Annotated in this window: 56 protein-coding genes and 4 tRNA genes (1 of these 60 running past the window's edge); 50 read left to right on the top strand and 10 right to left on the bottom strand. The window is 40.5% G+C overall.

Features of this window, described 5'->3' with window-relative positions; genetic code table 11:
• From HMPREF1151_RS03020 to HMPREF1151_RS02995, 6 genes are all read left to right on the top strand, one after another.
• Window positions 1-1,290, top strand: partial view of a cell wall metabolism sensor histidine kinase WalK gene (locus HMPREF1151_RS03020; protein WP_009661024.1) — the 3' portion only. Its footprint begins 54 nt before the window's first position; only the last 1,290 of its 1,344 coding nucleotides appear in the window; its start codon lies off the left edge, out of view; its stop codon occupies window positions 1,288-1,290.
• On the top strand, window positions 1,283-1,972 hold the full coding sequence (locus tag HMPREF1151_RS03015; RefSeq protein WP_005377711.1) for a response regulator transcription factor: 690 nt from the start codon (window positions 1,283-1,285) through the stop codon (window positions 1,970-1,972). Before HMPREF1151_RS03020 ends, HMPREF1151_RS03015 begins: the two co-directional genes overlap by 8 nt.
• A gap of 445 nt (window positions 1,973-2,417) precedes the next feature.
• Window positions 2,418-3,515, top strand: a complete 1,098-nt coding sequence (locus tag HMPREF1151_RS03010) for a S1C family serine protease (RefSeq protein ID WP_009661016.1) — start codon at window positions 2,418-2,420, stop codon at window positions 3,513-3,515.
• A gap of 230 nt (window positions 3,516-3,745) precedes the next feature.
• The gene (locus HMPREF1151_RS03005) at window positions 3,746-4,069 is read left to right on the top strand and encodes a PadR family transcriptional regulator (protein ID WP_009661027.1); all 324 of its coding nucleotides are present in this window, start codon (window positions 3,746-3,748) and stop codon (window positions 4,067-4,069) included.
• On the top strand, window positions 4,062-4,637 hold the full coding sequence (locus HMPREF1151_RS03000) for a DUF1700 domain-containing protein (RefSeq protein ID WP_009661008.1): 576 nt from the start codon (window positions 4,062-4,064) through the stop codon (window positions 4,635-4,637). The genes HMPREF1151_RS03005 and HMPREF1151_RS03000 overlap by 8 nt, the downstream gene beginning before the upstream one ends.
• Before the next feature lie 9 nt (window positions 4,638-4,646).
• Window positions 4,647-5,057 (top strand): hypothetical protein, encoded by a 411-nt coding sequence (locus HMPREF1151_RS02995; RefSeq protein ID WP_009660985.1) that lies wholly within the window; start codon window positions 4,647-4,649, stop codon window positions 5,055-5,057.
• Between the two features lie 184 nt (window positions 5,058-5,241).
• On the opposite strand, the gene pyrE is transcribed toward HMPREF1151_RS02995, so the two are convergent.
• Both pyrE and pyrF read right to left on the bottom strand, forming a co-directional pair.
• Window positions 5,242-5,829 (bottom strand): orotate phosphoribosyltransferase, encoded by a 588-nt coding sequence (pyrE, locus tag HMPREF1151_RS02990; protein WP_009661023.1) that lies wholly within the window; start codon window positions 5,827-5,829, stop codon window positions 5,242-5,244.
• On the bottom strand, window positions 5,826-6,545 hold the full coding sequence (pyrF, locus tag HMPREF1151_RS02985; protein WP_009660971.1) for an orotidine-5'-phosphate decarboxylase: 720 nt from the start codon (window positions 6,543-6,545) through the stop codon (window positions 5,826-5,828). The genes pyrE and pyrF overlap by 4 nt, the downstream gene beginning before the upstream one ends.
• A gap of 231 nt (window positions 6,546-6,776) precedes the next feature.
• Here pyrF and HMPREF1151_RS02980 point away from each other — a divergent pair, with 231 nt between their 5' ends.
• The 4 genes from HMPREF1151_RS02980 (at window position 6,777) to HMPREF1151_RS02965 (ending at window position 9,902) form a co-directional block, all read left to right on the top strand.
• A complete protein-coding gene (locus HMPREF1151_RS02980; protein ID WP_009660974.1) occupies window positions 6,777-7,406 on the top strand; it encodes a 3'-5' exonuclease in 630 nt (209 codons plus the stop codon).
• Between the two features lie 63 nt (window positions 7,407-7,469).
• Window positions 7,470-8,132: a deoxyribose-phosphate aldolase gene (gene deoC / locus HMPREF1151_RS02975; protein WP_009661030.1), complete on the top strand. Its 663-nt coding sequence runs from the start codon at window positions 7,470-7,472 to the stop codon at window positions 8,130-8,132.
• Window positions 8,133-8,185: 53 nt separating this feature from the next.
• Window positions 8,186-9,487 carry a pyrimidine-nucleoside phosphorylase gene (locus tag HMPREF1151_RS02970; protein WP_009660979.1) on the top strand — a complete coding sequence of 434 codons (1,302 nt, stop codon included), beginning with the start codon at window positions 8,186-8,188 and terminating at the stop codon, window positions 9,485-9,487.
• A gap of 10 nt (window positions 9,488-9,497) precedes the next feature.
• The gene (locus HMPREF1151_RS02965) at window positions 9,498-9,902 is read left to right on the top strand and encodes a cytidine deaminase (RefSeq protein WP_009661028.1); all 405 of its coding nucleotides are present in this window, start codon (window positions 9,498-9,500) and stop codon (window positions 9,900-9,902) included.
• On the opposite strand, the gene HMPREF1151_RS02960 is transcribed toward HMPREF1151_RS02965, so the two are convergent.
• Together HMPREF1151_RS02960 and HMPREF1151_RS02955 are read right to left on the bottom strand one after the other, a co-directional pair.
• Window positions 9,868-11,337: a glycosyltransferase family 39 protein gene (locus HMPREF1151_RS02960; protein ID WP_009661022.1), complete on the bottom strand. Its 1,470-nt coding sequence runs from the start codon at window positions 11,335-11,337 to the stop codon at window positions 9,868-9,870. The two genes, HMPREF1151_RS02965 and HMPREF1151_RS02960, sit on opposite strands and share 35 nt — an antisense overlap.
• Before the next feature lie 4 nt (window positions 11,338-11,341).
• Complete coding sequence (locus HMPREF1151_RS02955) at window positions 11,342-11,977, bottom strand: phosphatase PAP2 family protein (protein ID WP_009661013.1); 636 nt, start codon at window positions 11,975-11,977, stop codon at window positions 11,342-11,344.
• A gap of 159 nt (window positions 11,978-12,136) precedes the next feature.
• Here HMPREF1151_RS02955 and HMPREF1151_RS02950 point away from each other — a divergent pair, with 159 nt between their 5' ends.
• Entirely contained in the window at window positions 12,137-13,621 is a 1,485-nt protein-coding gene (locus HMPREF1151_RS02950) for a HAMP domain-containing sensor histidine kinase (protein WP_009660988.1), read from the top strand.
• A 3-nt stretch (window positions 13,622-13,624) separates the two neighbouring features.
• Window positions 13,625-14,347, top strand: coding sequence for a response regulator transcription factor (locus HMPREF1151_RS02945; RefSeq protein ID WP_009660990.1), 723 nt, complete (start codon window positions 13,625-13,627; stop codon window positions 14,345-14,347).
• An 80-nt stretch (window positions 14,348-14,427) separates the two neighbouring features.
• On the opposite strand, the gene HMPREF1151_RS02940 is transcribed toward HMPREF1151_RS02945, so the two are convergent.
• The gene (locus HMPREF1151_RS02940) at window positions 14,428-15,249 is read right to left on the bottom strand and encodes a MetQ/NlpA family ABC transporter substrate-binding protein (protein WP_009660992.1); all 822 of its coding nucleotides are present in this window, start codon (window positions 15,247-15,249) and stop codon (window positions 14,428-14,430) included.
• A 237-nt stretch (window positions 15,250-15,486) separates the two neighbouring features.
• Window positions 15,487-16,383 carry a prenyltransferase gene (locus HMPREF1151_RS02935; RefSeq protein WP_009661002.1) on the bottom strand — a complete coding sequence of 299 codons (897 nt, stop codon included), beginning with the start codon at window positions 16,381-16,383 and terminating at the stop codon, window positions 15,487-15,489.
• A gap of 202 nt (window positions 16,384-16,585) precedes the next feature.
• On the opposite strand from HMPREF1151_RS02935, the gene HMPREF1151_RS02930 reads away from it, so the two are divergent.
• The 4 genes from HMPREF1151_RS02930 (at window position 16,586) to HMPREF1151_RS02915 (ending at window position 20,049) form a co-directional block, all read left to right on the top strand.
• Entirely contained in the window at window positions 16,586-17,530 is a 945-nt protein-coding gene (locus HMPREF1151_RS02930; RefSeq protein ID WP_005380189.1) for a hypothetical protein, read from the top strand.
• The gene (locus tag HMPREF1151_RS02925) at window positions 17,530-18,354 is read left to right on the top strand and encodes a hypothetical protein (RefSeq protein WP_009660975.1); all 825 of its coding nucleotides are present in this window, start codon (window positions 17,530-17,532) and stop codon (window positions 18,352-18,354) included. Before HMPREF1151_RS02930 ends, HMPREF1151_RS02925 begins: the two co-directional genes overlap by 1 nt.
• 74 nt (window positions 18,355-18,428) lie before the next feature.
• Window positions 18,429-18,800, top strand: coding sequence for a RidA family protein (locus HMPREF1151_RS02920; RefSeq protein ID WP_005375663.1), 372 nt, complete (start codon window positions 18,429-18,431; stop codon window positions 18,798-18,800).
• Window position 18,801: 1 nt separating this feature from the next.
• The gene (locus HMPREF1151_RS02915) at window positions 18,802-20,049 is read left to right on the top strand and encodes a serine dehydratase subunit alpha family protein (protein WP_009661021.1); all 1,248 of its coding nucleotides are present in this window, start codon (window positions 18,802-18,804) and stop codon (window positions 20,047-20,049) included.
• 94 nt (window positions 20,050-20,143) lie between these two features.
• Here HMPREF1151_RS02915 and HMPREF1151_RS02910 read toward each other — a convergent pair whose 3' ends face one another.
• The 3 genes from HMPREF1151_RS02910 to tadA all read right to left on the bottom strand — a co-directional run bounded on the left by HMPREF1151_RS02910 (window position 20,144) and on the right by tadA (window position 22,025).
• Entirely contained in the window at window positions 20,144-21,331 is a 1,188-nt protein-coding gene (locus tag HMPREF1151_RS02910) for an MFS transporter (RefSeq protein WP_009660983.1), read from the bottom strand.
• A 140-nt stretch (window positions 21,332-21,471) separates the two neighbouring features.
• Window positions 21,472-21,562: transfer RNA gene (locus HMPREF1151_RS02905), tRNA-Ser, on the bottom strand.
• Window positions 21,516-22,025 carry a tRNA adenosine(34) deaminase TadA gene (tadA, locus tag HMPREF1151_RS09630; protein WP_083842109.1) on the bottom strand — a complete coding sequence of 170 codons (510 nt, stop codon included), beginning with the start codon at window positions 22,023-22,025 and terminating at the stop codon, window positions 21,516-21,518. The genes HMPREF1151_RS02905 and tadA overlap by 47 nt, the downstream gene beginning before the upstream one ends.
• A gap of 144 nt (window positions 22,026-22,169) precedes the next feature.
• On the opposite strand from tadA, the gene HMPREF1151_RS02900 reads away from it, so the two are divergent.
• The 28 genes from HMPREF1151_RS02900 (at window position 22,170) to HMPREF1151_RS09815 (ending at window position 44,441) form a co-directional block, all read left to right on the top strand.
• Window positions 22,170-22,796, top strand: coding sequence for a trimeric intracellular cation channel family protein (locus HMPREF1151_RS02900; protein WP_009661032.1), 627 nt, complete (start codon window positions 22,170-22,172; stop codon window positions 22,794-22,796).
• Between the two features lie 139 nt (window positions 22,797-22,935).
• On the top strand, window positions 22,936-24,735 hold the full coding sequence (locus HMPREF1151_RS02895; RefSeq protein WP_009661007.1) for a DUF4127 family protein: 1,800 nt from the start codon (window positions 22,936-22,938) through the stop codon (window positions 24,733-24,735).
• Between the two features lie 6 nt (window positions 24,736-24,741).
• Window positions 24,742-25,857: an acyltransferase gene (locus tag HMPREF1151_RS02890; protein WP_009661015.1), complete on the top strand. Its 1,116-nt coding sequence runs from the start codon at window positions 24,742-24,744 to the stop codon at window positions 25,855-25,857.
• 208 nt (window positions 25,858-26,065) lie between these two features.
• Window positions 26,066-26,923, top strand: coding sequence for a D-amino-acid transaminase (gene dat, locus HMPREF1151_RS02885; RefSeq protein WP_009660978.1), 858 nt, complete (start codon window positions 26,066-26,068; stop codon window positions 26,921-26,923).
• 74 nt (window positions 26,924-26,997) lie between these two features.
• On the top strand, window positions 26,998-28,044 hold the full coding sequence (locus tag HMPREF1151_RS02880) for a methionine ABC transporter ATP-binding protein (RefSeq protein WP_009660977.1): 1,047 nt from the start codon (window positions 26,998-27,000) through the stop codon (window positions 28,042-28,044).
• Window positions 28,025-28,678 (top strand): methionine ABC transporter permease, encoded by a 654-nt coding sequence (locus HMPREF1151_RS02875; RefSeq protein WP_005377242.1) that lies wholly within the window; start codon window positions 28,025-28,027, stop codon window positions 28,676-28,678. Before HMPREF1151_RS02880 ends, HMPREF1151_RS02875 begins: the two co-directional genes overlap by 20 nt.
• Window positions 28,679-28,686: 8 nt before the next feature.
• Window positions 28,687-28,986 (top strand): YerC/YecD family TrpR-related protein, encoded by a 300-nt coding sequence (locus HMPREF1151_RS02870; protein WP_005380196.1) that lies wholly within the window; start codon window positions 28,687-28,689, stop codon window positions 28,984-28,986.
• Between the two features lie 135 nt (window positions 28,987-29,121).
• The gene (locus HMPREF1151_RS02865; RefSeq protein ID WP_009660997.1) at window positions 29,122-29,916 is read left to right on the top strand and encodes a TSUP family transporter; all 795 of its coding nucleotides are present in this window, start codon (window positions 29,122-29,124) and stop codon (window positions 29,914-29,916) included.
• A gap of 11 nt (window positions 29,917-29,927) precedes the next feature.
• The gene (locus HMPREF1151_RS02860; protein ID WP_005377228.1) at window positions 29,928-30,695 is read left to right on the top strand and encodes an SDR family NAD(P)-dependent oxidoreductase; all 768 of its coding nucleotides are present in this window, start codon (window positions 29,928-29,930) and stop codon (window positions 30,693-30,695) included.
• A 159-nt stretch (window positions 30,696-30,854) separates the two neighbouring features.
• Window positions 30,855-31,718 carry a hypothetical protein gene (locus tag HMPREF1151_RS02855; RefSeq protein WP_009661020.1) on the top strand — a complete coding sequence of 288 codons (864 nt, stop codon included), beginning with the start codon at window positions 30,855-30,857 and terminating at the stop codon, window positions 31,716-31,718.
• A 14-nt stretch (window positions 31,719-31,732) separates the two neighbouring features.
• Window positions 31,733-32,071, top strand: coding sequence for a YkvA family protein (locus tag HMPREF1151_RS02850; protein WP_005377221.1), 339 nt, complete (start codon window positions 31,733-31,735; stop codon window positions 32,069-32,071).
• A gap of 117 nt (window positions 32,072-32,188) precedes the next feature.
• The gene (locus HMPREF1151_RS02845) at window positions 32,189-32,608 is read left to right on the top strand and encodes a thioesterase family protein (RefSeq protein WP_009660986.1); all 420 of its coding nucleotides are present in this window, start codon (window positions 32,189-32,191) and stop codon (window positions 32,606-32,608) included.
• The gene (murI, locus tag HMPREF1151_RS02840; RefSeq protein WP_009661011.1) at window positions 32,601-33,410 is read left to right on the top strand and encodes a glutamate racemase; all 810 of its coding nucleotides are present in this window, start codon (window positions 32,601-32,603) and stop codon (window positions 33,408-33,410) included. Before HMPREF1151_RS02845 ends, murI begins: the two co-directional genes overlap by 8 nt.
• A gap of 12 nt (window positions 33,411-33,422) precedes the next feature.
• On the top strand, window positions 33,423-33,962 hold the full coding sequence (locus HMPREF1151_RS02835) for a hypothetical protein (RefSeq protein WP_005380162.1): 540 nt from the start codon (window positions 33,423-33,425) through the stop codon (window positions 33,960-33,962).
• A 12-nt stretch (window positions 33,963-33,974) separates the two neighbouring features.
• Complete coding sequence (locus HMPREF1151_RS02830; protein WP_005377243.1) at window positions 33,975-34,628, top strand: coenzyme F420-0:L-glutamate ligase; 654 nt, start codon at window positions 33,975-33,977, stop codon at window positions 34,626-34,628.
• Window positions 34,629-34,722: 94 nt separating this feature from the next.
• A complete protein-coding gene (locus HMPREF1151_RS02825) occupies window positions 34,723-36,387 on the top strand; it encodes a hydantoinase/oxoprolinase family protein (RefSeq protein WP_009660982.1) in 1,665 nt (554 codons plus the stop codon).
• Window positions 36,374-37,747 (top strand): histone deacetylase, encoded by a 1,374-nt coding sequence (locus HMPREF1151_RS02820; RefSeq protein WP_009660991.1) that lies wholly within the window; start codon window positions 36,374-36,376, stop codon window positions 37,745-37,747. The genes HMPREF1151_RS02825 and HMPREF1151_RS02820 overlap by 14 nt, the downstream gene beginning before the upstream one ends.
• Before the next feature lie 141 nt (window positions 37,748-37,888).
• Window positions 37,889-38,662, top strand: coding sequence for a ribonuclease PH (gene rph / locus HMPREF1151_RS02815; RefSeq protein WP_009660999.1), 774 nt, complete (start codon window positions 37,889-37,891; stop codon window positions 38,660-38,662).
• Window position 38,663: 1 nt separating this feature from the next.
• Window positions 38,664-39,245: an XTP/dITP diphosphatase gene (locus tag HMPREF1151_RS02810; RefSeq protein WP_009660996.1), complete on the top strand. Its 582-nt coding sequence runs from the start codon at window positions 38,664-38,666 to the stop codon at window positions 39,243-39,245.
• A complete protein-coding gene (locus HMPREF1151_RS02805) occupies window positions 39,242-39,739 on the top strand; it encodes a metallophosphoesterase (protein ID WP_009661006.1) in 498 nt (165 codons plus the stop codon). The genes HMPREF1151_RS02810 and HMPREF1151_RS02805 overlap by 4 nt, the downstream gene beginning before the upstream one ends.
• A gap of 80 nt (window positions 39,740-39,819) precedes the next feature.
• Window positions 39,820-40,602 (top strand): adenosylmethionine decarboxylase, encoded by a 783-nt coding sequence (gene speD, locus HMPREF1151_RS02800; protein ID WP_005377253.1) that lies wholly within the window; start codon window positions 39,820-39,822, stop codon window positions 40,600-40,602.
• Between the two features lie 203 nt (window positions 40,603-40,805).
• The gene (locus tag HMPREF1151_RS02795) at window positions 40,806-42,011 is read left to right on the top strand and encodes an NADP-dependent malic enzyme (protein WP_005380274.1); all 1,206 of its coding nucleotides are present in this window, start codon (window positions 40,806-40,808) and stop codon (window positions 42,009-42,011) included.
• Window positions 42,012-42,138: 127 nt separating this feature from the next.
• Complete coding sequence (locus HMPREF1151_RS02790) at window positions 42,139-42,732, top strand: type IV toxin-antitoxin system AbiEi family antitoxin domain-containing protein (RefSeq protein ID WP_009660995.1); 594 nt, start codon at window positions 42,139-42,141, stop codon at window positions 42,730-42,732.
• The gene (locus tag HMPREF1151_RS02785; protein ID WP_009660993.1) at window positions 42,725-43,558 is read left to right on the top strand and encodes a nucleotidyl transferase AbiEii/AbiGii toxin family protein; all 834 of its coding nucleotides are present in this window, start codon (window positions 42,725-42,727) and stop codon (window positions 43,556-43,558) included. Before HMPREF1151_RS02790 ends, HMPREF1151_RS02785 begins: the two co-directional genes overlap by 8 nt.
• A gap of 249 nt (window positions 43,559-43,807) precedes the next feature.
• A tRNA-Pro gene (locus HMPREF1151_RS02780) sits at window positions 43,808-43,884 on the top strand.
• A gap of 11 nt (window positions 43,885-43,895) precedes the next feature.
• A tRNA-Gly gene (locus HMPREF1151_RS02775) sits at window positions 43,896-43,969 on the top strand.
• A gap of 108 nt (window positions 43,970-44,077) precedes the next feature.
• Window positions 44,078-44,154, top strand: a tRNA-Arg gene (locus HMPREF1151_RS02770).
• A gap of 119 nt (window positions 44,155-44,273) precedes the next feature.
• Window positions 44,274-44,441, top strand: a complete 168-nt coding sequence (locus HMPREF1151_RS09815; protein ID WP_009661018.1) for a hypothetical protein — start codon at window positions 44,274-44,276, stop codon at window positions 44,439-44,441.
• 592 nt (window positions 44,442-45,033) lie between these two features.
• Here HMPREF1151_RS09815 and HMPREF1151_RS02765 read toward each other — a convergent pair.
• A complete protein-coding gene (locus tag HMPREF1151_RS02765) occupies window positions 45,034-45,441 on the bottom strand; it encodes a type II toxin-antitoxin system death-on-curing family toxin (RefSeq protein WP_009660976.1) in 408 nt (135 codons plus the stop codon).
• Between the two features lie 518 nt (window positions 45,442-45,959).
• On the opposite strand from HMPREF1151_RS02765, the gene HMPREF1151_RS02760 reads away from it, so the two are divergent.
• From HMPREF1151_RS02760 to HMPREF1151_RS02735, 6 genes are all read left to right on the top strand, one after another.
• Window positions 45,960-48,167, top strand: a complete 2,208-nt coding sequence (locus HMPREF1151_RS02760) for an ATP-dependent Clp protease ATP-binding subunit (protein WP_009661004.1) — start codon at window positions 45,960-45,962, stop codon at window positions 48,165-48,167.
• Window positions 48,168-48,460: 293 nt separating this feature from the next.
• Window positions 48,461-49,228, top strand: coding sequence for a LamB/YcsF family protein (locus tag HMPREF1151_RS02755; protein ID WP_009661014.1), 768 nt, complete (start codon window positions 48,461-48,463; stop codon window positions 49,226-49,228).
• 70 nt (window positions 49,229-49,298) lie between these two features.
• The gene (locus HMPREF1151_RS02750) at window positions 49,299-50,495 is read left to right on the top strand and encodes an NRAMP family divalent metal transporter (protein ID WP_009661026.1); all 1,197 of its coding nucleotides are present in this window, start codon (window positions 49,299-49,301) and stop codon (window positions 50,493-50,495) included.
• 9 nt (window positions 50,496-50,504) lie between these two features.
• The gene (gene pxpB, locus HMPREF1151_RS02745) at window positions 50,505-51,248 is read left to right on the top strand and encodes a 5-oxoprolinase subunit PxpB (RefSeq protein ID WP_009661010.1); all 744 of its coding nucleotides are present in this window, start codon (window positions 50,505-50,507) and stop codon (window positions 51,246-51,248) included.
• The gene (locus HMPREF1151_RS02740) at window positions 51,235-52,266 is read left to right on the top strand and encodes a biotin-dependent carboxyltransferase family protein (RefSeq protein ID WP_009661012.1); all 1,032 of its coding nucleotides are present in this window, start codon (window positions 51,235-51,237) and stop codon (window positions 52,264-52,266) included. Before pxpB ends, HMPREF1151_RS02740 begins: the two co-directional genes overlap by 14 nt.
• 566 nt (window positions 52,267-52,832) lie before the next feature.
• A partial coding sequence (locus tag HMPREF1151_RS02735; protein WP_009661025.1) for an ESPR-type extended signal peptide-containing protein occupies window positions 52,833-57,671 on the top strand: 4,839 nt, incomplete at its 3' end.

Here is a 57,671-nt window from a genome sequence, read left to right as displayed (position 1 = left end):
ATATTAATTGCAATTATTCTATTTTTGTTATATTTTTCAGGACTACGCATTTTAGCGAATGCCGGATACTATTTGCGTATCGAGCAAGAACAACAGTTTAAAAGTGTTAGCCGTGTGGCTGAAACTATTACCTTTTATGGTATAGACAATGGTTTAATGGATTCTCTTGTTAAACCAAGCTATAGTTTGTTAGACCCTAATGAGGTGTATGTAGAAATTCTCGATCAGGGAAAGGTTCTGTATTCTTACGGTACACAACAGATTTATAATGAATCTGCTATCGTTGGCTTGATTGATGTAAATCCTGAGTTACAAGGGATTGTCTATCAGTCAAATCATACCTTTGTGTACGAAATGCGTAAGAATGAAGGACGTCATGCATATCTATATCATATAGCTATTAAACGAGCTGTGCATGGTAGTGATAGCTTGATGGAGACCGTTTCGTTCTACATTAGCATTGTTGCATTACTTTTGTTTATAGTTACATTTTTTGCGATCAACCGATTTGTGACGAAGTTCATTATGATTCACGTCCGCAATATGACGGAATCATTACGAGCTGCTAATTACCAAATCGAAATGGAGCAGGAGCAACAAAAAGAATTGCTTGCAGGTATCTCTCATGATATCCGTACTCCATTAACTGCAATTAAGGCCTATGCAGAAGGCGTTCGGGATGGTATCGCGCCAACCGAAGAGCAACAAAAACGCTACATGGGAATCATTTTGAAGCGCGCTAATGATCTAGATTCTATGTTGGAGGAATTGTTCCTTATTACAACATTGAACTATAAAAAGGAATCTAGACCATCAGAGGAAATAGAATTAGGGAAATACGTACAAGGTTTTGTAGAAGATCATATAGAGCATTATAAGTCTAGAGGTCTTGAACTGAGCCAACGTGTTACAGTTAAGGATGCTACTATTATGGCGAATCCGCAGTTATTACAGCGGGTTTTGCAAAATATTTTAAATAATAGTGCAAAATATAAGATGGCAGATATAGGACATAGTGTTATTGATGTCACCGAAGATGAAAGTCATGTGTACTGTGTGGTAAGTGATGATGGCCCTGGGGTTCCGCCAGAGTCACTTGACCGACTTATGCGTCCGTTTTATCGAGTTGATTCGTCCCGCACTAATCCACAGGAGGGGAGTGGACTTGGTCTTTCGATTATTAGACGTATTATGGAAATTTTCGAAGGTCGTGTAGTGATAGAAAATATTAGACCACATGGACTTAGAATTATTTTAGAGTTCCCGAAAAAAGGAGAAAATCATGAGTGAACATATTCTAATAATTGAAGACGATATTGATATTGCTAATATTGAGCGTGATTATTTGATGGTTGCTGGTTATGACGTAACTGTTATGAATAATGGTACTGATGGTATTGAAGCTGCTTTGAATACACCAGTAGATTTAATTATTTTGGACGTTATGTTGCCAGAAATGGACGGCTTTGAAGTGTGTCGCGCCATTCGTGATAAAGTGCGCGTACCAATCGTGATGGTAACTGCACGCCTCGATGATATTGATAAAATTCGTGGCCTTGGTGTAGGTGCTGATGATTACATCGAAAAACCATTCTCTCCATCTGTATTGATTGCAAAAATTAAGGCTATGTTAGCACAATATAAACGACTTACTGAAAAAGATGTCGTTGATACAAATGCTATTCAATCCGGTGATATTCGCCTTGATCCTAAGATGATGAAAGTTTGGGTAAATGATAAAGAAGTTCATCTTAAGAAAAAAGAATTCCAATTATTAGAATTTCTTATGCGTAACCGCGATATCGTATTTTCTAAAGAAGAATTATATTCCCGTGTATGGGGGTTAGATTCGTATGGCGATTATGCAACTGTAGCAGTTCACATCAATCGTTTGCGTGAAGAAATCGAAGAAAATCCATCTGATAGTAAACATATCATTACAGTTTGGGGTGTAGGTTACAAGTTTGTATAAAAAGCATAACTAAATTCACTTTTAGTTCATGGATTGGTGAGCTATTGATGTTATATATGTTTTTAGGAGCTATCTTATAGAGAAATAATCGAAGTTTTATATATTTTTTATATACTATGCTTTATTTTTTAGAGATTTTGTGTATACTATAACTGTAAGGATTATTATGAAGATATACGGAAAAGATACACTTAACTTCTCTCTCTTAATAAGTTCTCTCTCAACTTTTCCGTCTTCATATATAACTCTCTCTCACAGTCCTTACACTCTCAAACTATATGCAAAAGAGGTATTCATTAGTTAATGCTAATGAATACCTCTTTTGTTTTTCTGCCTTTTTACACATTATTTAGAAATGGTAGAAATTGTTGTATTGCAAATCTAAGGAATAAGACCTATAATGAGTGTGCATTAATTGTATGCAATTAAAAATAGGAGACAGTATATGAATATAAAACATTATAAGAAACAGATTATAGCATGTGCTATTGCACTATGCGTAGGTGTAGGAGGAGGTTATTATTTCTTTGGTACACCAGCAGGTACGCAACAGAGTGTTGTGACAAATCAAACTAAGCAAACAAAACCGTTGACTGAAGCTCGTAATACCTATGTTGTACAGGCGGCTAAAAAATCGGGCCCCGCCATAGTGGGTATTACAACACAAGTATTTCAAAAGGATATTTTTAATCGTACCATTTACGCAGGTGAAGGCGTTGGTTCAGGTGTTTTAATAGATAATGAAGGTCATATTGTAACGAATAACCACGTTGTATCCGGTGCTAGCAATGGTGAGGTTACAGTTTCGCTGTCTGATGGTACTACCGTCAAAGGTACTGTTATGGGCACTGATGAACAATCTGATTTAGCTGTCGTAAAGATAGATCCACCTAAAAATATTCAACCTGTTGCTATCGGTGACTCCGATTCTTTACAGGTAGGTGAACCAGCAATTGCCATTGGCAACCCATTAGGGCTTGAATTTAAAGGTTCTGTTACATCTGGTGTAATTAGTGCTTTAGCTCGTACCATTGATGATCAAGGACAACGTTTCCCATTGATTCAAACTGATGCTGCCATTAACCCAGGAAACTCTGGGGGGGCATTGCTAAATGCTGATGGTGAGTTAATTGGCATTAATAGCTCTAAAATTTCTAAAGAGGGTGTAGAAGGAATGGGCTTTGCCATTCCTATTAATTCTGCAAAACCTATTATTGACTCTATCATTAAAAACGGTAAGGTCATTCGCCCATATTTAGGCGTATGGGCTGTAGATCGGCAAACAGCGGCTCGCAATAATGTAAGCTATGAAGGAGAAGGCCTTCTTATTGTGCAATTGGATCCTACCGGTCCTGTGGCTCGAGCTGGTATTGTAGAAGGTGATACGATTGCTCAAATCGATGGTAAGAATGTAAGCACATTAATCGAATTGAAAGAGCAAATTGATGCCAAGAGCCCTGGCGACACTATTTTAGTATCTTATACTCATAATGGTAAAATGAAGAGCACTAAAGTTACATTAGGGAAATCCTCGACTAACTAATAGTTTTAGAAATAGAAAAATTATATATAAAATCCTTTCGACTGATGGAACACTAGATATTATCTGTATTTTCCAGCACGTTGAAAGGATTTTTTGTTTTATAAAATATTTTTTTACAAGGTACCTTGCAATTCGAGGTACCTTGTGTTATTATGTATTTGTCAGTACATGATAGTGACCGTAAGAGAGCTTTCACATTGGCAGGTAGGCACAGCCTAAAGGGAGGAACTATGCAAGTTCAATTAAAAAAAGGTGTTATGGATATGTTGGTGCTAGCATTATTAACACAGCAGGATCGCTATGGATATGAAATTGTAAGCACTATTTCGGAATACATAGAAATTTCTGAAGGAACGATATATCCATTATTTAATAGGCTAAAAAAAGAGAAGTATGTTGAAACCTATTTAAAGGAATCTTCTACAGGGCCTTCTCGGAAATATTATCATATAACAGATACAGGCCGAGAGGCTTATAACGAGATGAGACGAGAATGGAATGAGTTTTCTGGCGTTGTAAATATCCTGTTGAAAGGAGTCGACTATAATGAATAAGAAAAGTTTTTTAGAAGCACTGCGTAATATCTTTAAAAAGGCACGTGTTGCTGATGTTGAAAGTATTATAGAGGTTTATGAAGAACACTTTGCTGTAGGCCATGAAAAAGGCCTTACAGATGATGAAATTATTAAATCCTTGGGGACTCCAGAGGAAATTTATGCATCCTATGTAGATGCTGGAATTATTACAGATACGTTAAATGAGGATGGTAATACAAGTAAATCTGTAAATATGCAAGAAATCTATGCTAGATTTGATGAGTATAAAGAACGCTTATTACCACAACTGCCGGGAATGGCAAAAAAGGCATCGAAGACATTAGTTGCTATTGGCAGTGCGTTAGCCTATATTGTAGGCGTACTTATATTGGTGATTACGCCAGCTATTTTATATTTATTAGGTAGCTCATGGCAACCATTTGAAAATGTAACCGCATTTCCTGCGTTATCTATGATAACTTTAGTTGCACTCGCAGGTGTAGGCCTTTTTGGTGGCCTTACATGTATATTTATCGGTGCTGAACTTCGTGGTGTACGCGAACGTTATTTCAGCAATGTAGATTAAGGAGGACCTATGAGACGAATTATAATTGCTGCCATTCTAACTGTAATCAGTGCTGTAGGGGTAGGTACATCCTTTGCTGTAAATGATTTACCAAATTTTGGTGAATGGATGAAAACCAATGAACAACAGTTTAGAAAACCACATAGACATGATGGTTCTAATATGCATATGGACCAACATATGATGGATGGAAATAATCAAATGATGCCTCAAGATGGTATGGGGCCAAATAATGGTCAACATATGTACCAAAATTGTCAAAACCAAATGATGCCTCAAGATGGTATGGGACGAAATAATGGTCAGTATATGAATCAAAATGGTCAAATGCCTCCACAAGGTCCAGGATCACAACAATCTAATGGTAATGCACCACAACAACAAACTGGTCAAGGTGCACCAGAAACTACACAAAACTAACCATATTTTATGAGTCCTTTTCTCTCATAAAATAATAGAGAACGTGGTCGTGAAAGTGCATTCATGGCCACTGTAGAGCCACACACTCTACGTGATACATTCGTATCAGAATCTCTCTCTTACACACAATAACTACACACAAACAAAAAGAGCTCCTCGGTGAAGGAGCTCTTTTTGTGTTGTTTTATTTAATGTGTTTAGAACCGCGTTCTGTCATAGCTACGCCATCTTTGCAAAGAGGGCATTCTTCAGGTTTGTATGTAGGAACTTCGAGGTTAAGCAATGCTTGTACTTTTTCTTTTGGTACACCGAATTCAGCTTTGCCGCCAGAACGGTTAACGAGAAGACCTACGCCTACGATTTCACCGCCGGATTGGTTAACTACGTTAACAACTTCTTGTACGGAACCGCCTGTAGTTACGATATCTTCTACGATAAGTACGCGTGTACCTGGTTCGATTTTGAATCCACGACGCAATGTCATAACGCCTTTTTCACGTTCTGTAAAGATAGCGCGTGTGCCTAATTCTTTACCGACTTCGTGAGCTAATAAGATACCGCCAGTCATAGGTCCAATAACGAGTTCTACGTTTTGATCACGGAAGCGTTCTGCCAATTCTTTACACAATGTTTCAGTGTACTTTGGATGTTGTAATACGTTGAATTTTTCAACGTACATAGGGCTATGTAGACCAGAAGTCAATAAGAAATGACCTTCTAAAATTGCTTGAGTATCGATAAGTAATTGTTTTACTTCTTGTTCTGACATCATTTGGATACACTCTCCATTTCTTCAATAATTAAACGTACCGCCTCTTGTGGATGTTCAGCCTGCGTAATAGGGCGGCCAATAACAAGGCGAGATGCACCATCCTGTAATGCACTCGATGGTGTAGCAATGCGCTTTTGGTCGTTTGTAGCTGCGAAGGATGGGCGAATACCTGGTGTAACGATAAGGAAATCTGGTCCACAGGCATCGCGAATCATCTTAGCCTCTAAAGCGGAACATACAACACCGTCCATACCGGATTCTTTTGCTAGTTTAGCAAGGCGAATTACTTGGTCTGCAATTGGTAATTGACCGCCAATAGATGTCCAAGATTCGTCATCAAAGCTCGTTAAAACGGTAATAGCCAATAGTTTTGGACGTTCGATGCCTAGTTTTTCAGCGCTTTCACGAGCAGCCTCAGCGGCAGCTTTCATCATTATAGGGCCACCTTGACCATGAATGGTAATTAAATTGGCGCCTAAACGAGTAAGGGAAGATACGCCATGGGCCACCGTATTAGGAATATCATGTAATTTCAAATCGAGAAATACATGTTTGCCGTGCTCTTGCAAGTAGCGAATCGTTTGGTCCCCTTCGGCGTAGAATAATTCCATGCCCACCTTATAGAAACTAACGGAGTCCCCGAGTGAGGACACGATAGATTTCATCGCATCCATTGTGGATACGTCGAGGGCGACGATTAATCTGTCATCTGCCATGTTATAACCTCCATAGTACTTATATATCTAAATAATTTTCACATAGAATAGGGCGTCCTGTCAATGAAAATCCGTTGTGAAAGTCGGCTTAAGAAGTGCTTTTATACATCGATTTTCTTCGCGTTCATGATATAATAAATACAGAAGTGAAGATGATTCCTAATACGAGTTGATATATGTATATCGGACTGATGTATATAATATGTTGTTAATAGCTAAGAAAGGATTACCATGTTAGATTTTGTAGCATTGGATTTTGAAACAGCTAATAAATATAAAAATAGCGCCTGTTCCTTAGCGGTCATTACCGTTGAAAATGGGCAGATTACCAAAAAAGCATATAGTCTTATTAAACCACCGTTTATGTCCTTTGACCCAGAATGTATTGAAATTCATGGAATTGAACCTAAAGAAGTGTTGCATGAAAAGACATTTGATCAACTATGGCCTGCTATCTATGAAAATCATTTGAAGGGAAAAATCATGATTGCCCATAATGCAAAATTCGATATGAATGTATTGCGTGCCACTCTTGATTACTATAAAATTCCTTGGCCAGAACTTGACTATGCGTGTACTGTAAAAATTTCTCGTGCCGTATGGCCCGATTTGGTAAATCACAAATTGAACACAATGGCGGCGTACTTAGGCATAGAATTTAAGCATCATTATGCATTGGATGATGCTGAAACATGCGCCAAGGTTGCTATCGAGGCAGCTCGCTTGAAAGGGGCGAACTCACTACCCGAACTACTTTCAAAAACAGGCGTACCTCTTGAACCATTCATCGATGAAAAAAATAAAGCTGCACAAGCAGAATTACATAAGGAACCAGAACCAGAGCAGATGTCCTTTTTCTAAAGACGTGCTCGGTTACGATGGTAACTAATCCTAATAGAATAATAGATTGTTTTGGAGGTAGTCATGTTAGGTAAAGAACTATTAACCTATGTGGATCATACATTGTTAAGACCCATTGCTACATGGGACGAAATTAAGGTGATTTGTGAAGATGCATTGGCCTATCATACGGCATCAGTTTGCATTCCACCTGATTTTGTGGCATCCGCTCATAATGCATATCCCAATTTGAATGTTTGTACCGTTATTGGGTTTCCTCTAGGCTATCAAACGACAGAATCCAAGGTGGCGGAAGCGAAACAAGCTATTGCAGAAGGTGCATCAGAAGTGGATATGGTCATCAATCTAGGTGATGCGAAACAAGGGGACTTTCATGCTATAACAGAGGAAATCAAGGCTCTTAAATCCGTATGCGGTGATAACATTTTAAAGGTTATCATCGAGGCCTGTTTCTTAACGAATGAAGAAAAGATAGAACTATGCCATTGTGTAACGGAAGGCGGCGCAGATTTTATCAAGACCTCAACTGGATTTGGTAGTGGTGGCGCTACATTAGAAGATGTGCAACTATTTAAGAAGCACATTGGTCCTAATGTACAGATTAAGGCAGCCGGAGGCATTCGTTCCATTTCTGATATGAAGGCTTATATTGTAGAAGGATGTAGCCGTATCGGGGCGAGTGCGGCCGTAGAGCTCCTAAAAGATCATTTGGACGAAGAAGTATAAAGAAAAACCACCTAGGCAGTGCTTAGGTGGTTTCTTAGAATGGCGGTGTAACTATGCGCATGTATGATATTATTTTGAAAAAAAGAGCCAATTTAGCACTAACAAATGAGGAAATTCGCTTTGTCATAGAGGGCTATGTACATGGTACTATTCCTGATTATCAAGTAAGTGCTCTATTGATGACCATCGTATTTAATGGCATGAATGCTCGTGAACTCGGTACGTTGACACTCTCGATGGCTCAGTCAGGACAAATGGTGGATTTATCGTCAATTGATGGTATCACCGTAGATAAACATAGTACAGGTGGTGTAGGGGATAAGACGACACTTATCATTGCTCCTTTAGTGGCCGCCTGTGGTGGTAAGGTCGCAAAAATGTCTGGTAGAGGCCTAGGGCATACAGGGGGGACTATCGATAAAATGGAATCGATTCCTCATTTGAAAGTATCCTTAAGCCAAGAAGATTTTATCGCCCAAGTGAATAGAATAGGCCTTGCCGTTATAGGTCAATCAGAAGGCTTGGCACCAGCCGATAAAAAACTCTACGCTTTGCGCGACGTAACGGGAACAGTGGACAGTATTCCTCTTATTGCTTCCTCCGTGATGAGCAAGAAATTGGCATCTGGTGCGCAAGCCATTCTACTAGATGTAAAGGTCGGTAGTGGGGCCTTTATGAAAACCATTGATGATGCCCGTGCCTTGGCTAAGGCTATGGTAGATATTGGACGTGAAAACGGTCGTTCCGTTAAGGCTGTTTTGACGGATATGGATCGGCCCCTTGGTCATGCCATAGGCAATGCCTTAGAAATTCGTGAGGTCATTGATACATTAAAAGGTCATGGCCCTGAGGACTTGACCCATGAATGTATTATCATGGCTGCTCACATGCTCGTTTTAAGCCACATCTGCGACTATGAAACCGCCCTAACTCGTGTGCGTGAGACTCTCGATTCTGGCGCTGCACTCGAACGTCTACGCCTCATGATTGACGCTCAAGGTGGTAATAGCTCTGTGATTGATGATGAAAGCCTACTAGCTATCGGCCAATGTACATATGATGTAATAGCGCCTAAGGCTGGTTACATTACCCATATGAATACCGAACAATGTGGTATAGCGTCTGTTATGCTCGGTGCGGGACGCACCGTAAAAGATGCCCCTATCGATTATAGTGCAGGTATTATCATGCACAAAAAAACGGGTGATGCCATTACTACTGGTGAATGTGTAGCAACCTTGTATGCTTCCGATGAAAGCTTACTTGCCAATGCGGCTAAGACCTATATAGAGGCTATTACGATTGGCGAAGAAGTGCCACGTGTAGTTGATACCATCCTTGATATTGTGGAATAAGGAGCCGTATATGACAGAATTAGAAATTCAAAACCTTGTGAACCGTGCTATAAAAGCTCGTGAAAACGCATATTGTCCGTATTCACATTTTGCTGTTGGAGCTGCTTTGTTATGCGAAGATGGTACCATTTACGAAGGTTGTAACATAGAAAATGCATCCTATGGGCTTACCAACTGTGCAGAACGAACGGCTGTTTTTAAAGCCGTATCCGAAGGGCATACAAAATTTAAGGCCCTTGCCGTAGTTGCTGATACGGAAGGGCCTTGTGCACCATGTGGCGCGTGTCGTCAGGTAGTAGCTGAATTTAAGATTCCTATTATTATAATGGGAAACCTAATGGGGAATGTAAAAATAGTAACTATAGAAGAACTATTGCCGTTTAGTTTTTCGGAGAGCGAGCTAATTGGTAAATAGATCCTTCTACAGTGGAATATATTTTTCTCCAATGATTTTGATTGAGTGTGGATGGAAAACTATCATCACCATAGATGAGTAGATAGATGTCTTTATCTTTAGGTAGATTATTAACGGATATAAATGGCATAACCTCTTTGGCATTCCATGAAATTGTGTTTGGGTCAGGGGCTACTTCATCAGCGCCAATCAACTTATAGACTTTATGATCGCTATAGTAGGTTGGTGAAACGCGATATCTGCCACTGCCTTGTACAACGAGAGCATCCTGGCTTATCGATTGACTAATATAGTTACTAATGGTTGGACTAGATGCCATATCCATTTGTGGTATAGCAATCGTAAAGGTCAGTGTAATATAGGCAATGCCCATAACCAGTGCAGTTTTACATATGAGTGAAGTTCGCTCATGGCACATGATAGCCATTAATATAGCTAGTGGTGTTAGCGCAGGGAATGTATAGGTGGAGTACTTGGTTGCCATACATGAGAAGAAAAGGATTACTGTGCCCGCCCAGACTGCTAAAAAAGTATGAAAGGGAACGTTAGTAAACCAATTTCTTCGGTTTGTATATACTAGTTTTGGCAGTAAAATGGACCAAGGTAATAACGCGATTATCGTAATAGGGATGTAATAGTACCAAACATTATACCGAGGGTGTTCTGATACGGTCGCACGTAACCAATTATGGACGCCTAAAAAGACATTGATAAAGTCATTTCCATGAGTTGCGTACATATAGTAATACCAACTACCCCCAAGGGTGAGAAGGATGAATAGACCTGGTATGAGTTGGAGGCTTAATAATTCGCGAAGATCTTTGCGAATTATTAGGTATACGAGTATGATGAGCCCTGGTAATAAAAAGCCAATAGGCCCTTTTGTTAAGACTGCAATAGCTGATGCGATATAAGCAGATAGATAATAGATTTTATAATGAGTAGCATGTTCTTTATGGAGTGTATAGCCCATATAAAATCCCATTAATGTAGCGTTAAAACATAAACCCAAGGTCATATCTGTTATAACAGCCTTAGCGATAATCCAATATTCTGCAGATATGGATACGATAATAGCACTAAGAATAGCGATGATATGGCTTGTTTGTGATTTCACAAAACGGTATATGAGGAAAATATTGCATAGTGCTAATAGACCAGAGAAAAATCGTGCCCCAAAGTTTGATATGCCAAATAGTTTAAATCCTAAAATTAGTTCCCAGTAATAAAATATTGGTTTATCATACCAATAATGTCCAAAAATCTGTGGAGATAAATAGTTTTGGTTGATAATCATCTCCTTGGCGGTTAGTGCATAATTGCTTTCTACAGGATCCGTAATACCGAGCCAAGTATTGCCAATAAAATAGACGATAGAGGATAAAATAAGGACTATAAAAATATGATAGTCCTTATTTTTTAATATATATTTCATCGATTTAGCCCTTTATATTAAATTGATCACGCAATGGTGCTTGTGATTTTTTTATGAGACGTACACATTGTTTTATGTTTGCAAGTATACGGAAAATATTGTATTTAGGGTGATGTAACAGTTTATCAATAATCGAAGAAATATAGTTTTGAGAAATTTTAAATAATAAGTAGGTAATGAGTATCCCCATGATGATATCAAGTGGGTAATGGTGTCCTACAAATACCTTGGCACACCCCGTTACGATAGTGCCTATTAACAGTATTGTTCCCAATCTTTTATAAGTGGCAAAAATTGGTAATGCAATAGCTGTCATAGCCATTGCATGCGTGCTAGGAAAACTAGAGTCAGCAGCGTGAGGAATTAGAAGATGTACTGTATGTGTGACAAAAGGTCTAGGTTCTTGAATTATGGATCCAATAATACTATGAGTAATTAATATGATACCTAGAAACACTATGGTATGTATACTTGTTTTTAAAAGTGTTTTGTCCTTGTAATAAATTCCAAGTCCTAATAATAGAAAAAGTAATGCAGCGAAGCAACCTGCCAGATATTTCACAGTCAATATCATAGATATATCTAGCCAAGTGTAGGTGCCTGCGAGGTTATTAATGAGTTGAAATAATTCGTAATTCATATATCTCTCCTTTTTTAGTGATGACTTAATTGTATAAGTACATCATAAAGGATAAATATTACGAAATTATAACGACAGAATTACGTATTGGAAAAGATTAGTTTTTCTATCATGACAGCCAGAATATGACTTTGTATAATAAATGAAAAGGAGGTTATTATGGTATTTAATTGGTTTAATCATTTAGGTGTACAAAAAAAGATGATAATTAGTAACTTATTAATTATCATCGTACCCTTTGTAGTATTAATAACTTCATTATCTATGCTATGGGGCGTTATTCGCTATACAAATCCAGTTGCTCATCGCCAATGGATGATGCTCGCACCTAGCACGATTCAGGCACAAGTATTCCAACTAGGACTCGAGCAAATCAATAAAGAACTTTCAAAGGAATCCACATCTATAAGTGATATTTTAGATAGTAGTGCGGTACTAGAAGCACAAGGTCTAAATATAGTTATTCTTGAGAATAATCAAGTGGCTTATTCTACATCAGGTTTAGATGTAGACGGTCTGTTGAAGAACTTTGATACTACAATGGACGCATCCGGTTCTGTTCATTATTTAAATTGGCAAGGAAATCAACTTACTTATGTAAATTCGTATGGAACGGGACTCACAATCTATGGATATGGCCAAATTCCATTTATGGCCAAGAGTATGGGACCAGAGTCGATGGATAAGAAACTCGTTGAAGGTGCATTTGGTATTGGTATTATAGTGATGCTGGCTATTGTTATTGGTATAGGCATATATATTTCTAATCGTTTAGCACAATATGTTTTGCGACCTGTGAAAGATTTAAAAGCTGCAGCGGATACTCTTAAAGATGGTACAGAGCCTAAGATTATTACTGTCAGAACACATGACGAACTAGGTGATACATGTGAGGCTTTCAATAATATGCAAGCTGCCTTATTGAAGGCACGTGAAGAACAGGCCGTTTACGAAGATCGGAGACGGGAAATGATTGCTGGTATTTGTCATGATATTTCCACACCGCTTACCTCTGTAAAAGGGTATGCTAGTGGTATACTTGAAGGAGTTGCCAACACAGAAGAAAAACGAGCGAAATATGTACAGCGGATTTATGATATGGCGGGCCGGATTGAACATTTAGTTACCATGTTATCTGATTTTTCTAAGTTGGAATTAAAACAAATTCACTATGATCGGCATATCTATGTATTAGATGATTTACTACGAGAATATGTTGCCAGTCGTCATCTTGATGAACATGAACATATCCATTTATATGAAACATATGATGCCAGTGATGGCATGATTGCCATTGATCGAGAGCAATTTTACCGCGTTTTAGATAATCTTGTATCTAATAGCTTGAAATATAGGAATGGTGACTCTGTTGCCATCGACATAGCAACGACCAGAACGACTGATGGTTATAGAGTGAGATTTTCTGATGATGGACGAGGTGTATCTACAGAGGAATTACATCGTTTGTTTGATATCTTTTTCCGTACTGATGAGGCGCGTACAGAAGTGGCTAATGGCAATGGCATAGGTTTAGCTATTGTAAAACAAATTGTTGAAGATATGAATGGTGTTATTTACGCTGAACATAATGAAAGCGGTACTGGATTATCTATTGTGATGGAATTTCCTCGCATAAAGGAGTAATGTATGGGTAAAGTTTTGATTATTGAAGATGATATGGGCATCTATGAACTTGAACGTGATTATTTGGAAATTGAAGGCTTTGAAGTCGATATTGAAACAAATGGTATAGATGGCTTGAATAGGGCACTTAATAATGAGTACGACCTCATACTACTTGATATTATGATTCCTAAAAAGGATGGATTTTCTGTTTGCCGAGATATTCGAAAAGAAAAAGAAATTCCCATTATCATGGTTAGTGCTAAGCGAGAAGATATTGATAAGATACGAGGCTTAGGTCTAGGTGCCGATGATTATATGATTAAACCCTTTAGTCCTGCTGAATTAGTAGCTCGGGTGAAGTCGCATATTCAACGTTATAACAGAATACGTAATAGCTTGAGCCCCATGGTGGTGGCCATTGATCCAAAGATTTCTGCAGGCAGTTTAGAAATTATGTTAGATTCACATCAAGTTTTTTTAGGTGGCGCCGAGGTGAATCTAACACCGCGAGAATATGATATTTTAGTACTTCTTGCATCTACGCCTAATCGTGTGTTTACCAAAGAAGAGGTTTTTGAAAGTATTTGGGGGATTGATTCTTTAGGTGAGACATCTACCGTTATGGTTCATATCAATAGATTAAGGGCAAAAATTGATAAACAATTCCGAGATGAGGAATATATTGATACCGTTTGGGGCGTAGGGTATCGTTTTCACAAATGGGATAACTACAAAAAAATATAGTCGTAAACAATCATTGCGTAAGATTATAAGAAAAAGGCTGGAGCACGTGGCTCCAGCCTTTTAGTGTAAGATAATGACCATTAGAATGCAGGAACAATTGCACCTTGGTATTTATCTTGAATAAATTTTTTGATTTCAGGGCTATGAAGAGCTTCCATCAATTTCTTGATGCGAGGGTCATTTTCATTGCCTTTAAGAACAGTTACGACGTTTACGTAAGGGGAATCGTTGGATTCGATGAACAATGCATCTTTACCAGGGTTAAGACCTGCATTTAATGCAAAGTTAGTGTTGATAGCTGCTAGTGCAACATCGTCGATGGAACGAGGCACTTGAGCTGCTTCTAATTCTACGAATTGGTAACCATTAGGGTTAGAAGCGATATCTTGTACAGTGGATAAGATATTGTTAGAGTCTTTCAATGTGATAAGACCAGCTTTTTGTAATAACATTAATGCACGACCACCATTTGTAGGGTCATTAGGAATAGCGATTTTTGCACCTTTAGGAAGGTCTTTTAAATCTTTGATTTGACGGGAATATAAGCCCATTGGTTCGAGATGAACACCACCAGCAGATACTAGAGGAAGGTTATGTGCTTTTGCAAATTCTTCCATGTATGGTACATGTTGGAAGAAGTTAGCGTCGATTTCTTTATCGCCTAATGCAAGGTTAGGTGTGTTATAATCAGTGAATTCTGTGATTTGTAAATCGATGTTATCTTTTGCCAAGATGGGTTTTACTTGTTCTAAGATTTCCGCATGTGGTACTGCAGTAGCACCAATTTTTAATACTTGTTTGTCACCGCTGTTAGCCGCTTTGTTATTATCGCTGCCGCAACCTGCGATTAATAGCGCACCGCCGAGAACGACTGTAGCCGCTAATGCTAAAAATTTGTTCATACAAACACTCTCCTTTTCGAGAAAATTAAATGTAATTCGATAAGCTTATAGTACTAAATTATTTCCTATTCCGCAACTATGTATTATTAGAGGTTATCCATAACTAAAAGTTATAGGGCTCATTATACGTAAATGTAAAAGATAAGCCACCCTAAATAACTCCACCGGCCGGGTCTGACTCCGGCCTTCGGCCTTCGCAGGGCCAAAGTCGTAATTTAGGATGGCTTATCTTCTTTTTTACTTACCTATAATGAGCCCTATACTTAATAGTAATTGGTACAACATGGCGGCACCAGCAGTGGTACCCATGGCTTTATCTAGTTTGATTTCATCTACATGGGTATAGAATATGTTAATGGTTTTAAATGCTGGGATAATGGCTATTAATGCGAGTAATGCTGGAATAGGGAGGACTTTCAAATAGATCCATGCACCAATCCAGATGAAGTTAAAGATATAAGTGATGCTCATAAGGCTGATGGCACGGTCGCGGCCTAATACAATTGGTAATGTACGACGGCCGTGTTTTTCATCGTTTCGAATATCTCGAATGTTGTTGGTGAGCATGATGGATCCAACTAATAGGGTAGCCGGTAGTGCAGGGATTAGGAATGCTAGTGAAAGTTCACGCGTCCACGCAAAGCCTGTAATGAGGACAATAGCAAAACCCATGGCGATACCGGATGAGATTTCCCCAAATGGTGTGCGAGAAATTGGCTTTGGGCCACCTGAATACAAAAAACTAATTAAAATACAGATGATGCCGGCCGGAATGTACCACCATGTAATGGTGGCTGATAGGTATAGGCCGATGATGATAGGTACAATCATAAGAACCTTAATCATAGTGGAGATGAGCTTTGGCGTCACTGCACCACGGGTAAGGGAACCAGCATTACCTATTTTTTGCCCCGCATCAAGACCAGATTTAAAATCTTTCAATTCATTCCATAAATTAGCGATGATTTGAGCCGATACGACGGCTAAAAATATAAGAATTGTATGGAATATGGCGAGTCCTGTGCCATGAAGTGCACCGAAGGTATAATAACTAAATGCAGCACCTAAGATAGTTGGCCCTAATGCAGCGGCCAATGTGCGAGGTCTAGTGAGGGGAATTAATTCTTGTATCATAATGGTGTGGCGAAATGCCAACTCCTTTCTGTTAGAAATACGTTTTCTTATCTTTAAGTATTGTATAGTACATTAGGAGAAATGTAAATTTGGTGTACCTATCATGTTAGCACAATTATATAGTATAATATTATATGTATATTTAAAATTCTTAATTTAACTTACTTATATAATTCAATTCATATATTCATGAGGTGAGACTATGAAAACGTGGAGTAAGAAGGTAATGACACTAGCTTGCGCTACCTGCTTAACGGTAGGTATGGCGGCTGTAGCTTGTGCCGATACAATTGATTTAGGCTATGGTCAGTATGCTACCACTAATAATGGTGTACACGCGGTAGCTGTAGATGCGATTCCTACAAATCCTACTTTCAGAACGATGGAACAAAATAAGACCCTTCAAACAGCTAATGAGCGAGCTGCAAAATCTATGAATGACCGCATAAAAACATCCTACCCAATGGTAAAAGAGGAATTTAAAGGTACTGCCTTAGATGGGTATAGTTTGTACCAATTATCTGGGGATAGTACATTAGGTCATCATACAGGTTGGTTGCTTACATACAATGTAAATAAAGAGGCGATTAATTATCTCGATCGTACAGCTACTCAAATTGTTAACGTAGCAATGGCCGATAAACAAGTGAAAGCACAATCTGTTAGCGAGCCTTACACAAAATCTAATGCAGAGAAGTTTATTTCAAAAATGGCCACAGTTACACTTGATCGCAAGATGTTAGAGCCACAAATAGCAAATTTAAATGCTACTATGCATCGCGATATGATTAAAACAATACAACAAAATGCTATGCAAGATGCATCGTTGTCGCAAAAGAATAAACAAAGTGTGCAAGAGGGCGTAGATCTGTTTAAGAGAGTCATCCCTAACTTTACAATGGGTGCTACAGAAATATCATTTAAACCATATACATCTAAGTTTGGTGCTATGGCCGGTATGAGTGTGCGCGGCAGCTTAAAATATGATGGCTTTGTATTGCCTGGTAGTTTAACTATGTATGCAATGCCACAAAACGATGGGCTTACAGTACAAATCTTGGCAACCGAAGATACGAGCCGAGACTACTGGTCAGGACAATTAGAATCCATGTATGGATTGAAAACCCTAAAGGGAGGCAATAAATAATGAAACCATTAAAAACTCTTGTGCTAGCAGCTTGTTTAGTTGGTGCAGTTACTAGTTTTGCGGGTGCAAAAGATGTAAAAACCATAGCAGGATCCATGTCTGTTCCGAATACAGTTACGGTAGCAACCGCATCTACTACAGATTCTGTGGATATTATAAAGGATTTGCTTATCAAGGATAATGCAAAACCAACTACGAATAAACGGACTCGCCAAAGTAATGAGGATGCATTATCTGCGCTTAACTATATGGGCGTTTCTTATGATGTATATCAATTACAAGGGGAAGATAAAACCGGCCAAAAGGACGCTTTGTTAGTAGCCGTAGATTTGAAAACAGCAGCCAATGCATTGTTTGATAACCCTAAGGCTAATGCGTCTGTCCTTCCTGTATTAGCCATACTCAATAATGGTGAGTTGGATCCGATTACAGAACAACTCATGTTGACTACGGTTAATAATCTGTTGCCAAAAGAATCTAAAACATTTACATTACCAGATAAGAACGTGCCCGGTTCCATCTATGTAAGTGCTGGTAAAGATTACAGCACCGCCGTTGGTATTGTCGGTGAAAGCAAAAATCCTACTACCATTACTGTAGAAAACACAGAACAAATGGAGAAAATGAATAATACAAAGTATCAAACATATACCGTAGGTTCTCGTGTATTAGTTGATGCGGAAGGTATTAAATTCCCATATTATGCAAAAGCGGCACTCGTAATGAATCCACAAAAGCCTACATTGTTCTTGGCATTGACTAGTGATGTACAACGTCAATACTTTATGCCAATCTTTGCAGATGCTTTCAAATCGATTAAATAAAATATATTGAAAAACATCGATATTAATGTATAATAATTTCTATATGATGTATGTATTGTAAAAGGAGTCCTATTATGAAAACAATTCACACAGATAAAGCGCCTGCAGCAGTAGGTCCCTATTCCCAAGCTAAAGTAGCTGGCGGTTTCTTGTTCGCTTCTGGTCAGGTAGCGATTAACCCTGCTACAGGTTCCGTAGTTGAAGGCGGTATCGAAGCACAAACTGAACAAGTATGTAAAAATATTGAAGCTGTATTAGCCGAAGCAGGTTCTGATTTCTCCAAGGTTATCAAAACAACATGCTTCTTAGCTGATATCAATGACTTCAAACCTTTCAACGAAGTATATGCAAAATATTTTACATCTAAACCAGCTCGTTCTTGCGTGGCTGTAAAAGATCTTCCATTGGGCGTTGCAGTAGAAGTGGAAATCATCGCGGAAGTATAATATGGATTATATTTCATTATTACAAAAAGAAATGAAACCTGCCTTTGGCTGTACAGAGCCAATTGCGCTTGCCTATGCAGCAGCCAAGGCCGCATCCGTATTGGATGAGTTTCCCAACCACATTCATGCGCGATGCAGTGCCAATATCATTAAAAACGTAAAATCAGTGGTCATTCCGAACTCTGGAGGCCGCAAAGGCTTAGCTGCGGCTACCGTGCTCGGCGCCATCGTAGGCCATCCAGAACGAGAACTAGAGGTGTTAGAATCGGCTACCGATGAAGATCGTAAATGGTTAGGCACCATATTAGAGGCTAACTTTTGCACTGTAGAACTAGCGGAAGGTGTTGATAATCTCTACATTGAAATTACGGCCACCACCGATGAACATACGGCAGTGGTACGCATTGAAAATGCACATACCAATATTACCTATGTGTCCATAGATGAAAACGTGATTTCTGAAACTGTTAATGAAATTAAAGAGGCTGAAAGTAGTACTTGCCCGATGACATTCGATAGTATCTACGAATTTGCAAAAGCTGGTGACATTTCCGGTATCTTACCTAGCATTAAGCAACAGGTAGAATATAATACGGCCATTTCAAATGAAGGGTTATCCAATGATTATGGTGCCAATATTGGTCGATTGTTATTGCTTGATGATGAAACCCCATCTCTAGAAACAAAGTGTAAGGCTCGTGCCGCAGCAGGATCCGATGCACGCATGAGTGGGTGCCCGTTGCCTGTAGTTATTTGCTCCGGCTCTGGCAATCAAGGATTGACCGTTTCAATGCCTATCATTACAACTGCTGAGGAACTCGATAAAACCGATGAGGAATTATATCGATCCCTTGTATTTGCCAATTTGTTAACGCTTTACGTTAAATCTGGTATTGGTAAACTATCCGCATACTGTGGTGTCGTATCGGCTGGCATTGTAAGTGTAGCTGGTATTGCCTTCTTGAAAGGCGATAGTAAAGATATTATCGAAGATACACTTGTAAATGGCCTTGTTAGCCTATCTGGTATCGTATGTGATGGGGCGAAACCATCTTGTGCCGGTAAAATTGCTATCTCCTTAGATGGAGCTTTCATGGGCTATAAACAAGCTCGCCTTAACAAGAGCTATCAAAAGGGTGATGGCCTTGTAGCCAACTCCGTTGATGATACGATTAAAAGTATCGGTATCGTAGCACAAGGCATGAAAGAAACTGATGTGGTTATTTTGAATGAAATGTTAAAGCATTAATTGGTTTTATATACGGAAAACAGTTCGTCCTATAATCCTATAAATAAGAAAACAGCGTTATGACCCGTTTGGTTATAACGCTGTTTTTCTAATGTTATTGTAATTTTTTAGGATCCTTTAGTAGCAATGATGCGACCAGTCCCACAATAAGGAATGGAACTAGTGTCATCATGGCTGCTGGTAGGGAATAGGTATCTGCTAAATTCCCTACAACCGGTGCGATGATGCCGCCGATTGTTTGGCTTACGCCAAGGGTGATGCCTGATGCAAATCCGATGCTCTTAGCTAGATAAGTTTGGCCCAGTACAATAACAGGGCTGTAACTGATGGCCTTTGCAGCACCAATCATGAGTAAAATCAGATAGGCGAGTGGCATCATAATCGTTACAGAAAACTCAGGGACTTGTGTTAATAGGAACATGGATGGCAACCAAATCAACAGAGATAATCTAATGATTTTGATAGGACCGTATTTATCGCCCAATAAGCCACCGATGTAGGTCATAAAGATGCCGATGCTAAAGAATACGGTTAATGCAAAACTACCTTGTTCGGGGCTCGTGCCGAGTTCATGAGTCCAGAATACAGGGATAAATGCATTAATAACGCGGAAATTAACCGATTGGCTTAGAATAATGATGAACAATATGCCAAAATATTTCCAATAATTTTTCAGTGGCTGAGCCGCAACTGTTGGATTTTCGGTGGCTACAGCTTGGTCGATAGTTTGGGCATGAGCTACGATACGTGGCATGAGTAGGAATAGAACGGTAGATATAATAATACCGGCTACGGTGAAAGCTGCTAGACCATGTGCACCCACTGTATAGGCGATAGCGCCAGCAAATAGAGGACCAAAGGCGAAGCCTGAACTACCGCCGATGGCGAAGGTTCCCATTGCTTTGCCCTTCTTGCCACCTCCGAGGCGGTTCATAATTTTTGCCCCTTCAGGATGGAAAATAGAAGAACCTACACCGGCTAGTGTGGCACATACAAGGAGACTTTCATAAGACGAAACAAAACCCATCATCCCCGTACTACATGCGGATAATAACGTGCCTGCTGCAATGAGTCGTGGCTGATTGAGCTTGTCTGAAATATACCCTAGCAATGGCTGTAGCAATGACGATAATGCCGTGTTCGCTAAGATAAGAAAACCTGCTTGCTCCAAGGACAGTCCATACGTATAGATAAACAGCGGCAATAATGCAGGTAATACACTTTGGCATGAGTCATTAATCATGTGACTCAGCGTGATGAGATAAGGATAATACTTTTGCATAGTAAACCTCGTTGATTGATGATGTAATATATAATATATTTATATTATATACTATATGTATACAAATAAAACCTAGATAACATCTGTATTATGTGTATCTAGGTTTATCTATTATATCTCTATCATTATCATTTTAAATATGGCAGAGGAGGAGGGATTTGAACCCCCGCGCCGGTTGCCCGACCTACCGCATTTCGAGTGCGGACCCTTCAGCCTCTTGGGTACTCCTCCGTGCTTTACGACGCTCTTTAAAGAAATCTTTCATCAATTGGCTGCATTCATCAGCGAGGATGCCTGCTTGCAATTGTGGCTCATGGTTCAATCCCGGGTGGGATAGCACATTAAACAGAGATTCTACGGCGCCTCCTTTGTAGTCGCTAGCACCATATACAACGCGATCAATACGGCTGTTAATAATGGCCCCTGCGCACATAGGACACGGCTCTATCGTAACATACAGGGTGCATCCAGTCAACCGCCAACGTCTTAGGCTATTACAGGCTTCACGGATGACGAGAACCTCGGCGTGAGCTGTTGCATCATGATCTAGTTCACGGCGGTTATGATGACGTGAAATGACTTGATTATCATGGACCAAAATGGCGCCAATAGGAATTTCGCCAAGGGCATACGCTTTTTTGCCTTCTTCGATGGCAAGGCTCATAAAGTATTCGTCACGACTGCGCTCGTCCATTGTATTAAGTTCGGTTGAATCCATTAGGTCTTTTGTCATTATTGCACCTCTTAATGTATAATATCTTACATAGAGTCTATCATATTTTATCGTATTTTTGCGAATAGATTTAATCGTTGTGTCAGTTGCTTGTGTGAGGCTAGTATGGATATTATTTGGTATATGTTTGACATGATTGGTACCATCGCATTCGCCGTATCAGGCGCACTTGTGGGTGTGTCCCGTAAAATGGATATTTTTGGCATGGCCGTGCTCGCGCTTGCTACCGCTATTGGGGGCGGTGTGATTCGTGATGTACTATTAGGCTATTTCCCGCCCAATTCACTTCGTAATGTAGTGTATGTTACGGTCGTCCTCGTGGTAACCTTTATTGTATTTGCTATTTATAACAGTCGCTATCATCGCAACATAATGGGGCCTCGCAGCCGCGCTAGTTATTTGTTTGCCGATGCTCTTGGCTTAGCATCCTTTACCGTAACGGGTGCCTCCGCAGGATATACACTATATCCGGACTTGCCTATATTCATCGTATTGCTTGGTACGATTACCGCTGTAGGTGGTGGCATTCTGCGCGATATGTTGGCACAGCGCGTGCCTTCCGTACTGAAAGAAGACGTATATGCGTTGCCTAGTATTATTGGCGGTATAGCCTATTATCTACTGGTAATTAGCGATTGGGCGGGCCAAGCCGTATATGGGGCTTTCACCATTGTGCTTGTTATTCGTCTACTAGCTATAAAATATCACTGGAGCCTGCCTCGTGTCAGATAATAATCGGTTTTATGCGATATATTTGCCAAATTATGACTAAGTGATATAATTGTAATATTAGTTATTTTTTTATGATTGTATCCCTTACAACAGTTGTGAAATGGTACGCACAAGCGTGCTTGATAAAGGAGTTTAACCTATGTCTAAAAAATGGTTGAAAGTAGCGTTAATGGTTACGGCTATTGCTACGGGTACATCCATTCAAGTTGATGCGGAAACTGTGTTATATGTTCCGCAAGATGATCGTCCAGTAAGCCTACAATATACAGTTGATACTGCAAAGGCAGCGGGAATGACGGTGTTAACACCACCACAAAATTTGATTTCTGGTAAAACCTACAAAGGGCAAGCCGATCAAATCTGGAATTGGGTAGAGCAAAATGCGGGCCGTGCCGATGTTATGGTATTGAGTACAGATACCTTAATCTATGGCGGCCTTGTGGATTCTCGTAAACATAATTTGCCATTGAGCACATTGGAAAATCGTTTAAAACGCATCGAAGCGCTTAAGGCAAACCATAAAAATATACGCATTTATGGTTTTGGTACCGTAATGCGTTCCCCACGCGCTAGTGGGGGTGGTACAGAACCATCCTACTATGCAGATTATGGTCCAACCATATTCCAAATTGCTGCGCTACAAGATAAATTGGATGCCGGCACATTGACACAAGCGGAAACACAAAAATTGATGAGCTTGCAAGCCTCTGTCCCTGTAGAATATCTACAAGACTGGTTCTCTCGCCGTCAAAAAAATATGCAAGTGAATAAAGACTTGATCGATGAAGCGCGTAATGGTGTCTTTGCATACTTTGCATTGGGCCATGATGATACCTCCCAATTGTCTCAATCCGCATTGGAAGGACGCTATTTAAATCAATACTCCAAGGGCATTCCACGTACACAATATGGCAGCTTCCCTGGGGCAGATCAACTCGGTTTATTGTTGATGGCTCGTTCTCGTACCGATGAAAGTGCGGAAAAACCTACGTTCTCCGTTATCTATCCACTAGGTGGTGCCGGCAAAACATTGCCAGGTTACGAAGACCAAACCGTTGATAAAACGATTGCGGAACACGTAGAAGCCGTTGGTGGTACGATGACAACTGCAGGTAAACCAACCGTTCTTCTCGCTGTTAATACACCGCTTTCTACGAGCACATCTGAATCTGAAACCTTTGGTAACTTCCCAATGATTTCTCAAGCTACGACTGCCTTTGTAGATCGTATTCAACAAGCTACGGAACAAGGTGTAAACGTGAGCATTGCGGATATTGCCTATAACAATGGCTCTGATAATACCTTGTTAGGTGCTTTATATAAACGCGATTTACTCTATAAAATCGGCGCTTACAATGGCTGGAATACAGCAAGTAATACGGTAGGCTATGCGATTGCACAAGGCTTATTGCTACAAACTATGTCCCCAGAAGGGCATCGCGATATGTTGACCCAACAATATTTGGATAACTGGGCATACCAAGCGAATATCCGCAAGGATATTTATCGTATGCAAGATTCCATTCGTACCGACAATGTACGCTACTCTGGTGATTTGAATTCAAAATTAGAAGAGTATTTACAAGAACGCGTACAAGATTTCAGTGAAACTTATTTGAAGGTAGACCCTCGTACAGTTAAGGCTACATTCCCATGGGGCCGTTTGTTTGAAACGGATATTACTGTTTATGATAAACCAGTAGTACCTCTTCAAAAAGAAATTCGTATGCAACGGGAAGCAGAAGCGAAGAGACAAGCTGAAGCAGCAGCTGCAGCTGCTGCTGCGGCTGCACAAGCCAATGGCCAAGCACAAGCCGCTCCAGCTGTGCCAACTACAACAACTCAAGCTGCACCAGCTGCAACTTCGACAACGGTAGTACATCAAGCATCGACTTCACCGCGCATCGTTCCAACACCGGCCGCTGTGCCTCAACAATAATCGCCTATGAAACGATCGTTTTTGCCTGAAATAACCTATATGCGTGGCCTTTGTATGCTCGGCGTTATCGGCATTCATGTCGGCTCCTATGCATTACAAAATCCGTTCGTTAATTTACAACTTATTAGCGTGTTGGAAATCTTATCGCGTTTTGCAGTGCCTGCATTTTTCTTCCTGTCAGCCTTTGGTTTGTTCTACCATACATCGGTAAACGATCCATTTAGCTACAAGGATTTTATGAAACGACGCTTTCAAGTGGTGCTCTATCCTTACATTGTGTGGTCTCTATTCTACCTTATCTATACAGGAATAACGGCGCACAATTTTGGAAATCTCCATCCCGGACCATTGCTTGTGAACCTCTTGTTTGGTAACAGTATGTACCATTTATATTTTATGGTTATACTGGTGTGGTTCTATGTGCTCATGCCACTATGGCGTGTGATGGTACGGTGGATTTTGAAAGCCCCTATTCCTTGGCTCGTCATCTTATTTGCTATCCAATTAGGTGTTGACTTTATATCATCTTATCGATTGGGGGCCTGGGTGACACAACAGTTTAGTGATTCTCCAGCCATAAAATATCTCTTCGATATGCGCCTTAATTATTGGGTGATTCATTATGTATGGATATTCCTTTTTGGTGCTGTTGTAGCCGAACGATATGAACAGGTGAAGGATTATATGTGGCGTTACCGATATCTATTGGCCACATGTGCCATTTTATCGATTCTATCCATGTTGGGCGCCTACTACTATGTCATGGATGTATGGCATTATACGGTGCTCGAAGCGATTTACACAGTGCATCAGTTGAGTCCAATGGGTGTATTCTATACGGCATTAGGCACATTGTTTAGCTTATTCCTATTCCAAGTGATGCCCCTCAACAATACGATGGAGGCGTTCTGGTCACAAATTGGGGATACTTCATACGGCATCTATTTGGCACATCCATTCTGGTTATTGATCATGACCGGTATCATGGCCAAGTATAATCTTCTATTTACAGTGCCTCACGTAGTGCTGTTGTATGTGATGGCCGTAGGATTATCCTACTTGACGACAGTAGGTTTAAAACAAATACCAAAGCCAATTCGAAAATATATTCTTGGCAACTAATAGGCTTATACAAGCCCTGTAAGATTGGTATATAACTAATTACAATAGAATCCGCTCCTACCATAACTTATAGTTATCGGTAGAGGGCGGATTTTTTTATGACTAATTTGAAAACTTTCACAATGTAAAGTGTGAAAATTAATCTATGATTGTGCTATAATACAATCATACTGATTAGAGTTACAACAAGGGAAAATGAGGTGCTCTTATGAAAGAATTAACATATTTTAACGGTGAATTCGTCGAACCAGGTGCTAAGGTAATCAGCATTGATGACCGTGGTTACTTATTCGGTGATTCTGTATATGAAGTTGTACGTGTTACAAAAGGTCGTTGTTTTGCATTGTCCTATCACCAAGACCGTCTATATCGGTCCATGCGTGAAATGGACATTCCTGTAAAAATGACACCAGATGATTTGACCGAACTTCACGAAATTTTGATTGAACAAAGTGAAATCAAGGAAGGTTACATTTATTTACAAATCTCCCGTGGTGTGGCGCCACGTCATCATGCGTACGATCGCTCTAAACTTGAACCACAAATGCTCATGTCCATTCATAATCTCGATATGGATGCAGTGAACAAGTTGGAATCCGGTGTGAAAGCTATCGCATTGCCTGATGAACGTTGGGGTCATGTAGACATTAAAACAACGAATTTGATTCCTAACATTTTGGCACAAACAAAGGCGGAAAAGAAATTTGCTTATACAGCGATGTTATTCCGCGATGGCATTTGTACTGAAGGGGCTACATCTAATGTATTTGCCGTAAAAGATGGAATTATTTATACACATCCATCGGATAATCATATTTTGAAGGGCATTACGCGTCAAATGGTTATTACTCGTGTGGCACCATCATTAGGCATCACTGTTATCGAAAAAGAGTTTGACCGCGCTTTCGTTGATGATGCGGATGAACTATTCTTTACCAATACAACCGGTGGTGTGATTCCGATTATAAAACTCGACAGAAATCCTGTAGCTGATGGTAAACCAGGTGCAGTGACTATGAAATTACGTCATGGTCTAGAAAAATTAATGGAAGAAGGCTTGGCTTAATTAGCATACTATAGGTAACGATATGGTAGCTATAGTGGCTAGTAAGGGGAGCTTTCATAAAGAAAGGACATATTTTGATTACATTAGAACACATTAGCAAGGTCTACGAAGGTGCTAATCGTGTAGAAGCGCTAAAGGATATTAGCCTTACCATTGAAAAAGGGCAAATCTATGGCATTATCGGTCAATCAGGGGCCGGTAAATCTACATTGATTCGTTGCATCAATATGCTAGAAGCCCCTACATCGGGCTCCGTAATCGTAGACGGCACAGATTTAACGAAATTGAGTGCTAGTGAACTGCGCAAAGCGCGTAAACACATTGGCATGATTTTCCAACATTTTAACCTGTTATCATCGCGCACGGTCTATGACAATGTGGCATTCCCGTTGGAGTTACAAGGACTTAGCAAGGCTGAAATCAAGGAACGCATTACACCGATTCTCGATATCGTAGGCTTATCGGACCGCGTGAATAACTACCCATCTCAACTATCTGGCGGTCAAAAGCAACGCGTTGGCATTGCCCGCGCCTTGGCTTCTAATCCAAAGGTATTATTGTGCGATGAAGCTACCTCCGCGTTGGATCCGCAAACAACAGAATCCATCTTGGAATTGTTGAAGGATATCAATGAACGGATGGGGCTTACCATTGTGCTCATCACTCATGAAATGAAGGTTATCCGCGAAATTTGTGACCGCGTAGCCGTTATCGAAGGCGGTGTTATCTTAGAAGAAGGTAGTACGCTCGAAGTATTTACAAATCCGAAGAAACCGACTACAAAAGATTTCGTTGGCTCAGTAGTAAGCGATAACCTACCACAAGACGCGCTTGAACATATTGAACTTCATGATGACTGGATTGCTGGTACGGCACCATTGGTAAAATTGAAGTTTACCGGCCAAGCCACAGATGAACCTGTTGTAGCAGGTTTAGTACGTCGTTTTGACCTCGATGTAAGCATCTTATTTGGTGGCATCGACTACATTCAAAACACTAGTGTAGGCCGTCTCATCGTCATTTTGAATGGTGATCCTATGAAGGCGCAAGAAGGGCTAGACTATATCAGAACATTACCAATTGAAAGCGAGGTGATCGGTTATGTCAGAGCAAGTAATTAAATTGTTGATAACCGGTACCTTGGATACATTGCAAATGACCGTTATCTCTACGATTATGGCCATGATTATTGGTATTCCACTCGGCGTAGTATTGGTGGTTACATCTAAAGGACATATTTTAGAAAATGCAGCGCTTAATAAGATTCTAGGGGCTATCGTTAATGCGACTCGTTCCATTCCGTTTATCATCTTAATGGTTGCCATCATTCCGTTTACACGTATGGTTGTTGGTACGTCCATTGGTACGACGGCTGCTTGTGTACCGTTGACATTGGCGGCGATTCCGTTTTTAGCACGTCTTGTAGAAACATCCATTAAGGATATTCAATTCGGTGTTATCGAAGCTGCTCAATCGATGGGGGCAAGCCCATTCCAAATTATCCGCAAGGTATTGTTACCAGAAGCATTGCCAACTATTATCGATAATGTTACAGTGCTTATTGTTAACTTGATTGGTTACTCTGCAATGGCAGGTGCTATTGGTGGCGGTGGCCTTGGTGATATTGCTATCCGCTACGGATACCAACGTTTCCAAGGGGATATCATGCTCGCTACCATCATCATTCTTATCATTATGGTTCAAGTTATCCAAATGATTGGTGACGGTTTATCCAAAGCGATGAATAAGAAATAGGAGGCGTTATGAGCGTCAATGAAAAATTGAGAAGTGCTCAACATGACGAGCTCTTTGAAGGCATTTTACAACTTCAAACTGTAGAAGAATGTTATGCATTCTTTGAGGATATTTGTACTGTTAATGAACTGAAAGCATTATCGCAACGACTTCAAGTGGCTAAAATGTTACGCGCTGGTGATAGCTATGAAACGATTGTAGAAGAAACCGGTGCTAGTACAGCGACGATTAGTCGTGTGAAACGATGCCTTGTATATGGTGCTGATGGTTATACAGTGGTATTAGATCGATTGGCAGACAAAAAATAGTCATAACATATTCATAGTAGGATATAATACATAACGGTGACCCTGGTCATCGTTATTTTATATATAGGACTATTGTTTTTACTTATACGAATGGTAAAATGATAGTATATGTATGTGAGATATGGGAGGTCGTATATGGAATGGCTAATTGCAATAACCGGATTACCCTATGAGGTAATGATACTTATATTGCTTGCTGTAGCAGGGGCCTTTGCGGGCTTTGTGGATTCCATAGTGGGTGGCGGTGGATTGATATCTGTGCCGGCCATGTTGCTAACTAATTTGCCTCCTAGCATGGCTCTAGGTAGTAATAAATTGTCTAGTATCTTTGGGGCCGGTAGTGCATCAATTACATTTTTACGAAACCATATGGTTGATTTTAGGCTAGTTCGTAAACTATTGCCTTTTACCTTTATAGGTTCTATGCTGGGTACTTTGGCGGTTGTATCATTACCGCCGCTATATGTTAAACCGATTATCATCGTATTACTCGTGGCCGTTACATTATTTGTAGTCTTTAAAAAGAACTGGGGCGAAGTAAATCGCACCTCTCAAGTAATGGGGCGAGCACTTTATATTTGTATGGCCTTTGCCCTTGGCATCGGTATTTATGATGGCTTTATAGGCCCTGGTACGGGTACATTTCTCATTATGGGATTTATCTTTACCGGATTTGATTTTCTCCATGCTTCGGCGAATGCTAAAATTTTAAATTTCACCAGTAATTTAGCATCTTTACTTGTGTTTCTATATTTAGGACACGTCAATATTATGTATGGTCTTGCCGCTGCGGTGGGACAAGTTGTGGGCGCCTATTTAGGATCTCATTTAGCCATTGCGAAAGGATCGTCCTTGGTGCGTGTTGTATTCCTGTCTGTTACGACAGTGATGTTGTTAAAATTAGTGTTTGATTATATTTCTACCTTGTAGGAGGTGTGAGTATGCCTCATAAAAATGATGTTCAAGTGGCATTGATCAGCGGTGGTACATCGGGGATTGGATTTGCCACAGCTAAGCTATTATTGCAAGAAGGTTGGTGCGTCGTTATCAATGGCCGCGATGAACAAGCGGGACAAAGGGCAAAGATGAAATTGCGCCGATATTCTTCGAAGGTGCGCTATGTGAAAGGCGACGTATCTAGTGTTAGCGATTGTCAGCGCATCGTAAAAGAAACGGTAGATTTCTTTGGTAGTATTTCGGCTCTTGTAACGGCGGCCGGATATTATGAAGAAGAGCTGCTAGCCGATGTATCTGAATCGGCCTTTGATGAAATGTTTGGTACAAATGTAAAAGGGACTGTATTCTTGTGCCAAGCAGCATTGCCTTATTTACGTCAAGTAAAGGGCAGTATTGTTACCGTATCTAGTGATGCAGGCCTACAGGGCAATGTAGCCTGCTCAGTATATGGTGCGTCAAAAGGTGCTATCGTAAGCTTTACAAAATCACTGTCCCTTGAGATGGCACCTCATGAAGTACGTGTAAATTGTGTATGTCCTGGCGACGTAGATACATCGCTTGTAGATAAGCAAATTGCCCAATCCCATCAAGATGCGGAACAAGCAAAAGAGGAGATGGGCCAACATTATCCATTAGGGCGTATTGCAAAACCTCATGAAATTGGAGAAGTTATCGCTTTTTTAATTAGTTCAAAAGCATCCTTTGTAACAGGTGCTGCGTGGACGATTGATGGAGGTCTTACGAGTTGGTAGTGAATAGAGTGTTATCTATTACTAATAGTCATAATAAGACAGTTTATACAGGGTAAAATATATATTATTCATTTCAATTCTACATTGAGAATGGTATAATAATACTAATGAACGATACATACATTCACAAGTGGAATCCGGAGAAAAAGGAGAACGATTATGGCAGAATATAATGGCGTTAGAATTGAACCGCTTAGCGATGGTGGTCAAGATTTAAATTATCAAGTTGAACAATTTATTTTCTGGGGTGCAGGCCGTGCTGCCGTATTGGCTTTGTCTCCAAAATTCAGCAATGTTGCACTATGCACAAATGCTACATACATGGTAACTCGCATTGCTCATTTATATGATGTTGAATTACAAACAGGTGCTGTTGTAGGTTTAGTAGGTGGCTTGAGCACTGCTATTGCTACAGCTGCTATTTCCTTACTCGTACCTTTTAAAGCAGTACGCGTACCGGTAGCTGTTGGTTTGACCTATGCTATTGGTAAGGTAGCTCATATCTGGATCGAAGATGGTATGCCATCCGACATCGAACGCTACAAACCTATGATCGCTGAGTTCTATGAAAATGGTAAAACCATTGCTGGCGAAATCGCTCGCGATGCAGCAGCAAGCATTCCGTTCACTCAAGGCCAACGCGATGTATGGGCTGGTATTGCCAATGAAACAGGTCTTGCAAAAGAACAATTAGAACAAGTATATTCTGAGAAAGTAGCACCTGCTATTGAAAAATGGAATACGGAAACGAAATACCAATTGCATGATAATGCAGCAGAAGCAGTAGCAAAAGTAACTGATGCGGCAAAAGAAAAAATCGATGTAGCAAAAGAAACATTGGATACTGCAAAAGAATTGGCTAAAGGTGGCGTAGAAGTAGCGAAAGCAACTACTCAAGTGGCTGTGGAAAACGCAAAAACTACAGCAGCTCAAGCTGTGGAAAATGCAAAAGATACTGCATTCCAAGCTGTTGAAACAGTAAAAGAAACGACAAAATCCACAATTAACGGTTTTCGTAAATAGTTAGAAGGATTGGTATGAATCCATTAAAGATCATCAAATATGGCAAGTATTTTAGTGAGTCTCGATTCTTGGCGTTTGCCACTCGCTATGGTAAAAAACTTGCCTTTGTACAAAAAGCAGTGGTGTTATTCTTTTGCTTGCGCGATCAAGATACACCAAAATATGTAAAGGCTATTTTAGCCGGCGCCTTAGGGTATCTCGTCCTACCAATCGATATCATTCCTGATACGATTGCGGGCCTTGGCTGGGTAGATGATGTAGCAGTTCTTGGCATTGCTTTCAAAATCGCCAACCGCTATATCAAAACATCCCACGAAGAACAAGCGAAAAAGCTATTCCCTTTTGGCAACTAACAAGTACATAAAAAGGCAGTTTAATCATTGTTATTGGTTGGACTGCCTTTGTTTATTTGACACCCTTTGTTAATAGATATACAATTAAATTTGTATTGTAATAAGAAGGATGAATAAATGTATACAGCGATAATTAACGTCCGTTTCTATGAAACCGATATGATGGGAATTGCTCATCATAGCAATCATTTTCGGTGGTTTGAAATGGCGCGTATTGAATTCCTTCGTCACATCGGTGTCACCTTGTGGGATATGATGGACGAGGATATAGTATTTCCAATTATGAATGTATCGTGTAACTATAAGGAACCTGCTCGGTTCGATGACACGATTAATATAGAAACCTATTTAGTCAAAATGACCCGTGCTCAGATGGTATTTAAATACCGCATGCGCCGCGCTAGCGATGGTGCTCTATTGGCGACGGGTGAGACTAAGAATGCCTTTATGTCTAAATCGTCTGGGAAAATCGTACGATTAGAGGATCGCTTTTATCAACCTATTCTAAATGCTGTTGAGGAGATGCCTCATGACTAATATAGATACACAACGACTGCCTATCGGCGTCTTTGACTCAGGTGTAGGTGGTCTATCCGTTTTGAAAGTTCTACAGGAACAATTTCCCAATGAAAACTTCATCTATATAGGGGATAATGCTAATAATCCCGTTGGCAATCGTCCAACTGAGGAGATTACAGAAATCGCTTGCCGTATTGCAGAAACATTACATCAAGTACCTGTAAAATTGATGGTTATCGCTTGCAATACTTTCACCGTAGTAGCCCTCGATGAGGTGCGCAGTCACGTCAATGTGCCGGTTATCGGTGTATCGCAAGGTGTTAAGACTGCTATTCGTGAAAGCAATAGTAATACCATCGGTATCATGGCGACGGTGGCGACCGTTAATAGTCATATTCATAAATATGTGGCTATGGACATCGACCATGAGGTTTTTGTATGGGAACAACCATGCCCAGAACTAGCCGGCTTAATTGAACAAGGTCATTTGCATGATGACGCTGTTCGTAAAGCCGCTAAGGAGTACTTAGCACCTATGCTAGAACGGGATATCGATGTTGTCGTATTGGGGTGTACTCATTTCCCATTTGTTAGCCCTGTCCTGCAGGAGTTATCAGGTGACCGCATCCGATATATCGACCCTGCTTATGAGACTAGTGATCTAGTACGACGTACGATGGACAGCAATCATTTACATAATCCATCTACCGAGAAGGGCCGTAGCACCTTGTATTTCACAAAGGATATTGCCCTAGGGGCTGATTTGGGCGCCCAATTCTTAGATACTGATGATTTTTCGGTGGAATTGATTACACTATAAAGGAGAATTCACATGTGGTTTTATGACATAATAAATGTGATAGTTGCCATTGCAGTTATCGTAGCTATTTTGTACTTATTATTCCGTCTATTCGTATTAAAACAAGGTAATGAACGCGTTATTTTGTTGCCAAAGCGGAAAACAAGCTTTCAATTGGCAGATATGAATATGAGCTCCATGACTTTGTTCTGCGATGTGCCATTTGTAAACAAAGGCCGTCAACTTGGTACAATCATGGATTTATTCCCACGTCCTTTGCTTCCAGAAGAACATTTTGATGGTGTGAAAGTAGACGCTTGGGCTATGGATATCGATCGTCCACGCCACGATGGTTACTTTGAAGCTATCATCATCAAGCCTCGCAAGGGTGGTACAATCCGCGTTTATGTTACCTTAACTGGTAGAAATGGTAATATTCGTGAAGATATTAAGGGATTCCCTTATATGGATATCGACATTTATTACCAAATCGTAGGTCGTACCGATTACCATATCGATAAACAACGTATTCGTTTGACTGCAGAAGAAGTACAAGCAGCATTGGTTCACTAAGGAGGCATAACAATGGCAGAATTAGAATTAGTATGTGTTCCTACACGTATTCTTACAGATAATGATGACATCGTTGATGCTATCGTTGAATTTGGTGGTCACAATATTGGACCAGAAGACATCGTATGCGTAGCAGAATCCGTTGTGGCTATTACACAAGGTCGCTTTACACGTCCTGAAGAACTCAATGTATGTTGGCAAGCGCGTATGATTAACCGCTTTATCCATCCAGATGGTTCCATGGCTTCTATTTATGGTATGCAATCTGCTATGAACTTAGATGGTAAATGGAAGGTATTAGGTGCGTTCTTCTTAGGTGCTATTGCTAAAATTTTCCGTAAACCGGGTGTATTCTACGCTATCGCCCGTGCTGCATCCTTAACCGATGACGTAACAGGCACAATGCCTCCATTCGATAAACACATTGTATTTGGTCCAAAAGATCCAGATAAGGTGGCTGAAAAAATCGTTCAACGCACAGGTTGCTATGGCGCTGTTGTAGCAGACGTAAATGACTTGAAACGCTCTGCAATTCTCGGTACAAGTCGCGGTATTGATGCGAAGAAAATCGCTAAATTGTTGATTGATAATCCATTTGGTAATGATAGCCAAATGACACCAATCGTTATTATTAAAAACTACGCTTCCGTTTCGGGAGCAAAATAAAAGATTCTCGATGTTTCCGGTGCAGAACTGGTAAGTCTAGAGATTAACAAAAGAGACTGCTCCGGCGGTCTCTTTTCTGTTTAAAGGAGGATATATGTTATTAGGCATAGATGTAGGTGGCACCTTTACGGATGCCGTTATTATAGATGGGGGTACCATCGTTTCATCGGCGAAGCGGCGAACCACGAAGGAGAATCTCATGAATGGCATAACGGATGCCTTAGGTGCGGTGATGCGTGGTGTGGACCCTGCACAAATAGAACAGGTAACGCTATCCACTACGGTCGTGACAAATACAATTGTAGAGCATAAAGAACAGCCTGTAGATCTCTATGTAGTAGCGGGGCCAGGGCGCAATGTAGATGATATATTCCCTGTAAGACCTGTGTATCTTAAAGGGTACACGGACCATCGTGGCATCGTGGTGGAACGTACGGATGTAGAGGGGACTCATCAACTAGAGAACATGGTGCAAGCTAAGAGTGGCACCGATTTAGCAGCTGTATCCGCAAAATTTGGTGTCCGCAATCCAAAGGAAGAAACCGATGTTGCTCAGGCTCTAGCTGACACATATAATACGATTTCTACAGGCAGTGCGTTAAGTGGCAGTCTTAATTTTCCACGTCGTACCATCAGTGCCTATTTTAATAGCGCCGTGGCCTCTGTATTTAAGGAATTTAAGAACGCTGTTTACCACGCATTAGATACCTTTCACATTACGGCACCTGTATATATTTTGAAAGCTGACGGTGGTTCGCTACCGATAGATACGGTGGAATCCATTCCTGTAGAAACGGTATTTACCGGACCAGCTGCAACGGTACTTGGCTTGGAAGCATTGCGCAGCACTAAAGACGCTCATACGGTGGCCCTTGATATTGGAGGGACTACAACGGATATTTCCTTGTGGAAACAGGGCAAACCACTGATGACAAAGGAGGGCGTATCCATTCGTGAATATCCAAGTGCTGTACGTTCCTTTGCGGTTACCTCGGTGGGCATTGGCGGTGAATCGGCGGTGCGCTATGAAGATGGCGAACTTACTGTTGGACCAGAACGGCTCGGCCCGTCTGTTGCACTTGGCGGCACTATCCCTACATTAGGGGATGCCCTCATCGTGCTTGGTAAAGCTCATTATGGCGATGAACAGAAGGCGTACGATGCCATTGCACAGATTGATACGACCATTGATGCTAACACTATGGCTCAACGCATCGTAGATGAAGCCGTCCGTGTTGTAAAGCAAGGGATTGATACGGTCGTGGCGAAGGAAAATAAACGACCTATCTATGTAGTGGCCGATATCGTGCATCCCGATCCATTTGTGCCGGCCCAGCTTGTTATCGTCGGTGGCACGGCGGCTAGTTTGGGCCCTATTATTGGGGACCAACTAGGATTGCCTGTTCATATTCCAGCCGATGCGGCCGTGGCTAATGCCATCGGTGCTGGTGTGGCTAACCATACGATAGCGATTACGGTTCACGTCGATACAAAACGGCGTACCATGGTGGTGCCAGAGCTAGGTATTCAAGATACTGGTAGCGCTTTGCGTTCCGCTAACGCTGTGGAAGAGGTGGCGTATCGATTATTATGTGAAGCTGCTCAAGAACAAGGCCTTGTAGCAGCAGGCGTAATACCTGATGTAGAAACGATAAGCGTTGAAGATTTCCCTGTTGTCGATGGATGGCAATCGATGGAACGCATTATTACTGTGAAGGTACAACTGAAAGCGGGGGTGAGCGGCTATGTGGAATCATAAGGACAGTTACCGTGTGCGAAATGGAATCGTGCAGACTAGTACAATAGAATATCCTTCATTAGGCCTCGTATTTTTCCCGGCCTTTGATTGGAAAATTTCTGCTACTCATCCAGAACGGCAAGAACGGTTGCTCTATACGCGGGATCAAATCGTAGAAGAAGGTTTATTGGATGTACCCAATATTCGAGAATACAATCCTATCGTAGCCGACTGGGATGTAATAGAACGGGTTCACGTTGGGGCCCCTGATTTAGCATCTTGGGTAACCGATGCGCATCGCGTATCGGCTGGTGGTGCCATTGCAGCAGCTGATGCGGTGCTACGAGGTGAAGTTGATCGGGCCTTTGCCCTCGTTAGACCCCCAGGGCATCATGCGATGGCTATGGTTCATGGCATTCGTGGATTCTGTACCATCAATATTGAAGCTGTCATGATTCAACATATACGTCAAACCTATGGTGTGAAACGGGTGGCCATCGTCGATACTGATGTACATCATGGGGATGGATCGCAAGATGTGTTCTATCATGACCCAGATACATTGTATATAAGCTTTCACCAAGATGGACGAACCTTATATCCGGGTACAGGATTTATGGATGAATTTGGCGGACCTCAAGCCATTGGCGCTAACATAGATATTCCACTACCTCCTAGCACGGGTGATGAAGGTTTATTACAGGTGATGCGCGAACTCGTATTGCCGATTCTACATGAATTTAAACCGGATATCGTCATCAATTCGGCGGGACAGGACAACCATTTCTCGGACCCATTAGCAAATATGAATGTGACTGCTAAGGGCTATGCAGAACTAGTTGATTTATTGCAGGCAGATATTGCGGTCCTTGAAGGTGGCTATTCTGTACAAGAGGCCTTGCCTTATGTAAATACGGGTATCATTTTATCGATGGCTGGGTTAGATTACAGTCGCGTTATCGAGCCCAACTATGTAGAACAACATCAGTCGGCTGATGTAACGAGATATATTGATGATCTTATTTTGAAATGGAAGGACCAATGGGCACGGCGTGAGGAAATAGCACAAGAAGAACTCATAGGCCACAAGGATAGATGGGTCCGTGACTATTCTGTGTATTATGACGAATCCGGCGTTCAAGAAGAGCGCCGTGAAACAGTGCGTCTCTATCCGGATAAAATTGGTTGGCATAGTATCGAATCCTATGGTAACTACGGACCTTATGCCAAACAAAGTGTGTACGCCATATTCATACCATGGCAAGCAGATGATGCAACGCGCGAAGAGGCTTTCACAGAAGCACGCCGCATGAAAGAACAAGGTGGTCTCAATCGCTATGTGGTGGTAGACCCTATGGGACAGGGCCAAGTTGAGATTTAGCCTGTCGAATGGGAACCGCCGTTCATGATATAATAGAATAAACGAGATAGCGCCCCTCGTGTGAGGGGCGTTTCTATTGTGATACATATCCTATAATGAACAATTCAGCATAGGTATACTAGATATAAAGGGGGCGTTGTTATGCGCAGTGATAATAGAACAGCAGGTCAATTGAGACCGATTAAAATAACGAGACATTTTACAGAATATGCAGAAGGATCTGTACTCATCGAATGTGGTAAAACAAAGGTCATTTGCACGGCTACCATCGAGGAAAATGTACCGCGCTGGCTAAAAGGTTCCGGTCAAGGCTGGGTGACCGCAGAGTATTCCTTGCTGCCACGATCCACAAAAACACGTGTCAGCCGTGAAGCCGCTCGAGGCAAACAAACAGGTCGTACCGTTGAAATCCAACGCTTAATCGGTCGTGCGTTGCGCGCCGTTGTAGATTTAAAGGCTTTGGGAGAACGGTCTATCACCGTAGACTGCGATGTTATCCAAGCCGACGGTGGTACGCGTACGGCGTCCATCACAGGTGCCTTCGTAGCTCTTGTGGATGCCATCGATTTCACATTCGGCGGCTTTGGTAAATTCCCTATTACCGATTTCTGTGCCGCTATTTCCGTTGGCATTGGCCCAGATGGTCCTATTACAGACCTTTGCTATGAAGAGGACAGCGCTGCCGTAGTGGACATGAACGTGGTTCGCACCGGTGCCGGTAATCTTATCGAGGTACAAGGCACAGGTGAACATGGTACATTTAGCCGCGATGAACTTAATCAATTATTGGACCTTGCAGAATCTGCCACTGATGAATTAATGGCTGTACAACGCGATGTACTCGGTTCTGTAGCGGATAAAATTGGCAAGGTGTATCCTGATGCACCTGTTCAAACTGCTGAAGGAGAACAATAATATGGAACGCATTGTATTAGCAACGGGCAATAAGGGAAAAATACGCGAATTTGAACGGGCTTTTTCTCATATGAACATTACCTGTGTGCCTGTGAAAGACATAGTAGACGTTCCGGAACCAGAGGAAACGGGTACGACCTTTATGGAAAACGCCATCCTCAAAGCGAAATATTATAGCGAAAAGACTGGATTACCTTGTTTAGCTGACGATTCAGGGCTTGCCGTTGATGCCCTTGATGGAGCGCCTGGTGTATACTCCGCACGCTATGCGGGTGTTCATGGCGATGACGAGGCAAATAATGAAAAATTAATTCGCGAATTAAAAGGCAAATCAAACCGCACAGCGCATTATGTATGCGCCTTAGCGCTAGTTCATCCCGATGGTTCTAGCGTAACGGCCGAAGCCTCTTGCGATGGCGAAATTCAAGATACGCCGCTTGGTACCAATGGATTTGGGTATGATCCATACTTCTTTGTTCCCCGATTTGGCAAAACTATGGCGGAACTCGATATCGATACGAAGGAAACCATCAGTCATCGTGGCAAGGCGTTGCAAGAATTGGTTGCAAAGGTGAACAAATGAAACGAATAGGTATTATTAGTGATACACATGGCTATCTGGACACCATTGATCTCGTGCTAGATGCAACGATGGACCAAGATATCGACATCTGGCTACACGCCGGCGATTATGGCGATGATGCACGATATATGCAAACGCGTATTGATGTGCCGGTCTACGCCGTGCGCGGTAATAATGACCGCGTGCAGCCCTTAGAACCTAAGGAACAATTGATTCCCTTAGAGGATACCTATATTTACATGACCCATGGTCATGAGGTATCATATGATAAACGAATACAAGAATTGATACACATCGGCAATGCTATGGGTGCGCGCCTCATCGTGTGCGGGCACAGCCATGTTTATAAAAAAGAACTTTTAGGTGATACATTATTTATCAATCCTGGCAGCATTGCATTGCCGCGGGATGGATCGGGTGGTACCTTTGCCATCGTCACCTATGAAAATGGTGCCTTTGATGTAGAATTTGTGTATAAACAGGATATTATATAGTATATGTGTGAAAGCTACGTTTTGTATGACTTTCACAAAAAAAATAGTAAGTCTATGCATGGAAAGGGTTATGGCATATCATGGATACACCAGTTAAAGCAAAGCCTAAAATGAAGTTATATGGGTTTAATAATCTCACGAAGACGTTGAGTTTTAATATTTATGATATTTGTTATACTCGTACAGAGGAAGAAAAGAAGCAATATATTCAATACATTGATGAAGTATACAATGCGGAACGTTTGACGAATATTTTGACCGAAGTGAGTCATATTATCGGTGCTAACATTTTAAATATTGCGAAACAAGATTACGACCCACAAGGGGCATCGGTTACGATTTTGATTTCTGAAGAAGAAATTGAAAAAGAAGATGTGGTTATGCATTTGGATAAATCCCATCTTACAGTTCATACGTATCCTGAAAGCCATCCGCACAAGGGGATTAGTACATTCCGTGCCGATATCGAGGTGTCCACATGTGGTCAAATCTCTCCGCTAAAGGCCCTCAATTACTTGATCAATAGCTTTGATTCTGATATTTTGACATTGGACTATCATGTGCGTGGCTTTACGCGCGACGTGTCGGGCAAGAAAATCTACATCGACCATCGTATCAACTCTATTCAAAATTACATTAATGCGAAAACGCGCAATTTGTACAATATGATCGATGTGAACGTGTACCAAGAAAATATCTTCCACACTAAGATGATGCTCAAGGATTTTGATTTGGATAATTACTTATTCGGCATTACCGAAGCGGAATTAAGCGAACGAGAAATTAAGCAAATTAAACACCAATTGCGACAAGAAATGACAGAAATCTTCTACGGACGCAATTTGCCATCTGTGAAAGCCTAGATTGTTTAAAACGCTTAGTTATTTGTGGACATGTAATTAATGCTAAGAATATAAATTCATGATTAATTCTAAAATTTTCGAAAAACTATATCGAAAAATCTTGTGTTATTGTTTCTGATTCTGTATAATGAACTTGTAAGGGGTATTAATAATTAATACCAAGAAACTATTGTGTCCGTTGTCATCCACAAAGGAGAATTATTATGGACGTACGTGAATTAGCAGTACAAAAAAAACGTGAATTAAAAGGCTTCCTCACCGTAGGAACTAAATATGAATTAAAAGACGCTCATGATTTATCCGTTGCTTACACACCAGGTGTAGCAGAACCATGCTTGCGTATTAAAGACAATGAAGCAGAATCCTTTGAATTAACTTGCCGTTCCAATATGGTTGCCGTTGTATCCGACGGTACTCGTGTACTCGGCCTTGGCGATATCGGCGCTGCTGCTGCATTGCCTGTAATGGAAGGTAAATCCTTATTGTTTAAAAAATTTGGCGATGTAGACTGCATTCCATTGGTAGTAGATACTAAAGATGCTGATACATTGATCAACACTGTAAAATTGTTGCAAAAGAACTTTGCTGGCATCAACTTGGAAGACATTTCTTCTCCTAAATGCTATGAAATCGAAAATCGTTTGAAAGAAGAATTGGAAATCCCTGTATTCCATGATGACCAACACGGTACAGCAATCGCATGTTTGGCTGGTGTAAAAGGTGCTCTTCGCCTCGTTAAAAAAGATTTAGCTACAGCTAAAATCGTTGTAAATGGTGCTGGTGCAGCTGGTGCAAACATCGCTCGTTTGTTATACCTTGCAGGCGCTCGTGATATTACCGTATTGGTATCCTCTGGCGTATTGCACAAAGATTACAAACGCCTTGATTCCTTGCAAACTGAATTGATCGATTTGCTTGGCCTTGAAGAAAAACATGGCAACTTGGCTGAAAACGCTAAAGGCGCTGACATCCTTCTTGGCGTATCTGCAGCAGGTGCTTTCACAAAAGAAATTTTGGAAAACTTGGCTGATGACGCTATCGTATTCGCTATGGCGAACCCTAACCCAGAAGCAACATACGCTGATATGAAAGCTGCTGGCGTTCGCATTGCAGGTACAGGCCGTTCCGATGCACCTAACCAAATCAATAACGTAGCTGTATTCCCTGGTATCTTCCGTGGTGCTATTGACGTTCGTGCATCTAAAATCACTGACGAAATGAAATTGGCTGCTGCCGATGCATTGGCACACTTGATTCCAGACAGCGAATTGAATGATGAAAACATCATGCCATCCGTATTCGACCCTCGCGTAGCTCCTGCAGTGGCAAAAGCAGTTGCTGAAGTAGCTGTAAAACAAGGCATCGCTAAAAACCCTCAAATCGTTGAAGACGGTCATTACGAAGGTTAATTTTAACTAAACGAAATATGATTTTGAACATGCACCCTGTGGGGTGCATGTTTTTTTATATAGATGTTGCATTTGTGCGTACAAAATTATAAAATGTAAGCACAATAATAACAATAGGAGATATTATATGGATTATAGAGGAATTATAGAATCAAAACTAGAACAAAATAATGGTATACTTTCAAGTCGCGATATTAAAGCTCTTAATATACCTTCCATATACCTAACTAGAATGGTAAATGAGGGGATACTTAATCGTGTAAGTCGAGGTATTTATTTAAGCACAAAAGGTGATTATGATGAATACTATCTCTTTCAAAAACAATATGGAGTTCCCATTTTTTCATATGCATCAGCCCTGTATTTACATCAATTTACAGATGATATTTATCCGGCACTAGAGGTAACTGTGTATCGAGGGTATAATATTCATAGAATTAACAACGTGAATCTTGTACATTATGTTACGAAAGATATATATGAATTAGGTATCATAGAGTGTAAAACGGTATATGGTAATATTGTCAAAACCTATGATTTAGAACGGACCTTATGTGATTTCATTAAAAATAGAAATAAAATCGATACTGAATTATTTTCTAAAACTTTACATAGGTATATGCGTTATAAAAATCGAAATCTGAATCGTTTATACGATTACGCTAAGAAAATGAAGATATATGATAAGGTTAAAAGTATTTTGGAGGTTATCTATGAATAAGGATAAACTGAAAGCTTTATGTCATAAATTATCGAAAGAGTCTGGACTGCCTTTTAATATGATACAAACACATTATTTTTTAGAGCGGATACTAGAGCAAATATCATCTAGTAGTGAATGTGAAAATTTTATATTTAAAGGTGGTTTTTTACTATCAAATGTTATTGGTATACGGCAACGGAGTACATTAGATATTGATTTTGTTATTCGGCAATTTCCACTGACAGAAGAAGTATTGTTAGTGAAATTCCAGTCTATACTATTGAACTCATCATCGGATATTAAATATTCAATACAGCGAATAGAACCAATTCGTGAATCTGATGAGTATGGAGGCTATAGACTAACAATACTCTGTCAATTAGAAAATATTAGACAAGTTATTCCTTTAGATATAGCTACAGGTGATCCGATTACACCAGAAGCTATAAGATATTCCTATAAGAGCATTTTTGATGAAAGTGAATTTAATATTTGTGCATATAATGTAGAAACTATGTTGGCAGAGAAACTACAGACCATATGTGAACGGGGTGTATTTAATAGTCGATGTAAAGACTTTTACGACGTATTTATGATTTATAGTACATTAAATGACAGTATAGATTATAAGTTGTTACATGCTGCCTGTGTAAAAACATTTGCATATAGGAATACTTCATTTAATAAGGAAACATTTGAGGATGTTCTTATGATGTTAAGAAATGATGATGATTTACATTCATCGTGGCTAAGATATCAAAAACGTTCACCTTACGCTGTAGAAATTACTTTTGATAAAACATTAGATGTATTTGAACAGATTATTGATTGTATGGGATTATAAAAGAAATTTTTTTAAAGAGGGAAAGAGGGGGTGATACTATGTGCTTTTGATTTAGAAATTATGAAAATAATTTTGGGAATAGATAATCCTAAATTTTTAATGAATTTATAAAAAAATACTTGTCAGAATAGTGGTCCAATGATATAATAATTTTCGTTGCAGAGAGGTACTCACAATTGAGTAAAACTCAGCAAAAGTAGTGGTTGACATCAACTACCGGGTTTGCTATAATTAGCAAGTAATTAATGACGGGGCATAGCGCAGTTTGGTAGCGCACCTGGCTTGGGACCAGGGGGTCGCAGGTTCGAATCCTGCTGCTCCGACCATTTTTTATTTTGCGGGTGTAGCTCAATGGTAGAGCCCCAGCCTTCCAAGCTGGTCGCGAGGGTTCGATTCCCTTCACCCGCTCCATTTTTTTTTGCCTTTTTTAGGGTGAACGAAAAATGACGTCATTAGTTGACGATACATGCCACATAATTTATACTATAATAGATAATTACATATAAAGGTAATCCACATGGTTCAGTAGCTCAGTTGGATAGAGCAACGGCCTTCTAAGCCGTGGGTCGGGGGTTCGAATCCCTCCTGGATCACCAAAGAAATAAGCGGAGTCTAAATTGACTTCGCTTTTTTATTTAATTCTTGTAAAATATATTGTTAATTAGAGTAGTTGAACATATAATAAAAGTGAATTATAGGAGGAGGCGGTGTGTACATGGCTACAAAAAGTTTTTTAAAAAATGTTACTATCAAAAATAAAAAAGATTGTAGCAAGCTTTTACATGCGTTAGAGAGTGCGCAAAAGCAAAAAAGTGTTCCTGTTGAATTTTCTAGATCTTATTCCTTGGCTACGAAAGAAGAAATAGATAAGATTTTTATATGATAGGATTTAAAGTTGTTAATCTGGATTTACTTTTACAAGTTAAATCTGAGGAATAGATTAGAACAATTTTAAATGACTTCGAGAGTCCTCTTAATCCTGATATAGAGAATTTTTTGAAATATTTATGATTAGCATTAAATTACATACTTTTAAAAAAGGTGAATGGAAAAATCCATTCACCTTTTTGTATATAAAAGAGTTAGAGCTATATATACTGTTATGGAAATAGAACAGGCCTGTACTAATTTGAAGGGCCCTATGTATAGGCCTCGTTAGAAATAGAACAGGCGTGTACTAATTTGTAGGCCCCTATGTATGTGCCTTGATAGAAATAGAACAGGCATGTACTAATTCGTAGGCCCCTATGTATGTGCCTTGATAGAAATAGAACAGGCGTGTACTAATGTGTAGGCCCCTATGTATGTGCCTTGATAGAAATAGAACAGGCGTGTACTAATTTGAAGGACCCTATATATGTGCCTTGTTAGAAATAGAACAGGCGTGTACTAATTTGAAGGGCCCTATGTATAGGTCTTGTTAGAAATAAAACAGGCCTGTTCTAATTTATAGAACCCTATGTATCTCTGTCAAATTATAAATTCGTATCTATCTCTACGGTATTCTTCTGTAACCATTGCACCAGTTCTGTATTTGTCATATTACCTGCGGCGATATCGATAATCATGTTTTCTACGTCTTGTTGTGTTGCCGTAATATCGAATCCATTAATAATTAAATATACATACATGCTATGCAATGCTGTTCGTTTGTTTCCATCCGTAAAAGGATGATTGTTGGCTAAGCCATAACATAATTGTGCCGCTTTGTCGTAGATGGATGGGTATAGATCTTTTTCCATAAAGGTTTGAAAGGGGGTATAGACGGCTGATGCTAATAGGTTTTCATCGCGTACGCCTGGTGAAAGGACAAATGCACTTTCTAATTGGGCGTGGAGTTCATAGATATCTTGTAAGGTGAATTGGATATTAGCTGTATTCATTTGTTCTCCAATGCTTTATAGAGTTCATAATTACGCTTTAATACTTGTTGCGAGATGTCTTTTATCTGCTTTTTTAGATCTTTATTAGTATCACTAGTTATGATAGAGGGTTTGTGGTTTGTTTTGCAATCGGTATTTTTCTGATCTTTTGTCATCATAAATTAAATTCCTTTACTGTATTTTTGACTTTTATATTTACTATATATTTGACTTTTATTTCTATTATATAGGGAATAAATCAATACAAACAATAGAAATTTGATAAAACAAGCAAAAAAATATAAATAGGGAACCTCCTATAAACCTAGTATTTATCTGTGTTTTTATCAATAAAATTATATTTGTCAAAATAAAAGTCAGAAAAAGTCAAAAATCTTTACTTTGACCTATTGACTTTTTGACTTAATAAGATTATTATAATGACATAAGGTTAAAGAAACCTAGAAATAAAGCAAGAAATTAAAGAGACTTAAAAGGTCAAATAGATATACTTGTAGTAAAAAAGTGAGGTAATTTATATGAACAACAATTTCAATAACTTTGGTAGCGAATTTGGTAGCATGAATGATTTATTCAATCAATTGATGAGTAATATGGGAGGTTATTCTACAGAAAACCGTCGTTATAAAATTAATGGTCGTGAAGTAACTCCTGAAGAGTTTGCTTATTATCGCCAAACAGGTCATTTGCCTACTAATGAAGAAATCCAAGCAGCACAAGCTGCAGCTCAACAAGGCAAAATGAAAAAGGATGGTATCCTTGCTCGTTTAGGTACGAACTTAACAGACGAAGCTCGTAACGGTAAGCTTGATCCTGTTATCGGTCGTAACAAAGAAATTCAAGAAACTGCTGAAATCTTAGCACGTCGTACAAAAAACAATCCAGTTCTAGTCGGCGATGCTGGTGTTGGTAAAACAGCTGTAGTAGAAGGCTTGGCACAAGCCATTGTAAATGGCGATGTTCCAGCAGCGATTAAAAATAAAGAAATCATTTCCATCGATATTTCCGGTTTGGAAGCTGGTACTCAATACCGTGGTTCCTTTGAAGAAAATATCCAAAACCTTATTAAAGAGGTTAAGGCGGCTGGTAATATCATCTTGTTCTTTGACGAAATCCATCAAATCTTGGGTGCTGGTTCCACAGGTGATGGTCAAGGCTCTAAAGGCTTAGCAGATATCTTGAAACCTGCTTTGTCCCGTGGTGAAATGACTGTTATCGGTGCTACTACACAAGATGAATATCGTAACACAATCATGAAAAATGCAGCACTTGCGCGTCGTTTCAATGAAGTAAAAGTCAATGCCCCATCTGCAGAAGATACTTTCAAAATTCTACAAGGCATTCGTCCATTATACGAAGCGCATCATAACATTGAATTGCCAGATGCCGTTTTGAAAGCCGCTGTAGATTATTCCGTACAATACATTCCTCAACGTAGCTTGCCAGATAAAGCTATCGACTTGATCGATGTAACAGCAGCTCACTTGGCATCTCAACATCCTGTAACTGATATTAAAACATTAGAAGCAGATATTGCAGATGCTAAAGCAAAACAAGAAGAGTTTGCTCAAAAAGAAGATTACGAATCCGCTATTAACGAAAAGATGCGTATTCAAAAATTACAAGAAGAAATCGACAAGCATACTGATAACCAAAAGGTTGTGGCTAATGTTAACGATGTAGCCGAAGCGGTAGAACGTATGACCGGTATCCCTGTTTCTCAAATGGGTGCATCCGATATTGAACGTTTGAAAGATATGAAATCTCGTTTACAAGCTCATGTCATCGGTCAAGATAAAGCGGTAGAAGCTGTTTCTAAAGCTATCCGTCGTAACCGTGCAGGATTTGACGAAGGTAACCGTCCAATCGGTAGCTTCTTATTCGTAGGTCCTACTGGTGTTGGTAAAACAGAATTGGCTAAACAATTAGCACTTGATATGTTCGGTAACAAGGACGCTATCATCCGCTTGGATATGTCCGAATACAGTGATCGCACAGCAGTTTCCAAATTGATTGGTGCTACAGCTGGTTACGTTGGTTACGAAGATAACTCCAACACATTGACTGAACGCGTTCGTCGTAATCCATATTCCATCGTATTGTTCGATGAAATCGAAAAAGCAGACCCTCAAGTTATTACATTACTTCTTCAAGTATTGGACGATGGTCGCTTAACAGATGGTCAAGGTAACACAGTAAACTTCAAGAATACTGTTATTATCGCTACATCCAATGCAGGTTTCGGTTATGGCAGCGACAATGATGATGAAAACAAAGTCGATGTAATGGACCGCATTGCTCCATTCTTCCGTCCTGAATTCTTGAATCGTTTCAATGCTGTTATCGAATTCAATCAATTAAGCAAAGAAGATTTGAAGAAAATCGTTGATTTGATGCTCGACCAAGTTAACAAAACTTTGGCTAAAAAACAAATTACCTTAGATGTAACTGACGCAGCTAAAGATTTGTTGATGGAACAAGGTTATGACAAAACAATGGGCGCTCGTCCATTACGTCGTGTCATCGAATCCGAAATTCGCGACAATGTAACTGATTACTACTTGGATCACATCGATGCGAAACACTTGTTGGCTGATGTTGTAGATGGTCACATTGTAATTAGCGACAAAGATGCTGCTAATACATCTGATGCTAAATCCGGTGATGACAAATCTGCAGATGACAGCAAACAAGCTGATGATGCTGCATCCAAGGACAATAAATAATCGGTAGGCTATTGACCCTTTCATTGAATCCCTTACAACTCTCTCCATATACACACAAATAACAATAGTCCTATTGATTGTGAAAGCACTCGACATTACGTCGAGTGCTTTTTTGCGTTATTATATGAATTTTGTATACATGACAAAAATCATTGATAAGGTATCAATATATTTTGTATAATCATGTTACTATATTCTATAGAATTAAAAGAAAAGATGAAGAATATAAGGGAAATTAGAATATAAGGAAAAGCAAGCATATAAGAAAGATGAAGAGCGAGAGGAGCATAGTGATGTCACATTATATAGATTTAAATAGCGATTTAGGTGAAAGCTTTGGCAATTATACATTGGGCATGGATAGTGAGGTGTTAAATCACGTCACTAGTGCCAATGTGGCTTGTGGCTGGCATGCAGGCGATCCTCTCATCATGGAGGCCACCGTTAAGATGTGCAAGGAGAAGGGCGTAGCCGTAGGGGCTCATCCGGGATATCCCGATTTAATGGGCTTTGGACGCCGCAAGATGGCGGTCAGCCCTGATGAGGCACGGGCCTATATGATCTACCAACTCGGTGCGTTGCAAGGATTTTGCAATCAATACAATGTAGAGTTACAGCACATGAAATTGCATGGTGCTTTTTATAACATGGCGTGTGTAACGCCGGAATTAGCTGATGCAGTGCTAGATGGATTGCAAGCGGTCAATCCCAAGGTCCGTGCCATGGTGCTCAGTGGTAGTTATATAGCCAAAGAGGCGGAGCGACGAGGTATCCCAGTGATACAAGAGGTCTTTGCAGACCGTGGTTATACAGAGGAAGGCACATTGGTACCCCGTACGGAAGAGGGGGCTTTCATAAAAGACCCGCAAGAGGCCTTGGAACGAGTGCTCATGATGGTGCAAGAAGGCAAGGTCGTAACGAATACGGGCAAAACAATCGATATTGTAGCCGATTCCGTATGCGTTCATGGTGATAATCCAAAAGCGATAGCTTTCACAAAGTATATTCGTGAAGGCCTCACTAAGGCAGGTGTCGTGGTAGCGAATTTTCAGAATCGATAGATTACAATCGATTGTATAAGAATAGATAGAATCAGAATAGATAGAATCAGAATAGATAAAAGGAGTCAGTATGAAACCGATCACAGGTAAAGCGAGTTTATCTGTCCTCTTAGGGGCAGCATTTTTGATGGCCACGTCGTCCATTGGGCCAGGATTTATGTTACAAACGGCGGCATTTACAGGACAGTTACAGGCGGATTTTGCTTTCGCCATTGTGGTGTCTGTTATTTTCTCCATCATTGCACAGCTCAATGTGTGGACCATCATCGGCATATCCCAAATGCGGGGCCAAGATATTGCGAATAAGGTATTGCCCGGCCTTGGTTACTTCGTAGCATTCTTGATTTCCCTTGGAGGCCTTGCGTTCAATATCGGTAACATTGGGGGCGCGTCCATGGGCCTTAACATCGTATTCGGTATCGATACGACGACGGCAGCGGCCATCAGTGGTATTTTGGGGATTTTATTATTTGCATCCCCTAAAATGGGAGGCGTTCTCGATAATACGGCGAAAGTGTTGGGCACAGTGATGCTTGTACTCATCGGTTATGTAGCGTTTTCTACTAATCCTCCTGTAGCAGAGGCCGCAACCCATGCTATCGTGCCAACCAATTACCCTTGGCTAGCTACGATTACCCTTATCGGCGGTACCGTAGGTGGGTACATTACATTCTCCGGTGGCCATCGCTTGATTGATGCGGGCATTACTGGCCGTGAACATTTAAAAGATGTGCGTCGTGCTGCCTTCATGGGCATGTCCGTAGACGCCATTGTTCGTATATTGTTATTCTTAGCCGTACTCGGCGTAGTATCCATGGGCTTTACGTTAGATCCAAAGGACCCAGCAGGTTCTGCGTTCTTACTTGGTGCTGGTGAAATCGGTCATAAATTATTCGGTATCGTATTCTTCTGCGCTGCGTTGACCTCCGTTGTAGGCGCTGCCTATACATCGGTATCCTTCCTTAAAACCTTGTTCAAGGTGGTGGAACGGTATGAAAAATTGACCATCATGGCATTCATTTTCGTGTCCACATGTATTCTTATCTTTATCGGTAAACCGGCTACGCTGTTAATCGTGGCGGGCTCCGTGAACGGCTTGATTTTGCCTGTTACCTTAGCCGTTATGCTATTGGCAACGCGTAAGACGAATATTGTAGGGGATTATAAGCACAATCCTGTTTTGTTCTATACTGGCTGGATTGTCGTGCTTGTGACTGCTTATATCGGCGTTACATCCTTGCAAGGTATTGCGAAATTATTAGGTTAGGGGGCACGTATGAATCCCACAATTTCTCCGGTTGGGGATAGTGCTATCTCCATCGAATTTGGTCAAGTTATTGACCCTAAGATTAATCAGCGTATCCGTCAGACTGTGGCGGGTATTGAAAGCCTCCATTTAGAGGGGATTATTGAAATGGTGCCTACCTATTGTGCGCTTCTCATTCAGTATGATGCGCTGTGCTACACCTATGCTGAGCTGTGCCACATTCTTGAACCTATTTGTACGCAGCCTATCCAATCTGATGAAAGTAAACTAGTGACGGTCGTAGAGATACCGACCGTCTATGGTGGTGAATTTGGTCCAGACCTTGGATTTGTAGCCTCTCATAATCACCTTACAGAGGCCGAAGTGGTGAGCATTCATAGCGGCACGGACTACCTCGTGTACATGATGGGCTTTATCCCCGGTTTTACCTATTTAGGTGGCATGGATCCGCGCATCGCTACGCCTCGTTTGTCCTCGCCGCGTACACATATTCCGGCAGGGTCCGTAGGCATCGCGGGTGAGCAGACCGGCACCTATCCATCGGATTCCCCTGGTGGCTGGCAAATTATAGGACGCACGCCTCTGTCCATGTACGATGCATCCCGTGAAGAGGCGGCTCTTCTCAAGGCGGGCGATTATGTGCGCTATGTTCCTATTGATGAAAGTGCGTTCCACTGTATTAAGAAATTGGGTGTTTCCTTTAAGCCCGTTGTACATCATGTAAAGGTAGGTGACCTCCGTGGAGGTAAGTGAATATAAGAATGCGTCATTTGAGGTGGTTGCGCCTGGTATGATGACCACCGTGCAAGACGGAGGGCGCGTAGGATTTCAACAATATGGTATGCCCGTGGCCGGTCCTATGGATGGTGAAAGCTATGCTATCGGACAAGCCCTTGTAGGGAATACGACGCCCGTAGGGGCTTTGGAGTGTACCGTACTCAGCCCTACGCTCAAGGTGAAAGGTACATGCATTGTTGCTTTCACAGGTGCCGATATGCAGCCTACCATTAATAATGTAGAGGTGCCGCGGTACATTCCTTTTGTCTGTCATGACGGTGATGTCATCTCTGGCAGCTTTAGCCAATGTGGGGTGCGCATGTATATTTCCTTCGCCGGAGGTATTGATGTGCCCGAAATCAACGGCAGCGTGGCGACACATACAAAAGCGAATATTGGCGGATTTGAGGGACGTCCCTTAGTGGCGGGCGACGAAGTGCGTTTAAAGGATTGCATGCGTGATACTATCATCTGCGACTATACTAGAGAATCAAATCATTTATTTAATACGGTTCTATTTAATCGGGGCGGCCGTGAATGCCACGAACCGCTGCGCGTTGTACTGGGCTCGCAAGCTAAGTACTTTACAGAAACGGGTATTCGCAATTTTAGTAGTGAACTCTATACATTAACCATTCAATGCGACCGTATGGGTTTTAGGTTAGATGGAGCTCCTGTTGAACACATCGATGGCGCCGATATCATCTCCGATGGCGCTGTATTTGGATCGATTCAAGTTCCATCTGATGGCAATCCAATTATCCTCATGGCGGACCGACAAACAACGGGGGGCTATACGAAAATCGGTACCGTTATTACCGCTGATTTGCCTAGACTTAGCCAGTTGCCTATTGGGGATGGAATTACCTTTGATATTGTATCTGTGGAAGAGGCACAAGAGATGTATAGGGTATATATGCAAAATTTGCATAGCAAAATTAACTTAGCTTCTGCACAAAGTACATTTGTATTCTCTCTGAAAACAACAATATAATACGTAAAAAACGACTGGTTTATAAGTTTACACATAATTTTGTATGTATATGTATTTTATAAAAGCCACTCCTTGTAGTAAGGAGTGGCTTTTTTTGCACATAAAGTATAAATCAATTTTAAATAATTTATCGGATTACTTAAAAATATATCGATACATTTTCTTAAACAAAAATCTTCTATAAAAAATGAGAATAAAATGAACCGATTTGGTATAGCTTAAGTTGTATGAAATCAATAACGGATTGATAATGAGAATGGCAGAAATGCTACATATGATGAAAATACATACAATATGAATTAAAATACATAAAGAATTTATATAGAGCATAGTGAATACAAGCAAAAAATAGAAATAGACAAAATTCGAAATAGGAATTAAATATTCTTAATCCGTATAATTTACAATTGAGAAATATGAGGGGAATATGATAGAATAATGAAATCAAATTCATAGTTTTTTAGAAGTTAATGGATTTTATTGCTCTACAAAGAACTAAACTTCATTATGTTTTTGAAAATATATTTCATGTAGTTGAGAGGTTAGTTAGTGAAAAGGAAGCGAAAATGAATAAAATCTTTAAAGTTATTTGGTCTAAGTCTAAACAATGTTATGTTGTAGTATCTGAATTGGCTAAGAATACAACAGGAAAAAAGAAAATTGTTGTGGCTAGTATTTTGGCAGCATTAGCAGTGAGTGTGAATGTCACGCAAGTTAATGCAGAAAAGTTCGGAAATAATAATGCTAAATCTGGTAGCATTGTTATTTGGGGAAATAAAGGGACTCCTGCATCCGGTTATCATGAAGATGGTATTGCTATTGGTCAAGCGGCTAATGTTACTGCTAATGGTGGCATTGCTATTGGTAGAGATGCTACAAGTGCACAAAATGCTGTAACTTTAGGATGGGGATCGAATGGTTCGGGCTATGGTGCGCTTGTTTTGGGGACGACTGCTGAACAATATAAAACGGGAGATGCTTCTAGAGTAGCGTCCGCGTCAGGAACATATGCTGTTTCTGTTGGTGCCGGTGCACAAGCGGGGCAAAACTATTCAATGGCATTTGGTACTAATACAACAGCTAATGGGGAATATGCTGTTGCTGTAGGGTATAAATCTAGTGCTTCAAGTGAGTCTGCTATTTCTATTGGTAAAGAATCCAAGGCCGAAGATCAAAATGCAATCGCAATTGGTATTGATTCCAATGCAAAAACTACGGACAGTATAGCAATTGGTAATACTGCAAAAGCGACTGGGGCGGTATCTACTGCTTTGGGTGCCCGTGCTGAAGCACTAGGAACTAGTGCTGTCGCTGTTGGTATAAATGCTAAAGCAAAAAAAGATCAAGCTACGGCGTTAGGTTTTAGTGCACAAGCAAATGAGAAGAATTCAGTTGCTCTTGGCTATGGTGCAACATCATCTAAAGAAAATGCAGTAGCTCTTGGTAGTGCTTCTACCACAACAACAAATGCAACAAGTCAAGGTTCCGTTGTTATTGGTGGTAAAACAATAACTTGGAGCGGGGCACCAACGGTAACAGGTACAGGAATGCAAGTTTCTGTTGGTTCTAGTGGAGCTGAACGTCAAATTAAGAACGTAGCAGCAGGTGCAGTATCTCCGACTAGTACTGATGCAATCAATGGCTCTCAATTGTATGCTGTCGCAGACGCGTTAAGAACAAAATATGTGTCCATAAAATCTAATGCAACTGGTACTGGTAGCAATGAAAATAATGATGGAGCTACTGGAGCTGATTCCATAGCAATTGGTCCGAAGGCTTCTGCTACACAAACTAATGCAACTGCATTAGGTAAAGGGGCTGGCGCTACAGATAGTAATAGTACAGCTATTGGTGCAGGGGCTCAAGCGACTGGTAGTTCGTCAGTTGCTTTAGGTGACAGTGCTAATGCATCTAACAGTCAAGCGATTGCAATTGGTAAAAGTACGGTAGCATCTCAGTATGATGCGGTTGCTATTGGTAATGGTTCTAATGCTACTGCAAGTTATACCTTAGCAACAAATGGGGGGGTTGCAAGTGGTTTAATGTCCATTTCTGTAGGTCACAGTACAGAAGCTACCAAAGAAAATGCAGTTGCAGTGGGGTATAATTCAAAAGCAAACGGGGAATCTTCTGTTGCTATCAGTGGTGCTACTACAGCAGCTGCAAAGTCTATAGCGATTGGTACTGAAGCACAAGCTACAAAAGAAGGTTCCATTGCTCAGGGCTGGAAATCATTAGCATCGAGTAAGGGAACTGTAGCAATCGGTGGATCTACTGATGGTACTGAATTGGGGGCACAAGCTACGGAATTGTATGCATCTGCTTATGGTAATCAAGCTACTGCTTCCGGGCAATATTCTACAGCATTAGGTAATCAGTCTACAGCATCTCAAAGTCATGCAACTGCTGTAGGTCATCTTGCTAATGCTACAGCTGATTCCGCTGCTGCTATTGGTTATAATGCTCGTGCTCAAGGAACCTATGCGTTTGCTGCTGTGGGTGGTCAAGCTATTGGTGTAGATACGATTGCTATTGGCCGTGACTCAGTGGCTAATACTATTGGCAGTATTGCACAAGGCAAGGGTGCTAATGCTCAAGGTGGTAGTAGCATTGCTATCGGTAGTGCTTATGGTCCTAACGCAGGTGCAGCTACTAATGGCGAAAATGCGATTGCTTTGGGTGCTGGGGCCTCCTCCTCTGCAAACAATGCGTTGGCACTCGGTCTTAATGCTAATTCGTCTGCCACTGATAGTATTGCAGTAGGTCTTAGATCTCAATCTAATGCGTTAAGCGGTGTTGCAATTGGTGCGGACTCTCAAGCTAATGTAGAAAAAGCTATTGCGCTCGGCGCTGGCTCTAAGGCTAATGTAGCATCTGGTGTTGCTGGTTATAATGCCAATACAGAAAATATTGCCCGTACAGATAAGTATTCTGGTCTAACTGGTGTAGCATTGAATAGTAACTTGGGAGCCCTATCAGTTGGTGTAACTGATGCTAACGGTGCTGCTACTAGCACACGACAAATTGTAGGTGTTGCAGCTGGTAAGGCCGATACTGATGCAGTTAACGTAGCACAATTGAAGAGCGTTAACCTAGCTTTCACAGGCAATTCTGGTAGTGGCGACGTTAATTTATCTAAGAGTAAATTAGCGGTTGAAGGTGGTACTGATTCTTTTATTACTACTACGGCTGCTAATAAGAAATTAGAAATTAAGACAACGCAAGGTACTTTGCAAAATACGTCTGGTACTGTATCTGTTAATGGTGCTAATGGCTTAGCAGTTGCTCAAAATGTAGCAGATGTTATCAATCAAGCTAATGCGGATCAAACCATTAAATACAAAGCTAATGGTACCGGTAATAATTCAGTTAAACTATCTGATGGTTTAAACTTTACAAATGGTACTACTACAACGGCAACAGTAGGGACAAATGGTCAAGTATCCTTTGATCTTAACACGGCGACACAGAAATCGATTACTGATTCTGCTACTGCTGTAGCACGTACGATTTCTCTTGGTGGAGATACAGGTACTACAACGGCTAAATCCTTATCTTCTGCTAATGTTAATTTTGGCATTAAGAGTGGTAGTCCTACATATCTTACAACTGTAGCGAATGGTAATGATGTAACATTGACTATCAATGAACAAGCCATTAAGAATGCGGCTAAGGATGCATCATCTTTCAAGGTGAAAGCTAATTCTACTGCTGCAGAAGATGTTAAGGGTGGCGATACAATTACTTTCAACAATGGTGATAATATCGCGATTACCCAAACAGGTAAGACCTTTAAAATTGCTACAGCTAAAAATGTAACATTTGATACAGCTACTATCGGTACTAATACAACTATCGGCTCTACAGGGGTTTCAACTAATAAAGTTACAGTAGGCAATATTTCTATTGATGGCACTGATGGTATTAATGCAGGTGGTAAGGCTATTAGTAATGTAGGCACTGGTCGTGTATCTAACAGCAGTACAGATGATGGTAATGTTGCTAACATTGGTGATGTTAAGGCAATCGCTAATGATGCTGTATCTAATTTGTCTACAAGTCTTGGAGTTACAGATGGTACGAATAGTGGTACTGTTAACTTAAAGAACCAAAGTTTAAAAGTTGTTGGTACAGGTGTTGCAAAAGCAACTGTGAATGGTCAAACAATTACAGTTGATGTAGCAAAAGGTACAATAGCAGCTAATCCGACAACTGGTGCATTAACAGGCACTGCTGGTGTTGTTGATGCTAATGATATGGCTACGGCTGTTAATACAGCGATTACAAAAGCTGTAGATACTGCTACTGGCACACAAAAACTTGATGTTTCCGCAGGTGGTACAGATAGTTCTGTTAATCTTAAAACTCAAAAATTAACGGTAGCCGGTACAGGTGCTGCGACAGCGTCTTTGACTGGTCAAACGATTACTGTTAATGTGGCGGAAGGTACATTAACATCAAATGCTGCGGATGGATCAGCTACTGCAACTGCAGGTGTGGCAAAGGCTGTAGATGTAGCCGCAGCGATTAATACTGCTAATACAGCATTAGGTAATAAAATTACGGCAGCTACACAATCTTTATCTACATTAGGTGATAATAAATTTAAATTAACAGCAGATTCAACCTCCACAACAGGTCAAGCACTTAATCAATCTGGTGGCTTATCCTTTAAGATTGCTGGGGATAGCAATTTTATTTCTACATCTGCTGCTGGTGATACAGTAACTGTTTCTGTTAAACAAGGTGTCTTTGGTAGTAATGCAGATGGTACAGCCAAATCCACAACCAATGGTGTGGCAACAACTGACAATGTAGCCAATATCGTTAATACAACTGTTTCAAATGCTGTAAACAATGTTACAAGTAACCAAAACCTTAAAATTGGTGGTGACACAACTGCAGCAAACTCAGCAGTAAACCTTAAAAATGATACATTATCTGTAAAAGGTGATAATAAATATATTTCAACAGCAGCATCTGGCAATGACATTACCTTAACGGTTAATGAACAAGCGATTAAAACAGCAGCAAAAGATGCGGCAACCTTCAAAGTAAAAGCTAATAGCGAACCTGAACAAGAAGTAAAAGGTGGCGAAACAGTAGCATTTAATGATGGCGACAATATTAAGATTACTCAAACTGGTAAGACCTTCAGTATTGCTACTGCTAAAAATGTAACATTTGATACAGCAACGATTGGTACCAATACAACTATCGGATCCACTGGTATCACAACTAATAAAGTAACCGTAGGTGGTATCTCTATAGATGGTACTAGTGGCATTAATGCAGGTGGTAAGACGATTACCAATGTAGGCACTGGTCGTGTATCTAACAGCAGTACAGATGATGGTAATGTTGCTAACATTGGTGATGTTAAGGCAATCGCTAATGATGCTGTA

The organism is Veillonella sp. ACP1 (genome assembly GCF_000286635.1).
In the GTDB taxonomy this organism is placed as follows: Bacteria; Bacillota; Negativicutes; order Veillonellales; family Veillonellaceae; genus Veillonella; species Veillonella atypica.
The sequence above is the reverse complement of the archived record's forward strand: the minus strand, read 5'-3'. Positions and strand labels throughout refer to the sequence as shown.

Excerpts from the sequence above, each read along its gene's own strand:
- HMPREF1151_RS02795 (WP_005380274.1), top strand. The coding sequence starts at position 40,806 with ATGGACGTACGTGAATTAGCAGTACAAAAAAAACGTGAATTAAAAGGC.
- HMPREF1151_RS02915 (WP_009661021.1), top strand. The coding sequence starts at position 18,802 with ATGGATTATATTTCATTATTACAAAAAGAAATGAAACCTGCCTTTGGC.
- HMPREF1151_RS02895 (WP_009661007.1), top strand. The coding sequence starts at position 22,936 with ATGTCTAAAAAATGGTTGAAAGTAGCGTTAATGGTTACGGCTATTGCT.
- dat (WP_009660978.1), top strand. The coding sequence starts at position 26,066 with ATGAAAGAATTAACATATTTTAACGGTGAATTCGTCGAACCAGGTGCT.
- HMPREF1151_RS02925 (WP_009660975.1), top strand. The coding sequence starts at position 17,530 with ATGAAACCATTAAAAACTCTTGTGCTAGCAGCTTGTTTAGTTGGTGCA.
- HMPREF1151_RS02900 (WP_009661032.1), top strand. The coding sequence starts at position 22,170 with ATGGATATTATTTGGTATATGTTTGACATGATTGGTACCATCGCATTC.
- HMPREF1151_RS02860 (WP_005377228.1), top strand. The coding sequence starts at position 29,928 with ATGCCTCATAAAAATGATGTTCAAGTGGCATTGATCAGCGGTGGTACA.
- HMPREF1151_RS02825 (WP_009660982.1), top strand. The coding sequence starts at position 34,723 with ATGTTATTAGGCATAGATGTAGGTGGCACCTTTACGGATGCCGTTATT.
- HMPREF1151_RS02935 (WP_009661002.1), bottom strand. The coding sequence starts at position 16,383 with ATGATACAAGAATTAATTCCCCTCACTAGACCTCGCACATTGGCCGCT.
- HMPREF1151_RS02785 (WP_009660993.1), top strand. The coding sequence starts at position 42,725 with ATGAATAAGGATAAACTGAAAGCTTTATGTCATAAATTATCGAAAGAG.
- HMPREF1151_RS02945 (WP_009660990.1), top strand. The coding sequence starts at position 13,625 with ATGGGTAAAGTTTTGATTATTGAAGATGATATGGGCATCTATGAACTT.
- HMPREF1151_RS02940 (WP_009660992.1), bottom strand. The coding sequence starts at position 15,249 with ATGAACAAATTTTTAGCATTAGCGGCTACAGTCGTTCTCGGCGGTGCG.
- HMPREF1151_RS02890 (WP_009661015.1), top strand. The coding sequence starts at position 24,742 with ATGAAACGATCGTTTTTGCCTGAAATAACCTATATGCGTGGCCTTTGT.
- pyrE (WP_009661023.1), bottom strand. The coding sequence starts at position 5,829 with ATGATGTCAGAACAAGAAGTAAAACAATTACTTATCGATACTCAAGCA.
- HMPREF1151_RS03005 (WP_009661027.1), top strand. The coding sequence starts at position 3,746 with ATGCAAGTTCAATTAAAAAAAGGTGTTATGGATATGTTGGTGCTAGCA.
- murI (WP_009661011.1), top strand. The coding sequence starts at position 32,601 with ATGACTAATATAGATACACAACGACTGCCTATCGGCGTCTTTGACTCA.
- HMPREF1151_RS02845 (WP_009660986.1), top strand. The coding sequence starts at position 32,189 with ATGTATACAGCGATAATTAACGTCCGTTTCTATGAAACCGATATGATG.
- HMPREF1151_RS02855 (WP_009661020.1), top strand. The coding sequence starts at position 30,855 with ATGGCAGAATATAATGGCGTTAGAATTGAACCGCTTAGCGATGGTGGT.
- HMPREF1151_RS02995 (WP_009660985.1), top strand. The coding sequence starts at position 4,647 with ATGAGACGAATTATAATTGCTGCCATTCTAACTGTAATCAGTGCTGTA.
- pxpB (WP_009661010.1), top strand. The coding sequence starts at position 50,505 with ATGAATCCCACAATTTCTCCGGTTGGGGATAGTGCTATCTCCATCGAA.
- HMPREF1151_RS02805 (WP_009661006.1), top strand. The coding sequence starts at position 39,242 with ATGAAACGAATAGGTATTATTAGTGATACACATGGCTATCTGGACACC.
- HMPREF1151_RS02955 (WP_009661013.1), bottom strand. The coding sequence starts at position 11,977 with ATGAATTACGAATTATTTCAACTCATTAATAACCTCGCAGGCACCTAC.
- HMPREF1151_RS02750 (WP_009661026.1), top strand. The coding sequence starts at position 49,299 with ATGAAACCGATCACAGGTAAAGCGAGTTTATCTGTCCTCTTAGGGGCA.
- HMPREF1151_RS02870 (WP_005380196.1), top strand. The coding sequence starts at position 28,687 with ATGAGCGTCAATGAAAAATTGAGAAGTGCTCAACATGACGAGCTCTTT.
- HMPREF1151_RS09815 (WP_009661018.1), top strand. The coding sequence starts at position 44,274 with ATGGCTACAAAAAGTTTTTTAAAAAATGTTACTATCAAAAATAAAAAA.
- HMPREF1151_RS02910 (WP_009660983.1), bottom strand. The coding sequence starts at position 21,331 with ATGCAAAAGTATTATCCTTATCTCATCACGCTGAGTCACATGATTAAT.
- HMPREF1151_RS02950 (WP_009660988.1), top strand. The coding sequence starts at position 12,137 with ATGGTATTTAATTGGTTTAATCATTTAGGTGTACAAAAAAAGATGATA.
- HMPREF1151_RS02850 (WP_005377221.1), top strand. The coding sequence starts at position 31,733 with ATGAATCCATTAAAGATCATCAAATATGGCAAGTATTTTAGTGAGTCT.
- HMPREF1151_RS02920 (WP_005375663.1), top strand. The coding sequence starts at position 18,429 with ATGAAAACAATTCACACAGATAAAGCGCCTGCAGCAGTAGGTCCCTAT.
- HMPREF1151_RS02765 (WP_009660976.1), bottom strand. The coding sequence starts at position 45,441 with ATGAATACAGCTAATATCCAATTCACCTTACAAGATATCTATGAACTC.
- HMPREF1151_RS02865 (WP_009660997.1), top strand. The coding sequence starts at position 29,122 with ATGGAATGGCTAATTGCAATAACCGGATTACCCTATGAGGTAATGATA.
- speD (WP_005377253.1), top strand. The coding sequence starts at position 39,820 with ATGGATACACCAGTTAAAGCAAAGCCTAAAATGAAGTTATATGGGTTT.
- HMPREF1151_RS03015 (WP_005377711.1), top strand. The coding sequence starts at position 1,283 with ATGAGTGAACATATTCTAATAATTGAAGACGATATTGATATTGCTAAT.
- HMPREF1151_RS02820 (WP_009660991.1), top strand. The coding sequence starts at position 36,374 with ATGTGGAATCATAAGGACAGTTACCGTGTGCGAAATGGAATCGTGCAG.
- HMPREF1151_RS02960 (WP_009661022.1), bottom strand. The coding sequence starts at position 11,337 with ATGAAATATATATTAAAAAATAAGGACTATCATATTTTTATAGTCCTT.
- HMPREF1151_RS03010 (WP_009661016.1), top strand. The coding sequence starts at position 2,418 with ATGAATATAAAACATTATAAGAAACAGATTATAGCATGTGCTATTGCA.
- HMPREF1151_RS02970 (WP_009660979.1), top strand. The coding sequence starts at position 8,186 with ATGCGCATGTATGATATTATTTTGAAAAAAAGAGCCAATTTAGCACTA.
- HMPREF1151_RS03000 (WP_009661008.1), top strand. The coding sequence starts at position 4,062 with ATGAATAAGAAAAGTTTTTTAGAAGCACTGCGTAATATCTTTAAAAAG.
- pyrF (WP_009660971.1), bottom strand. The coding sequence starts at position 6,545 with ATGGCAGATGACAGATTAATCGTCGCCCTCGACGTATCCACAATGGAT.
- deoC (WP_009661030.1), top strand. The coding sequence starts at position 7,470 with ATGTTAGGTAAAGAACTATTAACCTATGTGGATCATACATTGTTAAGA.
- HMPREF1151_RS02835 (WP_005380162.1), top strand. The coding sequence starts at position 33,423 with ATGTGGTTTTATGACATAATAAATGTGATAGTTGCCATTGCAGTTATC.
- HMPREF1151_RS02810 (WP_009660996.1), top strand. The coding sequence starts at position 38,664 with ATGGAACGCATTGTATTAGCAACGGGCAATAAGGGAAAAATACGCGAA.
- tadA (WP_083842109.1), bottom strand. The coding sequence starts at position 22,025 with ATGGACGAGCGCAGTCGTGACGAATACTTTATGAGCCTTGCCATCGAA.
- HMPREF1151_RS02760 (WP_009661004.1), top strand. The coding sequence starts at position 45,960 with ATGAACAACAATTTCAATAACTTTGGTAGCGAATTTGGTAGCATGAAT.
- rph (WP_009660999.1), top strand. The coding sequence starts at position 37,889 with ATGCGCAGTGATAATAGAACAGCAGGTCAATTGAGACCGATTAAAATA.
- HMPREF1151_RS02755 (WP_009661014.1), top strand. The coding sequence starts at position 48,461 with ATGTCACATTATATAGATTTAAATAGCGATTTAGGTGAAAGCTTTGGC.
- HMPREF1151_RS02830 (WP_005377243.1), top strand. The coding sequence starts at position 33,975 with ATGGCAGAATTAGAATTAGTATGTGTTCCTACACGTATTCTTACAGAT.
- HMPREF1151_RS02930 (WP_005380189.1), top strand. The coding sequence starts at position 16,586 with ATGAAAACGTGGAGTAAGAAGGTAATGACACTAGCTTGCGCTACCTGC.
- HMPREF1151_RS02980 (WP_009660974.1), top strand. The coding sequence starts at position 6,777 with ATGTTAGATTTTGTAGCATTGGATTTTGAAACAGCTAATAAATATAAA.
- HMPREF1151_RS02790 (WP_009660995.1), top strand. The coding sequence starts at position 42,139 with ATGGATTATAGAGGAATTATAGAATCAAAACTAGAACAAAATAATGGT.
- HMPREF1151_RS02965 (WP_009661028.1), top strand. The coding sequence starts at position 9,498 with ATGACAGAATTAGAAATTCAAAACCTTGTGAACCGTGCTATAAAAGCT.
- HMPREF1151_RS02875 (WP_005377242.1), top strand. The coding sequence starts at position 28,025 with ATGTCAGAGCAAGTAATTAAATTGTTGATAACCGGTACCTTGGATACA.